This is a genomic window from Chishuiella changwenlii, assembly GCF_900142565.1.
In the GTDB taxonomy this organism is placed as follows: Bacteria; Bacteroidota; Bacteroidia; order Flavobacteriales; family Weeksellaceae; genus Empedobacter; species Empedobacter changwenlii.
This window is the reverse complement of record NZ_FRBH01000007.1, coordinates 57,672-115,342: the sequence shown is the minus strand read 5'-3', so window position 1 is coordinate 115,342 and position 57,671 is coordinate 57,672. Positions and strand designations below refer to the sequence as shown.

At 29.9% G+C, this 57,671-nt stretch carries 52 protein-coding genes (2 of these 52 cut by a window edge); 25 read left to right on the top strand and 27 right to left on the bottom strand.

What is annotated here, in order from left to right; all coding sequences use genetic code 11:
- The 5 genes from bamA to BUA86_RS09660 all read right to left on the bottom strand — a co-directional run.
- Window positions 1-1,659, bottom strand: the 5' portion of a protein-coding gene (gene bamA / locus BUA86_RS09680) for an outer membrane protein assembly factor BamA (RefSeq protein WP_229731730.1). It extends 864 nt beyond the left edge of the window; only the first 1,659 of its 2,523 coding nucleotides appear in the window; it begins with the start codon at window positions 1,657-1,659; its stop codon lies off the left edge, out of view.
- Between the two features lie 20 nt (window positions 1,660-1,679).
- On the bottom strand, window positions 1,680-2,423 hold the full coding sequence (locus tag BUA86_RS09675; RefSeq protein ID WP_072932523.1) for an undecaprenyl pyrophosphate synthase: 744 nt from the start codon (window positions 2,421-2,423) through the stop codon (window positions 1,680-1,682).
- A 12-nt stretch (window positions 2,424-2,435) separates the two neighbouring features.
- Complete coding sequence (porG, locus tag BUA86_RS09670) at window positions 2,436-3,209, bottom strand: type IX secretion system protein PorG (RefSeq protein ID WP_143147293.1); 774 nt, start codon at window positions 3,207-3,209, stop codon at window positions 2,436-2,438.
- 117 nt (window positions 3,210-3,326) lie between these two features.
- Window positions 3,327-4,211 (bottom strand): NAD kinase, encoded by an 885-nt coding sequence (locus tag BUA86_RS09665; protein ID WP_143147292.1) that lies wholly within the window; start codon window positions 4,209-4,211, stop codon window positions 3,327-3,329.
- On the bottom strand, window positions 4,211-4,867 hold the full coding sequence (locus BUA86_RS09660; protein ID WP_072932230.1) for a CBS domain-containing protein: 657 nt from the start codon (window positions 4,865-4,867) through the stop codon (window positions 4,211-4,213). The genes BUA86_RS09665 and BUA86_RS09660 overlap by 1 nt, the downstream gene beginning before the upstream one ends.
- A 230-nt stretch (window positions 4,868-5,097) precedes the next feature.
- On the opposite strand from BUA86_RS09660, the gene BUA86_RS09655 reads away from it, so the two are divergent.
- The 3 genes from BUA86_RS09655 to BUA86_RS09645 are packed head-to-tail and all read left to right on the top strand — an operon-like array spanning window position 5,098 to window position 7,922.
- Window positions 5,098-6,015: a mevalonate kinase family protein gene (locus BUA86_RS09655; protein WP_072932228.1), complete on the top strand. Its 918-nt coding sequence runs from the start codon at window positions 5,098-5,100 to the stop codon at window positions 6,013-6,015.
- 28 nt (window positions 6,016-6,043) lie between these two features.
- Window positions 6,044-6,967, top strand: coding sequence for a geranylgeranylglycerol-phosphate geranylgeranyltransferase (locus tag BUA86_RS09650; RefSeq protein WP_072932226.1), 924 nt, complete (start codon window positions 6,044-6,046; stop codon window positions 6,965-6,967).
- Window positions 6,968-6,977: 10 nt separating this feature from the next.
- Window positions 6,978-7,922 (top strand): pseudouridine synthase, encoded by a 945-nt coding sequence (locus BUA86_RS09645; RefSeq protein WP_083580340.1) that lies wholly within the window; start codon window positions 6,978-6,980, stop codon window positions 7,920-7,922.
- A 71-nt stretch (window positions 7,923-7,993) separates the two neighbouring features.
- Here the strand turns inward: BUA86_RS09645 and serS are convergent, their stop codons facing one another.
- Window positions 7,994-9,262, bottom strand: a complete 1,269-nt coding sequence (gene serS, locus BUA86_RS09640; protein ID WP_072932222.1) for a serine--tRNA ligase — start codon at window positions 9,260-9,262, stop codon at window positions 7,994-7,996.
- A 332-nt stretch (window positions 9,263-9,594) separates the two neighbouring features.
- Between serS and BUA86_RS09635 the strand changes: the two genes are divergently transcribed.
- Window positions 9,595-9,819: a hypothetical protein gene (locus BUA86_RS09635; RefSeq protein WP_072932220.1), complete on the top strand. Its 225-nt coding sequence runs from the start codon at window positions 9,595-9,597 to the stop codon at window positions 9,817-9,819.
- A 72-nt stretch (window positions 9,820-9,891) separates the two neighbouring features.
- Here the strand turns inward: BUA86_RS09635 and BUA86_RS09630 are convergent, their stop codons facing one another.
- The gene (locus BUA86_RS09630; protein WP_072932218.1) at window positions 9,892-11,148 is read right to left on the bottom strand and encodes a D-alanyl-D-alanine carboxypeptidase/D-alanyl-D-alanine-endopeptidase; all 1,257 of its coding nucleotides are present in this window, start codon (window positions 11,146-11,148) and stop codon (window positions 9,892-9,894) included.
- Window positions 11,148-12,050, bottom strand: coding sequence for a mechanosensitive ion channel family protein (locus BUA86_RS09625; protein ID WP_072932217.1), 903 nt, complete (start codon window positions 12,048-12,050; stop codon window positions 11,148-11,150). The genes BUA86_RS09630 and BUA86_RS09625 overlap by 1 nt, the downstream gene beginning before the upstream one ends.
- Window positions 12,051-12,488: 438 nt before the next feature.
- Here BUA86_RS09625 and BUA86_RS09620 point away from each other — a divergent pair, with 438 nt between their 5' ends.
- From BUA86_RS09620 to BUA86_RS09600, 5 genes are all read left to right on the top strand, one after another.
- Window positions 12,489-13,694 carry an OmpA family protein gene (locus tag BUA86_RS09620; RefSeq protein ID WP_072932215.1) on the top strand — a complete coding sequence of 402 codons (1,206 nt, stop codon included), beginning with the start codon at window positions 12,489-12,491 and terminating at the stop codon, window positions 13,692-13,694.
- Window positions 13,695-13,840: 146 nt separating this feature from the next.
- A complete protein-coding gene (gene tgt, locus BUA86_RS09615; protein ID WP_072932213.1) occupies window positions 13,841-14,971 on the top strand; it encodes a tRNA guanosine(34) transglycosylase Tgt in 1,131 nt (376 codons plus the stop codon).
- Window position 14,972: 1 nt separating this feature from the next.
- Window positions 14,973-16,067: an LptF/LptG family permease gene (locus BUA86_RS09610; RefSeq protein WP_072932212.1), complete on the top strand. Its 1,095-nt coding sequence runs from the start codon at window positions 14,973-14,975 to the stop codon at window positions 16,065-16,067.
- A 161-nt stretch (window positions 16,068-16,228) separates the two neighbouring features.
- Window positions 16,229-17,473 (top strand): hypothetical protein, encoded by a 1,245-nt coding sequence (locus BUA86_RS09605; protein ID WP_072932210.1) that lies wholly within the window; start codon window positions 16,229-16,231, stop codon window positions 17,471-17,473.
- Window positions 17,474-17,633: 160 nt separating this feature from the next.
- Entirely contained in the window at window positions 17,634-17,966 is a 333-nt protein-coding gene (locus BUA86_RS09600) for a hypothetical protein (RefSeq protein ID WP_072932208.1), read from the top strand.
- A gap of 82 nt (window positions 17,967-18,048) precedes the next feature.
- On the opposite strand, the gene BUA86_RS09595 is transcribed toward BUA86_RS09600, so the two are convergent.
- The 3 genes from BUA86_RS09595 to scpA form a co-directional block, all read right to left on the bottom strand.
- A complete protein-coding gene (locus BUA86_RS09595; protein WP_083580339.1) occupies window positions 18,049-20,796 on the bottom strand; it encodes a TonB-dependent receptor in 2,748 nt (915 codons plus the stop codon).
- A 54-nt stretch (window positions 20,797-20,850) separates the two neighbouring features.
- Window positions 20,851-21,360, bottom strand: a complete 510-nt coding sequence (locus tag BUA86_RS09590) for a hypothetical protein (protein ID WP_072932205.1) — start codon at window positions 21,358-21,360, stop codon at window positions 20,851-20,853.
- A gap of 239 nt (window positions 21,361-21,599) precedes the next feature.
- Window positions 21,600-23,732, bottom strand: a complete 2,133-nt coding sequence (gene scpA / locus BUA86_RS09585; RefSeq protein WP_072932203.1) for a methylmalonyl-CoA mutase — start codon at window positions 23,730-23,732, stop codon at window positions 21,600-21,602.
- A 186-nt stretch (window positions 23,733-23,918) separates the two neighbouring features.
- Here scpA and BUA86_RS09580 point away from each other — a divergent pair, with 186 nt between their 5' ends.
- Window positions 23,919-24,944: a hypothetical protein gene (locus BUA86_RS09580; RefSeq protein WP_072932201.1), complete on the top strand. Its 1,026-nt coding sequence runs from the start codon at window positions 23,919-23,921 to the stop codon at window positions 24,942-24,944.
- Window positions 24,945-25,000: 56 nt separating this feature from the next.
- Here BUA86_RS09580 and BUA86_RS09575 read toward each other — a convergent pair whose 3' ends face one another.
- The 5 genes from BUA86_RS09575 to BUA86_RS09555 form a co-directional block, all read right to left on the bottom strand.
- Complete coding sequence (locus tag BUA86_RS09575; RefSeq protein ID WP_072932200.1) at window positions 25,001-25,771, bottom strand: DUF3108 domain-containing protein; 771 nt, start codon at window positions 25,769-25,771, stop codon at window positions 25,001-25,003.
- Window positions 25,772-25,870: 99 nt separating this feature from the next.
- Window positions 25,871-26,776, bottom strand: a complete 906-nt coding sequence (locus tag BUA86_RS09570) for a hypothetical protein (RefSeq protein ID WP_072932198.1) — start codon at window positions 26,774-26,776, stop codon at window positions 25,871-25,873.
- 30 nt (window positions 26,777-26,806) lie between these two features.
- Window positions 26,807-27,280 carry a ribonuclease HI gene (gene rnhA, locus BUA86_RS09565; RefSeq protein WP_072932196.1) on the bottom strand — a complete coding sequence of 158 codons (474 nt, stop codon included), beginning with the start codon at window positions 27,278-27,280 and terminating at the stop codon, window positions 26,807-26,809.
- A gap of 4 nt (window positions 27,281-27,284) precedes the next feature.
- Window positions 27,285-29,135 (bottom strand): M1 family metallopeptidase, encoded by a 1,851-nt coding sequence (locus BUA86_RS09560; protein WP_072932194.1) that lies wholly within the window; start codon window positions 29,133-29,135, stop codon window positions 27,285-27,287.
- Window positions 29,123-29,878 (bottom strand): lysophospholipid acyltransferase family protein, encoded by a 756-nt coding sequence (locus BUA86_RS09555; protein ID WP_072932192.1) that lies wholly within the window; start codon window positions 29,876-29,878, stop codon window positions 29,123-29,125. Before BUA86_RS09555 ends, BUA86_RS09560 begins: the two co-directional genes overlap by 13 nt.
- A gap of 229 nt (window positions 29,879-30,107) precedes the next feature.
- Here BUA86_RS09555 and pgi point away from each other — a divergent pair, with 229 nt between their 5' ends.
- Window positions 30,108-31,760: a glucose-6-phosphate isomerase gene (gene pgi, locus BUA86_RS09550; RefSeq protein WP_072932190.1), complete on the top strand. Its 1,653-nt coding sequence runs from the start codon at window positions 30,108-30,110 to the stop codon at window positions 31,758-31,760.
- A gap of 211 nt (window positions 31,761-31,971) precedes the next feature.
- On the top strand, window positions 31,972-33,381 hold the full coding sequence (locus BUA86_RS09545) for an aspartate ammonia-lyase (RefSeq protein ID WP_072932188.1): 1,410 nt from the start codon (window positions 31,972-31,974) through the stop codon (window positions 33,379-33,381).
- A gap of 397 nt (window positions 33,382-33,778) precedes the next feature.
- On the opposite strand, the gene BUA86_RS09540 is transcribed toward BUA86_RS09545, so the two are convergent.
- The 5 genes from BUA86_RS09540 to BUA86_RS09520 all read right to left on the bottom strand — a co-directional run bounded on the left by BUA86_RS09540 (window position 33,779) and on the right by BUA86_RS09520 (window position 37,465).
- Entirely contained in the window at window positions 33,779-34,297 is a 519-nt protein-coding gene (locus BUA86_RS09540; protein WP_072932186.1) for a plastocyanin/azurin family copper-binding protein, read from the bottom strand.
- 95 nt (window positions 34,298-34,392) lie between these two features.
- On the bottom strand, window positions 34,393-35,040 hold the full coding sequence (locus tag BUA86_RS09535; protein ID WP_072932184.1) for a 7-carboxy-7-deazaguanine synthase QueE: 648 nt from the start codon (window positions 35,038-35,040) through the stop codon (window positions 34,393-34,395).
- Window positions 35,041-35,044: 4 nt separating this feature from the next.
- Entirely contained in the window at window positions 35,045-35,920 is an 876-nt protein-coding gene (locus tag BUA86_RS09530) for a bifunctional 5,10-methylenetetrahydrofolate dehydrogenase/5,10-methenyltetrahydrofolate cyclohydrolase (RefSeq protein ID WP_072932182.1), read from the bottom strand.
- 128 nt (window positions 35,921-36,048) lie between these two features.
- Window positions 36,049-36,462, bottom strand: a complete 414-nt coding sequence (locus BUA86_RS09525) for a hypothetical protein (protein WP_072932181.1) — start codon at window positions 36,460-36,462, stop codon at window positions 36,049-36,051.
- 1 nt (window position 36,463) lies between these two features.
- Window positions 36,464-37,465 (bottom strand): NAD(P)H-dependent glycerol-3-phosphate dehydrogenase, encoded by a 1,002-nt coding sequence (locus tag BUA86_RS09520; RefSeq protein WP_072932179.1) that lies wholly within the window; start codon window positions 37,463-37,465, stop codon window positions 36,464-36,466.
- Between the two features lie 95 nt (window positions 37,466-37,560).
- Between BUA86_RS09520 and BUA86_RS09515 the strand changes: the two genes are divergently transcribed.
- The 9 genes from BUA86_RS09515 (at window position 37,561) to BUA86_RS16355 (ending at window position 46,219) form a co-directional block, all read left to right on the top strand.
- Window positions 37,561-38,979: a lipopolysaccharide biosynthesis protein gene (locus tag BUA86_RS09515; protein ID WP_072932177.1), complete on the top strand. Its 1,419-nt coding sequence runs from the start codon at window positions 37,561-37,563 to the stop codon at window positions 38,977-38,979.
- Between the two features lie 3 nt (window positions 38,980-38,982).
- Window positions 38,983-39,417, top strand: a complete 435-nt coding sequence (gene dut / locus BUA86_RS09510; protein ID WP_072932175.1) for a dUTP diphosphatase — start codon at window positions 38,983-38,985, stop codon at window positions 39,415-39,417.
- Between the two features lie 29 nt (window positions 39,418-39,446).
- Window positions 39,447-40,469, top strand: a complete 1,023-nt coding sequence (locus BUA86_RS09505; RefSeq protein ID WP_072932173.1) for a sugar phosphate nucleotidyltransferase — start codon at window positions 39,447-39,449, stop codon at window positions 40,467-40,469.
- Window positions 40,470-40,474: 5 nt separating this feature from the next.
- The gene (gene lolB1 / locus BUA86_RS09500) at window positions 40,475-41,275 is read left to right on the top strand and encodes a lipoprotein insertase outer membrane protein LolB1 (RefSeq protein ID WP_072932171.1); all 801 of its coding nucleotides are present in this window, start codon (window positions 40,475-40,477) and stop codon (window positions 41,273-41,275) included.
- Window positions 41,275-42,942: a murein hydrolase activator EnvC family protein gene (locus tag BUA86_RS09495; protein WP_229731732.1), complete on the top strand. Its 1,668-nt coding sequence runs from the start codon at window positions 41,275-41,277 to the stop codon at window positions 42,940-42,942. The genes lolB1 and BUA86_RS09495 overlap by 1 nt, the downstream gene beginning before the upstream one ends.
- 37 nt (window positions 42,943-42,979) lie before the next feature.
- Entirely contained in the window at window positions 42,980-43,156 is a 177-nt protein-coding gene (tatA, locus tag BUA86_RS09490) for a twin-arginine translocase TatA/TatE family subunit (protein ID WP_072932169.1), read from the top strand.
- An 85-nt stretch (window positions 43,157-43,241) separates the two neighbouring features.
- On the top strand, window positions 43,242-43,853 hold the full coding sequence (locus BUA86_RS09485) for a DUF4254 domain-containing protein (RefSeq protein WP_072932168.1): 612 nt from the start codon (window positions 43,242-43,244) through the stop codon (window positions 43,851-43,853).
- Window positions 43,854-44,012: 159 nt separating this feature from the next.
- Complete coding sequence (locus BUA86_RS09480; RefSeq protein WP_072932167.1) at window positions 44,013-45,968, top strand: M1 family metallopeptidase; 1,956 nt, start codon at window positions 44,013-44,015, stop codon at window positions 45,966-45,968.
- 119 nt (window positions 45,969-46,087) lie between these two features.
- Window positions 46,088-46,219, top strand: a complete 132-nt coding sequence (locus BUA86_RS16355; protein ID WP_262891202.1) for a hypothetical protein — start codon at window positions 46,088-46,090, stop codon at window positions 46,217-46,219.
- Between the two features lie 86 nt (window positions 46,220-46,305).
- Here the strand turns inward: BUA86_RS16355 and BUA86_RS09475 are convergent, their stop codons facing one another.
- Both BUA86_RS09475 and BUA86_RS09470 read right to left on the bottom strand, forming a co-directional pair.
- Entirely contained in the window at window positions 46,306-48,435 is a 2,130-nt protein-coding gene (locus BUA86_RS09475; protein WP_072932166.1) for a S9 family peptidase, read from the bottom strand.
- A gap of 10 nt (window positions 48,436-48,445) precedes the next feature.
- On the bottom strand, window positions 48,446-48,793 hold the full coding sequence (locus BUA86_RS09470) for an arsenate reductase family protein (RefSeq protein ID WP_072932165.1): 348 nt from the start codon (window positions 48,791-48,793) through the stop codon (window positions 48,446-48,448).
- A gap of 218 nt (window positions 48,794-49,011) precedes the next feature.
- On the opposite strand from BUA86_RS09470, the gene BUA86_RS09465 reads away from it, so the two are divergent.
- On the top strand, window positions 49,012-49,674 hold the full coding sequence (locus BUA86_RS09465) for a hypothetical protein (protein WP_072932164.1): 663 nt from the start codon (window positions 49,012-49,014) through the stop codon (window positions 49,672-49,674).
- Window positions 49,675-49,751: 77 nt separating this feature from the next.
- The gene (rluF, locus tag BUA86_RS09460; RefSeq protein WP_072932163.1) at window positions 49,752-50,651 is read left to right on the top strand and encodes a 23S rRNA pseudouridine(2604) synthase RluF; all 900 of its coding nucleotides are present in this window, start codon (window positions 49,752-49,754) and stop codon (window positions 50,649-50,651) included.
- Window positions 50,652-50,834: 183 nt separating this feature from the next.
- Here the strand turns inward: rluF and BUA86_RS09455 are convergent, their stop codons facing one another.
- The 4 genes from BUA86_RS09455 to BUA86_RS09440 all read right to left on the bottom strand — a co-directional run bounded on the left by BUA86_RS09455 (window position 50,835) and on the right by BUA86_RS09440 (window position 56,412).
- The gene (locus BUA86_RS09455) at window positions 50,835-51,818 is read right to left on the bottom strand and encodes an SPFH domain-containing protein (protein WP_072932162.1); all 984 of its coding nucleotides are present in this window, start codon (window positions 51,816-51,818) and stop codon (window positions 50,835-50,837) included.
- A 78-nt stretch (window positions 51,819-51,896) separates the two neighbouring features.
- Window positions 51,897-52,223, bottom strand: coding sequence for an iron-sulfur cluster assembly protein (locus BUA86_RS09450; protein ID WP_072932160.1), 327 nt, complete (start codon window positions 52,221-52,223; stop codon window positions 51,897-51,899).
- Between the two features lie 195 nt (window positions 52,224-52,418).
- Window positions 52,419-53,627, bottom strand: a complete 1,209-nt coding sequence (locus tag BUA86_RS09445) for a hypothetical protein (RefSeq protein WP_072932158.1) — start codon at window positions 53,625-53,627, stop codon at window positions 52,419-52,421.
- Between the two features lie 31 nt (window positions 53,628-53,658).
- Window positions 53,659-56,412, bottom strand: coding sequence for a TonB-dependent receptor domain-containing protein (locus BUA86_RS09440; protein ID WP_072932156.1), 2,754 nt, complete (start codon window positions 56,410-56,412; stop codon window positions 53,659-53,661).
- A 209-nt stretch (window positions 56,413-56,621) separates the two neighbouring features.
- On the opposite strand from BUA86_RS09440, the gene BUA86_RS09435 reads away from it, so the two are divergent.
- On the top strand, window positions 56,622-57,302 hold the full coding sequence (locus BUA86_RS09435; RefSeq protein WP_072932155.1) for a response regulator transcription factor: 681 nt from the start codon (window positions 56,622-56,624) through the stop codon (window positions 57,300-57,302).
- A gap of 7 nt (window positions 57,303-57,309) precedes the next feature.
- On the top strand, window positions 57,310-57,671 hold the 5' portion of the coding sequence (locus BUA86_RS09430; protein WP_083580338.1) for a sensor histidine kinase. 667 nt of this gene lie beyond the right edge of the window; 362 of the gene's 1,029 nt are visible here — the first part of the coding sequence; its start codon is at window positions 57,310-57,312; its stop codon lies off the right edge, out of view.

Here is a 57,671-nt window from a genome sequence, read left to right as displayed (position 1 = left end):
AAGATTCGCTCTTTCTCCATATTGATCTCTATAATTATATTGAGAATAATAAACAGATGTTGATAAAGCTGTAGGGCGTTTACCTCCAATCCATGGTTCAACGAAAGAGAAACTATAGTTTTTATAACCATTTCCGGCTTGTGCTCTTAAAGACAATTGTTGTCCATCTCCCATTGGAACTGGGCGCCAAGCTTTTCTATTAAATATATTCTTGATAGAGAAGTTTCCAAATGTTAATCCTAATGTTCCAATGAACGTTCCTGCTCCATAACCTCCTTGTAGTTCTACTTGAGAAGAAGATTTTGGCGCAACTTTCCATTCAACATCAACTGTATTGTTTTCTTGATTTGGCTGAATATCTGGTACAATTTGCGTTGGCTCTAAATATCCTAGACCTGCCAACTCCATCATTGTACGTTTAATATCAGATTTAGAGAATAAATCTCCTGGTTTTGTTCTCAACTCACGGTATAAAATATGGTCATGCGCTTCCGTATTACCATTAATTGTTACCTTATTTAAAGTTGCTTGTGTACCTTCGAAAACTTTAATTTCTAAATCGATCGTATCATTTTTTACACTTTTTTCTACAGGTATTGCTCTAGCAAATAAGTACCCTCTATCCATGTAAAGTGTAGAAATATCATCATCTTTTTCAGAACCTGATATCTTTTTATTAATACCTATGGCATCGTAACGATCTCCGGTTTTATAAGAAAATATACGTTGTAATTGTTCTGATGTGTAAATAGAATTTCCTGAAAAAGTTACATCTCCAAGGAAATAAGGATTTCCTTCGTTAACTTTAATTTTTACAATTAAGTTTTTATCATCTACTTTTTCGATATCATACGATTCTACTTTTGCATTTCTAAAACCTACAGATTTGTATTCATCTACTAATGTTTTTAAATCTTCCTGAAATTTTTCTGGAATCATTTTAGATGATTTGAAAATATTGATTGATTTACGTTTTGTATTTTTCAATCCTTTTTTACGTAAACGAGCAGATGTTAAATTCTTGTTTCCTTCAAAAATAATATTTTTGATTTTCACGCGCTCTCCTCTATCTACATCTAATGTGATATTTTCTTCTTCGTCTTTTCCTGCTACTGGCTGACGATTTATTTTAATAGTTGAATTAGGATAACCTTTTCCTGTGTAATAATCTTTAATCTTATTATTTGTAGTATTAATTAAAGATTGTGTAATCTTAACTCCTGGATTTAATTTATTTTCTTTAATTAAATCTTCTCGTTGAGATTTCTTTACACCATTAATTTTTATTTCTCCTAAACTTGGAACTGAAACTAATGCAAGCTCTAATGTTACTTGATCTCCTTCTATTTTATTAACATATAAATCTATATCCGAAAATATGTTAGATCTCCAAAGTTTTTTAACTGCATTATTTACTTTCGTACCTGGTAATTCTATCTCTTCTCCGATAGCAAAACCTGCATAACGAATAATTTGGTTTTTAGAATATTTTGTATCACCTGTTACAATAATATCTTTCAGTCTGAAAGTTTTTGCTTTATTGTAATCTAAAACAAAATTATCTTGTTGAGTTGAATCAATGGTTTTAGTAGAATCTACTTCTTGTGCTTGAGCCATATAAGCACCTAGCATACACATTGTCCAAAAAATTTTCTTCATAATCCTCTATTTCAGTTCGATTAGTTCGTTATTTGTTCACTTATTTTACCAAATCTTCTTTCTCTGTTTTGGTAATTTAAGATTGCTTTATAAAATTCCTCTTCATTAAAATCTGGCCATAAAACATCTGTAAAATATAATTCCGAATAAGCTATTTGCCATAATAGGAAGTTACTAATACGTGTTTCACCACTTGTTCTAATCATAAGATCTACCATTGGTAAATCGTGCGTATATAAATTTTGATGAACTAATTCTTCATTAAAATCCTCGTCGGAGATTTCTCCGTCTTTGTATTTTTTTGCAATGGATTTTATAGCACTTAAAAGTTCGTCTTTAGAACCATAACTTAATGCTAATGTAAGAACACAACCTGTGTTATCTTTTGTTAAGTCCATTGCTTGAGATAAATCTTTATTGGCTTTTTTAGGTAGCTTTTCCATATCACCAATAACATTTAATCGAATTCCATTTTTATGCAATTCCTTTATCTCATCCTTTATTGCAGAACTTAATAATGTCATTAAAAGATTAACTTCTAATTTTGGACGATTCCAATTTTCTGTTGAAAAAGCGTAAAGTGTAAGGTATCCAATTCCTAATCTACGACATGTTTCTATAGAAGATCGTACAGCACCCAAAGCACTTCTGTGTCCAAAGGTTCTTTCTTTTCCGTTCTTCTTCGCCCATCTTCCGTTACCATCCATAATGATTGCAACATGATTAGGTAATTTTTCTTTATTTATCTGATCTAGTAAACTAATCTCCATTTTATTTTAATCACAATAACATGCAGGACGTCCAAACGCATACGTTAAACTAATTCCTGTTATTACGTACCAATCTTTATTAGATAAATTACCATAGATGCGTTTATTATATTCATCTCTTGGTAAAGTACCGTTATCTATTGATTCTTTAAATCTATCCGTAAATTCTCCTCTATTGTAATCAATATAGTCGATTCCCGTATAACGAACTCCAGATTCTATAGATAAAATCCAATTATAATTATATCTAAATTTATAACCAATACCAAAAGGTATTGATAAACCTGTTTTATATTTTCCTTTCTCTATAATTACGTTTTCGTCTGGATCGTAATCATAGTTTTTTTGCTTTGCCGAAAAAGCTCCTACTCCAAAAAATATATAAGGAGATTGGGCAGTTTCTTGATCAGAATTTACATCAAAGAAATTATATTCAAATAATAGAGATCCTTCTACTATATTATTTCTAAAATTTTTATTGCGATCTAACTTATATTGTTCTTTCGCTCTATGATCGCTAGCTCCTACTCTAGAATAAGAAATATTAGCTCTAAATCCCATTTGTGGATTAATATTAAAACGATATAAACCACCAATAGAAATAGGTAAAAATATTTTCCCTCCTGGTTCTGTCTTTGTTGGAAAAGGATTTATATATGTTGATTTACCAACATCTCCAATTACATTAGCTCCACCAGCAAAAACTCCGATTTCATGTCTTTGAGCAAGCATAACTTGTGATAGACACAATGTAAAAACAACTAAAAATATTTTATTCATTTGTTCTGTTATTTTTTCGGCTTTTGCTTTTTTATTGTTAAAATTTCGAACAAATATAAACAAAAGTCAATTCAACCTAACTGATTTAACAAAAATTAAGAAGTTTTATTGTAATTTTTAATTCCTTTTGTCGGAACCCCAAAGCATTTTTTCCCTTAAAGTCATAAAGTAAGTAGCATCAATAGGCTCTATTATGAGAATTTTGAAGTCAGCTTTTTGTATTGTTAATTCAACATCAGTTGTTAAAGGAAAGTTACGAGAATCTAGCGATAAGAAATATTCGTTTGCACGGCTTCTTATTTTTAAATTAATTTTCTCGTTTTCTGAAACTATTAATGGACGAACATTTAAATTATGTGGTGCTACTGGTGTAATAATAAAATTCTGATTTGATGGATGTACAATTGGCCCTCCACAGCTTAATGAATACCCTGTTGACCCAGTAGGTGTAGATATAATTAATCCATCTGACCAAAATGAATTAAGAAATTCTTTATTTAAATAAGCATCAACCGTAATCATACTTGTTGTTTCTCTACGAACAACCGTTACTTCATTAATAGCGAAATTATTTTCAATCTCTACGCCATCACTTCTTTTTACAGTTAATAATGTTCTTGGAATAATATTGTATTCGTTATTAAAAAAACTATCCATTTGTTCTAATAACACGCTTTTATTAATGGTTGCTAAAAAACCTAAACGTCCTGTATTAACTCCAATAATTGGAATATTAGAATCTTGTATAAATGTTGTTGCAGACAAAATAGTTCCATCTCCTCCAAAAGAGAACAAAAATTTTACAGATTTATCTAAATCTTCATAAGAAGTATAGATTTCGACCTTACTAAGATCAATACTTGTTGATTCTTTAAGTATCTCCAAGAATTTTTTTTCTACACAATAAATAATATTATTTTTATTTAAGTAGTTTAAAAATTCTGGAATAATATCCGTTAAAGACGTACTTGTTTTTTGTCCAAAAAGAGCAACTTTTATCATTAGGTGTTCATGTATTTTAGTAATTGTGCATAGCGGTTCTGCAACAATTCTTGTTTTTCGTCATTATAAAATTTCTGTATCACTTGATAACCATATCGCTCAAATGTTTCTCCAATTGCTAATAAATTAGACGTACTAAATTTTAATAAAACATAGACACGGTCTTCTTTATTTCCTACAACCATTAATCCCAAAATTTTACCATTATTACCTTCAATAATATTTGAAATTGCTGTGATAGATAAGTCTTTTTCTGAAATTGAAACTAACATAGAAACACCTTCAGATGAAACAAAAGGAAAACTTGCAAATGCTCCGATTATATCATTCTCTGTAATAGATGCTACATAACGAGATTGTTCGTTAATAATTGGAAGTATATTAGATTGATTGGCATACATCATCTGAACAGCTTCTAAAAGCGTACTAGATTCCGAAAGAAAAAAATTCTCTAAGTAAGATGAATAATCAACTTTATTATCTTCATGAGATAATTCTATTAAATCTTCTTCAGAAATATTTCCAACAAAATTTAGACCATCAAACATAGGTAAATGTGTCAATTTGTTCTCCTGTACAACCTGTAATAATTGTTTTGCAGAATAATTAATCTTACCTGGTTTAACTTCATTCGTTAAATAGTTCGTGATATACATAACGCAAATTTAGATATTTTATACTTTTATAACAGCTTTTTCTAATTTTTTAAAGTTTATTTTAAGAATAAAGTTTAAAAAAAGGTAATTCATTTCTACATAATTAGGCAAAATACATTCCATAATTGCAACATATTTTTGATTTACAATTTCTTAAATTAGACTATGAATAATTATTTAACAAATAATGGTTCGAATTTTGTACATTTGCAGTACCAATTTAGTGTTAAATGAAGAACCCTTTATTTTATGCCAAAATCATTTTGTTTGGTGAATATGGAATTATCGAAGATTCGAAAGGATTAATTGTACCTTATAACTTTTATCAAGGCGCATTAAAATTTGAACATTCTGAAAAAGCTGAACAATCTAATTTTCATCTTAAAAATTATGCAAAGTACTTAAAAGAGAATTTTGCAGAATTATTTGATACCGAATCTTTTTGTAAGGATGTTGAGCAAGGAATGTATTTTGACTCTAATATTCCACAAGGTTATGGCGTAGGAAGTTCTGGCGCTTTGGTTGCTGCAATTTATGATAAGTATGCAATAACTAAAATTGACATTACTCAAAATTTAACAAAAGAAAAGATAAGTGAACTTAAGTGCTTATTTGGTCGACTAGAATCTCATTTTCATGGAACAAGTTCTGGTATAGATCCTCTTATTTGTTATATGAATATTCCTATTTTAATACAATCTAAAGATGATATTTCTACAATAGGTTTACCTACTGCAAATAATGAAGGAAAAGGCGCTGTCTTTTTAATTAATTCTGGTGCGCCAGGAGAAACAGCTCCAATGATTCATATTTTCTTCGAAAAAATGAAGAAAGAAGGTTTCCGCAAAACACTTAAAGAAGAGTTTATAAAATATAACAACGCTTGTATAGAAAACTTTGTAAAAGGAGAATATAGTCCTTTGTTTTCTAACTTACAAAAACTATCTGTTTGGGCATTTGAACATTTCCGTCCAATGATTCCTCAAAAATTAATTGATGCTTGGAAAACTGGAATTGACACAAATACTTATTATCTTAAACTTTGCGGTTCTGGTGGAGGTGGTTATGTCCTTGGTTTTACTCAAGATTATGAGACAGCTAAAAATCACTTAAAAGATTTTCAGACAGAAGTTATTTATAAATTCTAAGAATTAAATTTAAAAAAGTCTACTAAAAATGAATTTTCAGAAAGTAATATTAAAATTATTTGCTTTATTTTCTGTTGTTCGTGGATACAATTTAATTGTTCTTATACTTGCGCAATATCTTGCTGCATTATTCATTTTTGCCCCGGACTTAGGACATCGACAAATTATTACAGATGTAAAATTAGATGGTATCATCTTATGTTCGATTCTTTGTGTTGCGGCAGGCTATATTATCAATAATTTTTACGACTTAGAGAAAGATGAGATAAAACGCCCTTTGCAGGTTTATTTGCAAAAGCAAGTTTCTCAAAATTTCAAACTAACAATCTACATCATTTTAAATCTAAGTGCATTAATTATTGCTTGGTTTATTTCGTGGAGAGTTTTTATTTTCTTTGTTATTTATCAATTTCTAGTTTGGTTTTATAGTCATAAAATAAATCGATTTGCGCTTATTAAAAATGTTTATTTAATTATAATTCGAGTAATGCCATTCTTTGCTTTACTTATTTATTTTGATAATTTCACATTTAACTTAGCTCTTCATGCTACATTTTTAACCATATTATTTTTAATAACAGATATTGTAAAAGATCTAAGCTCACAGAAAGCAGATTTAATTTATAATTACAATTCGATTCCAATAAAATATGGTATAGATTTTACAAAAGTTTTAATTTCTTGCTTAATTATTACCGAATTAGTTATCGGTATTTTAATTATTATTAAAAATGATGTTGGTGCTATGAAATATTTCTTTATCTGCGCAAACATCGCATTCTTCTTCGTTTTATTGATGATTTGGAGAATAAAAACTATACAAGAATATAAGATTTTACATTACTTTTTTAAAGGAATGATAGTACTAGGTGTATTTAGTATCGTATTAATCGAAATAAATCCCTTAACTTTGCAAACTATTGCGCAAAATTTTAGTAAGCGCGTAAATTAATCAAATTCAGATGAATAACAGACGAAATCAATCCAACGACAGAAATTCCCAAGGCGGGAACAATCGTGGAAAAGGAGGAAATAGAGGAAATTCTTCTTCTAAACCTTCTACAGGGAAAGGAAAACCAACTTTTGGAGGAAAACCAACAGAAGAAGGAAAGAAAAGTTTTGGACCAAAAAAACCGTTTAACAAACCAGGTGAAAAACCATTTGTTAAGAGACTGAAGAAAGCTCCAGTCGACGACGGCACTATTCGTTTAAATAAATATGTAGCGAATGCAGGGATTGCATCCAGAAGAGAGGCTGACGAGTTAATCAAAACTGGAATAGTTACAGTGAATGGTGACGTTATTACAGAAATGGGTTATAAAGTACAACCCGATGATGAAGTACGTTTTGATGGTCGTAAAATCTCTTCAGAGAAGAATGTTTACTTTGTTTTAAACAAACCAAAAGGCTTTATTTCTACAGCAAAAGACGAAAAAGATCGTAAAACTGTAATGGATTTAATGTCAACTGCGACAACTGCTCGTATTTTTCCTATTGGTCGTTTAGACAGACAAACAACAGGTGTTTTATTATTTACGAATGATGGATACTTAACTAAAAAGTTAACGCACCCTAGTCATGATGTAAAGAAGATTTACCATGTAACATTAGACAAAAAATTAACAGCTAATGATTTGGCTGACATTAAAAAAGGAGTTCGTTTAATTCCAGAAGGAATTGCTGTAGTTGACGATATTTCTTTTATTGAAGGCCGTCCAAAAACAGAAATTGGTATTGAATTACATATCGGTTGGAACCGTGTTGTAAGACGTATTTTTGAAACAAAAGGTTATACAGTAGAAGCATTAGATCGTGTTTCTTTTGCTGGTTTAACTAAGAAAACTTTACAAAGAGGTGAATATAGAAAATTAACTGAACAAGAAGTTAATTTCTTAAAAATGCTATAAGGATTTAATCCTAAAAAAAGAAAGCCACTCAATATGAGTGGCTTTTTTATATTTCGTAAAATTAATTACTCTTAATCAATTGTTTCAAAACGCGTATAAGCATGTAATGCTTTTGGTAATTTAACTGTTCCGTTTTCTTCTTGATGATTCTCTAAAATAGAAGCTAAAATACGTGGTAAAGCTAAGGCAGAACCATTTAAGCTGTGCGCTAATTGAGTTCCATTTTCATCTTTGTAACGTAATTTTAATCTATTCGTTTGGAAGTTTTCAAAATTAGAAACAGAAGAAACTTCTAACCATTTCTCTTGCGCTTGAGAATAAACTTCAAAATCATATGTAATTGCAGAAGTAAATCCTGTATCTCCTCCACAAAGTCTCAAGACACGGTATGGTAATTCTAAATCTTCTAAAAGACCTTTTACATGTTCTACCATTGCATCCAAAGCTGCGTAAGAATTTTCTGGCTTCTCAATTCTAACAATTTCTACTTTCTCAAATTGGTGTAAACGATTTAAACCTCTTACATCTTTCCCATAAGAACCTGCTTCTCTACGAAAACATGGTGAATAAGCTGTATGAGTAATTGGTAAATCCTCTGCTTTTACGATTACATCTCTATAGATATTAGTTACAGGAACCTCTGATGTAGGTATTAAATATAAATCATCTTCACCTATATAATACATTTGTCCTTCTTTATCTGGTAATTGACCTGTACCATATCCAGAAGCTTCGTTAACTACAAATGGAGGTACAATTTCTGTATAACCAGCATCTGCATTTTTATCTAAGAAAAATTGAATTAAAGCACGTTGTAAACGAGCTCCTTTTCCTTTATAAACAGGAAAACCTGCTCCAGTAATCTTAACACCTAATTCGAAATCAATGATATCAAATTTCTTTGCAACTTCCCAATGCGGTAAGTTTTGAGGTTTAGAAATAGCTTCACCTTTTTCAAAAACAATTTCATTATCATCTGCATCCTTTCCTGCTTTTACAAGCTCGTTAGGAATATTAGGTATTTGATATAAAATTTCTTTAACGGAACTTTCGTAATTAGATAATAAATCTTGTAATTCTTTCGATTGTGATTTCAAATCGATAGTTTTATTTTTTAATTCATTAGCCTCTTCCGATCTACCATCTTTAAACAAATTACCAATTTCTTTTGCTAATTTGTTGGATTCAGCTAATACATTATCTAATTCAAATTGAGTTTTACGACGAAGTTCATCAACATTTAAAACTTCATCAACAAGATCTAATTTTTTGAAGTTACGTTTTTTAAGTCCTTCAATTACACGATCTTTGTTTTCTTGAATGTAAGAAACTACTAGCATATTTTTAATTAAATTTATACAAATGTATAAAATAAATAATTTTTTGCTGAACATTAATTGATAAAGTATCAAAAATCTATTCAAAATGGTGAAAAATGAGCAGAAAATGACTTATTTAAGTTCAAGATAACCATAAATTTATTTTACAAAATTTATTTTTCCATGTAAAATAAATTTTTAATTAATTAATTTACAATGTTTTAAATTTCAATAAATCAGAATTATTTAATTACAATTATATTACATTGGTTTTACATCATGTTGCATTCATTTCACAATATCTTTGGTAAAGAAAATTAATCGAAAATTATTAATAATTAAAAACAATAAAGATGAAAAAATTTTTCGCAGTAGTTGCAGTAGCAGCTTTATCATTAGGAGCAGTATCTTGTGGAGAGAAAAAAGCTGAAGAAGCAGCAACAGAAGTTGATTCTGCAGCAGCAGTAGTTGATTCTGCAGCAGCAACAGTTGACTCAGCAGCAGCAACAGTTGATTCAGCAGCAGCTAAAGTTGATTCTGCAACTTCTAAAGTTGAAGAAGTAGCTCCAGCTAAATAATTGAAATCAATTCAATAAAATATAAATCCTCAGCTAGGCTGAGGATTTTTTTTGTTTTATACTTTTCTATGATTAGTAATTATCTCTTATTATCCTTAAAAGCTTCTCATTTTTATCTCTAATTTCAGATAAATCTTTGATTGAATTATTATTAAGTAAACTAAAAATCAACATCTTCCCAGATTTAGTTTTGATATAACCACTTAACGTAACATTATTATTTAAAGTTCCTGTCTTAGCAAAAACATAAGAATCTTTAGAATCCTTGTATCTATTTTTTATCGTTCCTGTTTTTCCACCAATTGGAAATATTGAAAATATTCTGTCTTGAGGAAATTCTTTATATAGCTTATCTAATACCTGAACAAAATTTTGAGGTGTAAACAAATTATATCGTGATAAGCCTGATCCATCAAACCATTGTGGAGGTTGTTTTAAATCTTTCAACAAATATTTTTTTGAATAATCTATTGTTTCTAAAGCGCTTAGTTTACCAGGCAACGTACTCGATATTAATAATAAAAGATGTTCTGCCAAGAAGTTATCGCTATTCTCCATCATCTCTTTATAAACATTATCGGATTTTTCTCCATAAAAAATCATAAACTGTTTTGGAAATTCTGCATCTGACACTTCTATCGTTTTACCTAAAACTTCTGATAATGTATTTTCTATTGTTTGTTTATTCACAATAAAAGGTACCCTTTCTCTTCGTTTATTCTTACTTATATAAAATTTATTTTCGTAAAAATCTCGTTGCTCAATCGTATCTTTTATTACTGTAAACTCTTTAAAATAGTTTGGAAAAGTCTCTACCGAATTTCCTTTTTTTGAAATTGAAACTAAATTCTCGTGAATAGGAAATTGACTTCTTTCGGGAGCATAATCTTTCCTAAAATCATCCCACGTCCAACCTGGCAAAAAGGATTCTTCATCAAAATTATTCCAATGAAGCACAATCTTAGCTCCATTGTTTTTAAGAAAGTTTAAAGATTTATTATTGTTATATTTTGGATGTAAAAATGTTGGATCTCCAGTTCCTTCTACATGTAATTCGTCTCCAATAAGTTGATACTTAAATGCAGGAATAGAATCACCTAATGTTTTCATTGCTGTATAGAGTGTGAAAATTTTAGTGTTGGATGCTGGAATAAAAAATTTGTTTCCGTTATAATTATAAAGTTCTTCACTCGTAAATGGATCATAAAGATAAAATCCTGTAAACTGAGAAGAGTAAAATTCTGTATTTAATTCGTTATCTATTAATTCCTTCTGCCCAAAAAGTTGAACAGAAGAAATAATAGACACAAATAATATGATGTTTTTCATTAATCTCTTGGTTCAAATGGAAGGTTTGGAGATTCGTTATTCGTTTTAATAATCATTTCTGTATGCGGATAAGGTATTGATATATTATTCTCATCAAGCGCATACTTAACTTGTCTGTAAATTTGCCAATATGCAGTCCAGTAATCCGAATTTTTTACATAACAACGTACTGCTAAATTAACACTACTTGCTGCAAATTCTAAAATTTCTACTGTTTTTGATTGATCTTGATCTACATACTCATTATCAATTAATACTTCTTCTAAAACTTTTTTAGCTTTATCAAAATCATCTCCATAAGAAATTCCGATATTAACATCTAATCTACGGTATTCTTTTATAGAATAATTGACAATAGGGTTATTAAATAAGTTTGCATTAGGCAAAGTAATCACTTGTCCTTTTGCAGTATGAATTACTGTGTTTAATAAACTTATAGATTCAACAGTTCCTTCATTTCCTTGAGATACGATATAATCTCCCACCTTAAAAGGTTTAAAAATGATAATTAAAATACCTGCTGCAAAATTAGAAAGTGAACCTTGTAAAGCTAAACCAATTGCTAGTCCTGCTCCTCCTAATGCTGCAATAAAACCAGAAGCATTTAATCCTAATCGTGTAACAACAAAAACGACTACAATTAGTTTCAGAATAATATTGATAATTGGTATTAAGAATGTTCTAATTGATAAATCAACATTACGAGCAATCATTCTACGTTCTATGATTCTTTTCAATCTTCCAGCTATCCAAAAACCTATAAACAGAGTTAAAAGTGCAGAAACTAAACTCCAACCAATTTCGGCTCCTTTTGTAAGTATTATATTATTAATGTATTCCAAATCTTTAAATGGAGCTTGGATAACATCTTTTAAACTATCTACTTTGTCGTTTTCTTGCATAATTAATTGTTTTTTAGTTTTATCTAATCTATTAAAAGTTTTATAATATAAATTTATACAGACTCTAAAAATAATACCAAATTTATGTCTTTGAAAAAAAAAACAAAATTTAAGTTTTTTTTATTAACTTTAACACGCAGTTGTTTTTTAATATAAAATAACACCAACCAACATATATTAAAATAATTACATAAAACCTAAACTATGAAAAGTATAACTCTTAAACGAAAATTAAATCTATTTAATTTTATAAACTCTTTCGAAAAGGAAAAATAGATAAGTTCTATTTTATTTCAACCTAATTCACTAATTAATATTTCAGATAACACTTAGCACATGAAAATACTTCTATGTAAGATTTCCTTATGTAGTAATTTTTTAGATGAGTATAGTAACTAAACTATAAACATCAATAACCATCTTAAAAAAATTAAAACTATGAAAATTATTAATCAAGTAAAGGAGAGTATTACTCCTGATTTTATTTCTAAAATTTCTTCAGAATTAGGAGAAAATGAAACAAGTGTATCCAATGCTATACAAGCATACGTTCCTATTTTACTAGGAAGTGTATTGGAAAAAAAAGAAACTGTCTCTAATCTTTTTGAATCTATTAAAACATTTGGAACTAAAGAAAACGTAACAAATCTATCTGCTTTGCAAAAAACTCCAGATATCATTACAGGACTAAAAAACAAATTATTTGGTAGTGATGTTTACTCAATTAGTGATACAGTAGCAGAGTACAGTGGATTATCAGAAACATCTTCTTCTAAAATTTTAGATTTAACTGCCATGAAAGCTTTCGGTACGCTTGGAAAAGAAATTGATTCTAATCAAATAGGTGAAAATGATTTTTTTAAACTTATAAAGAATTCTAAAGATGAAATACTTAAACTTTTACCAGTAGGACTAAGTCTTAGTGCATTAGGTTTTGGAGCATTTTGGAAACCTGCATTAAAAAAAGAAACTGTTGATATACCTTCTCACAATTATTCAAACAAAAAGAAAAAAAGCAGTGGAGGTTTTTTAAAAACACTTATTCCAATACTTTTACTTTTACTTGCAGCATTTTTCCTTTTTAAATATTGCAAAGGAAAAAGTGAAGAACCAGTTGTAGAAGATGCAAATGTTAAACGTATTACTACAGATACTATAAAGGTTCCGAAAGAAGTTTCAAGTATACATTTAGATGGAGATATTAACTTAAAAGCATATCAAAACGGATTAGAAGATCAAATAATTACATTTATTCATTCACCAGAATTTAATACATTAACAGAAGAACAATTAAAAACAAAATGGTTTGATTTTGACAACGTTAACTTCGTTTTTGGTAAAACTGATCAGTTAGAACCTGGTTCGGAAGTACAAGTAGAAAATTTAACTGCAATTTTAAAAGAATATCCTGGTGTAAAAATAAAAATTGGAGCATACACAGATAGAAAAGGAGATGATAAACTAAATAAAGAAATTTCTCAGAAACGTGCAGACTTCTTAAAAAGTGAGTTAACAAAACAAGGTGTAGGTACACAAGTAGTTAGTGCAGAAGGATATGGAGAAGAGTTTGCAAAAGTAGACGAAAGTGCTTCTGATGAAGAAAGAGCCTCTGATCGTAAAATGTCGTTAAGATTCACAAAATAATTTTTTATTCATATAAACCATAATTCATAATTATATCGAAGTAATTTCCCTAAATGAGAGTAAAGTTCGCTTTACTCTCATTTTTTAATTATTTTTTTTCAGAAACTAACTCGCCACATACTAAACAATTAATATCTTTGCGCATTATGAAATTTTCAATCGATAAAAAAGACGAATTTTCTAAGGCAAGAGCTGGTGTTGTAGAAACTGATCATGGTACTATACAAACACCTATTTTTATGCCTGTTGGTACGGTTGGTACAGTAAAATCTGTTCATCAACGTGAATTAGAAGAAGATATAAAAGCCCAAATTATTCTTGGAAATACATATCATTTGTATTTAAGACCAGGAACAGATATTTTACATAAAGCTGGAGGTTTGCATCAATTTATAAATTGGCAAAAACCTATTTTAACAGATTCTGGTGGTTTTCAAGTTTATTCATTAGCTACAAGTCGTAAAAAAAGTGAAGAAGGTGTAAAGTTTAAGTCTCATATAGATGGATCTTACCACATGTTTACGCCAGAAAAATCAATGGAAATACAACGTTACATTGGTGCCGATATTTTTATGGCATTTGATGAATTAACTGGTATTCCAGCAAAATATCACGATGCTAAACGCGCTATGCATGTTACACACCGTTGGTTAGAGCGTTGTAGAACTTGGTTAAATAATAATCCTGAATATTATGGTCATAAGCAAACGCTTTTTCCTATTGTTCAAGGAAATGATTTTAAAGATTTACGTCAAGAATCTGCCAAATATATTGCTGATTTTGGAGCCGAAGGAAATGCTATTGGAGGATTATCTGTTGGTGAACCAGAACCAATAATGTATGAGATGACTGATATTGTAACAGAAATATTACCACAAGATAAACCTCGATATTTAATGGGTGTTGGTACTCCTTGGAATATTATTGAGTGTATTGCTCTTGGTGTTGATATGTTTGATTGTGTAATGCCAACAAGAAATGCACGTAATGGAATGTTATTTACTTGGAATGGTGTTATGAACATGAAAAACGCTAAATGGAAAGATTGCTTTGAGCCTTTAGATGAAACTGGAACAAGCTACGTAGATAGTTATTATACAAAAGCTTATGTTCGACATTTATTTAATGCAAACGAGTCTCTTGGCAAGCAAATTGCTTCTATTCATAATCTTGCTTTTTATTTAGATTTGGTTAAGGTTGCAAGAGAGCATATTTTAGCAGGAGATTTTGCACAATGGAAAGAACAAATTGTTCCACAACTAAAACAACGTATGTAGTTTGAAAATAATTGATAAATATATCATTCGAAATTTTATTGGGACCTTTATTTTTATGGTTCTGATTTTATCTACAATTGCAGTAATTGTTGACTTAAGTCAAAAATTAGGACGTATTAATGATACGGGATCTACAGCAATGTCGGCATTAACTGAATTTTATCCCTTTTGGACAATTTGGGTTGTTAATACTTTTTTACCTATTGCCGTTTTTATTACCGTTATCTACTTTACATCTCGTTTAACAATGCAAACAGAGATTGTAGGAGTTCTTTCGGGTGGTATTAGTTTTTATCGATTTACTTTACCTTACATATGGGTTGCTATATTTTTAGCAGCGACAGCTTTAGTTGTAGGAAATGTTGTTTTACCTTGGGCTAATATCAAAAAAAATAAATATCAGTATGGTCATTTATTAAGCGGCTCGGATCGTGAAGAATATTATAAACGACAGCCTATAGCTTCTCAAATATCGCCAAATGAATTTGTTTTTGTTGAAGGATATGATAGAACAGATAAATTAGGAAATGCATTTGTATACCAGAAATTTGATTCAACAGAATTAAAAAAACAAATACTTGCTTCAACTTTTAATTGGGATGACAAAGATTCTACCTATTCTTTAACGACAGTTTACACACGTGAAATAAACAAAGATCATACAGAGAAATTAACATACGAGCCTACTGCAAAAATAAAGCTAGTAGCTTCACCAGATGAAATTTTACCTGAGGGTTATGTGGCAGAAACAATGAATACTTTTGAACTTAATGATTTTATACAAGCTCAGAAAACAAAAGGTTCTGCAAATGTAAATGCCTATCAAAACGAATTAAATGCTCGTTTAAGTACACCTTTTTCAACAATTATTCTAACATTGCTTGCTTTATCCCTTTCCTCTAAAAAAAGACGTGGAGGTATAGGAATGAATTTAGCTGTAGGTATTTCATTAGCTTTTGTGTATATTTTCTTTTCACAGACCACGTCTGCATTTTCTGAGAAAGGATTTGTATCTCCGTTCATTGCATCGTGGATACCGAATATTGTTTTCGGAATATTAACAGCCTTCTTATATTTTAGAAGAGCTAGATCTTAATAAATTTTAATCTACATAATAAAAGACCAACTTCTAAAGAAGTTGGTCTTTTGTGTTTTATAACTAATTCTCTATTTTTAAAAACACTATTTATCTAACACCTAATAATTATTTTTTTATTTGTATTTTAACTTGTATCAAGTTAAAATAATCGTCATATAATGTTTAGAACCTTAAATTTATTATTCATTTTTTTATTTTTAAATGTATATTCTCAAAATACAAAAGATGACTATTTAAAGAAAAATAGTTTTAATCTTCGAAATCAAAATTTTTCTTTTCCAGAAAAAGATTTCTCCATAATTGGATTCGGAGCATACCATGGTAGTTCTAAAACATATGATGCTGAACTAAAGTTAATTGAATCATTACAAAAGAATAATTCCATAGAATACTATATTCCAGAAACTAATTTTAGTCAAGCATTTTTCTTTCAAAAATATTTGGATAATGGAGATGAAGAATTACTCAAAGAGCTTGTTCTTTCTTTTCAAACAATAGTAGCTCAAGAAGGCACAATTGAAACATTTAATTTTTGGAAAAAATTAAGGCATTTAAATACAAAATATTCTAATAAACCAATAAAAATAATTGGTTTTGATGTTATTAATGAATACAAATTTCCTATAAAACATATTCTATTATTGAGTCAAGATATTAATCATTGGAAAACACGTGATGAATTAGATAAAATTATTTCTGATAATATAGACCTTTCTTTATCTAATGAGAACTTAAAAAAGCCTTTATTAGATTTTATAAATGATTATGAAAATCATAAAAAAAATTATAACAATAACATTAGAGATACTATTATATTCAATCACATTATTCAAAACATTTCATATAATTTTCAAGAATCTAGACATCGTGAAGAAATTATTACTTCAAATTATGTTTTCTTAAATAATCTATATTCTTTAAGTTCAAAAAAACAATTTTTCAAATACGGTTTTTTTCATATTCAAAAGGAAAAAGAGTCTGGTTACGCACCTTTCTTTAACAAGTTAATTGAGAATAATATTTATTCCAGAAAACAAGTAATTACAATAGCTGGTTATTTGACAAAAAGTAAAGTTTTATGGAATAAAATTTATGATAAGAAAGGCAATTATACATCATATACAATAAGAAGAGGCTATGGAATTGGAGATTATTGGAACGAATATTTTCAAGGGATAAAATATTTAAAGAAAAATAAACTATCCGATATTACATTATTTAAATTAAATAGCAATAATACTCCATATAATATAGGATTTGATCTAATTGAGGTAAAATCATTTTTAAAAAAAAACAAGCAAAATAATCAAACAAAATCTACGATAGATTTTATTGACTATGCTCTTCTTATTAGTGATTCAGAAAATCAGATTCCCATCGAAGAATTTAAAGGTTTTAATTAAAATTCAAAAAAGTTATTTAGAAGCAAAAAATAAAAAGCTTACTATTTTATTTATCAATTTAATAATTGACTTACTAAATTTTAACAAACAATAAACGTTTAACTAACAAATAATTGCATTTTAAATTGTATATTTATTTACCAACTTAAAATAATTATTTATGAAAAAAGCAGTTATGTTTATTTTATTATTCTTTGGATTAGCAAGTATTACTTTTTCGCAGGATAATAGATATAATGAAAAAATTAGTGAGGTTAAAGAATCCTCATTTAGTAAAGATGAATTTCAAAAAACATGTACAGATATTAAAAAAGTATTTGAAACGTATGATTGTAGAAAAGACTTGAATAGAAGAGCAATCATTTCGCATGATGATGAAGACTTAATTATTCATCTAAAAAGAAAAAGACTTAAACTAGTTTATGCTTCACATCAAAAAGGATGGCTTTACGATAAGTATCAAGAATTAGTAAAAATGATGGATAATAAATAACATTATTAAAATAAAAAAAGGTGATTATGAGCTTGCTTCATAATCACCTTTTTTTTTAGATTTTTCATTACATAATACTTTTCTAAAATCTCATTCTGCCACCTCTATTTCCATCATTAGGACGACTTCCATTATCTGGTCGGTTAGATTTTCCACCGAACTGATTTAGATTAAACGTTAATGTAAACATTACAAATCGAGTTAAAATATTATTTTGTTGGTCTTGTATATACTGATCAGAAATAGTTCTTGTAAAGCTATTATTTTGGCTTAAAATATCATAAACTTTTACACCAGCTTCTAACTTGTCATTAAAAAATCTGTAGGTTAAACTTGTATTCCATAAAAAGAAATCTCTTGTGAAACCTGCCGCCATTCTCGAGTTATAATTATAACTAAAATCATTTGTCCAAGATAAATTCTTAGGCCAAGTTGTTATTGTTCTTATTCCTAGATTATGTGTCACATTATCTTGTCCGTTTATTTGATAATTCTCGTATTTAGATTTTGTGAAATTTAAACGATAAGATGGTGAAATCGTTAAATAATCTCCATAATCCCAATTTAATCTCAAATTAGGCGAAATTCTAGTATTATATGCTTCATATTTTAAACCTTCGTTTAATCCTTGTATTAATCCATAACCAGCAGAAAGACCAAAGTTTACACGAAACTTATTCACTCCTTTTTGATATTGTTTATTAAAAGAGAAATTTCCATTTAAACTGTAATTTCCTGATACATTTTCGTATGTAATTCTTCTTGTTAAATTCTCATCTGTTACAATAGAATTTACAATACTCGATTCATTATACGTGTACCCTAAATTTGCATTAAAACCTTGGCGTGTTTTACGATCAAAATTTCCGAACATTAAGTTGATGTTGTGAGATTTGTTCGGATTAAGATTTGGATTACCGATTATTGTACTTGTTAATGATGATTGATCTTCTATTGCTAATAATTGAGATGACGATGCTAAACTTGTTGTATAGTTATACATCAACATCCACATATTATTTTCTGTCTGATAACGAATGTTTCCTTCCAATTGAGGTAAAATTTCATTAATCGTTAATTGTTCAGAACTACCTTTGTAAACACCAAAATTATCTTGCTTGTATATATTAGTTCCAAGCTGTAATGTAGCAGATAGTTTTGCTTTATTCAATAAAAACTGAGCATAAGGATTAATAATATTCGCTTTTGTAGAAAACAAGCGTGTTAAATCTGTATTGACATCTTCAAATTGTCCAGTTGCCTCATTAAAATTCAACGAATAATTATTTGTTTCCGAATCAGAGAAATTATAAGCTGAACCAACAGACACATTAATAGAATCTGTAATTGGTAAAGTATATTTTAAATCGAAATTGTACGAATTATTTTTTGAAATATTACTTGTGTTTACATTTCGATTTGTATTCTCTCTGGAGTCATCATAAAAAATTGCACTCGAAATTTCTCGTGTCGTTGCATCTGTTTTTCCTACAGAAATTGTTGAACTAAAATCTAAATAAGATTTATTTTTAAATCTTTGATAAACAGACAATAAATTACTAAATGAATTGGCGTTCGTTTTAGTTTTATTATTAGAAGTCGTTGTGTTTTTTAAAACCTCATCTTCATTTACACTTTCACTATCTCCAATTGTAGTACTTGTAGATGATGAATTATTAAACGATGGGTAAATAAAAATCTTCGTATTATTTTTCGTGTACTCTAAATTGGTACCGAAATTATGCCCATATGTTTCGTTATTAGTTTTATTATTAGAAGTTGTAGTAAAAATATTGTCAGGATTAAGGTTTTGCTGACGAGTTAAATTTTCGTTTTTATTATAAGAATGATTTAATCTATAATCTGTTCCTATTTTTAAATTATCATTTAACTGATCGTTGTAATTTAATCCTACAGATGTATTTGTTGTAATTCCGTTAGAACTTCTTCTTCCCATTCCTCCTCTTCCTCTAGAACCTTCTCCATTTACCATTCCAGAAGCAGTAATATCACTAGAAGAACCTATTAAACTTAATCTTCTATTTCCTTTAAAATAATTAGCCATTATACTTCCTTCGTAATGGTTGTTTGTTCCAAAACCTCCGGTAGCTTTTAGCATATAGCCTTTTTTCTTATCTTCTTTTAGTGTAATATTTAATGATGATTTATTGGATTTGGAACGTTCTCCCGAAAACTTCTCATTTCTTGTTTTAAAATCAGATACTTGTACTTTCTTTATAATATCAGCTGGTAAATTTTCTAATGCAACTTTTCCATCTGTCCCAAAAAAAGATTCTCCATCAATTAAAATTTCATTTACATCTTTTCCATTAACAGTAATTGCACCATTATCGTCCATTTCAAAACCAGGTAATTCGCGCAATAAAGCTTCTAAATTTGCATCTGGTTTTACTTTATAAGAACCTGCATTATATTCTATTGTATCGTTTTTTACAACAATAGCTTCTACATTATTTATAACAACTTCTTTTAAATCATAAACCATCGGGTTTATAACAATTGTACCAAGGTCTATGTTATTTTTTATCGTTTCGAATTCCTTTTTAAATGTTCCTTCTAATGGATCACTAATAAGAATATAACTTTTATTATCTTGAGCAGAGATTTCTAATTTAAACGCGCCCTCTTCATCTGTGAATACAGACAATATTTTTGTAGAATCTGATTTACTTCTTAAAGAAACATCAGCATCAATTAGTGGTAAGTTTAAAGCATCTGTAACCTTTCCAGTAATAATAATTTTTTTTTCTTGTCCGAAAGAAAAAATAGCACAAAAGCTAAAAAATAAAGCAATAATAAACTTCATCATAAGGCAAATTTCATCTTGTTAGACATTATTATTCTACAAGCGTTTAATCCTATTTTAAAGTTTTTTCCAGTTTTTATCTGAAATTTTCAATGTATCAATTTCAGATGATGTTATAAACAAAGGCGTTATTTGCATTACTCGTTTCGTTTTTAATGTTTTTTTGTTAGCGTTAGGGCAATCTATTTCAATTAATCTTATCGTTTCTGAAGCTGACGATACAGATTGATATATAATTTTTTTATCTTTTTTATTCATTTTCCAAGTCGGGCAATTGTCTATACTTAAATATTCAAAAACCAACAAAGGAATTAACGCAACTACAATTCCTAAAACAAATTTCATTACATTAAAGAAACTCCAACCGCTACTTTTCTTAATTGATAACAAGAATAATACATACACACTTACAGATGCTAAGAATGTTAAGATTTTAGGGAATATTCTAGAGAAATTAGTATTGCTAAATTCTAAACTAATCAAATCTCCAATTAAAAAATAAAGTAAAAACCATGCAATAAAAAGAATGGAAATTATAATGGCAATATATCGAAGTCTTTTATTCATTATATAAAGGCTTTGTAGTAAAGTTGTTTAATTTTATATTATTCTATTCAATAATTTCTAATAATAACTTGTTTTTACTATAATTTGTCATGTTGAGCTTATCGAAACATTTTATAGAAATCTTTATTCTTCTTTGATAGGCTCAGAATGAATCAAAATTGTAGTCAATTAAACAAATTCTGTATATAAATATAAAAATATTCCTATCAATGACAGGAATACTTTTTACTAAAATAGATTTATTTAGACGATTTTAATAAATTCTCTAAAATCTCGCAGGCACATTCTGCCAAATTGGTTCCTGGACCAAAGATAGCATCAGCACCATTTTGGTAAAGATAATCATAATCCTGACGTGGAATAACTCCTCCCACAACAATATAAACATCTTCTCTACCAAATTCTTTTAATTGTTTCACAACTTCCGGAACTAGCGTTTTATGCCCAGCAGCTAAAGATGAAATTCCAAGAATATGCACATCATTTTCTACTGCTTGTTTTGCAACCTCAGCAGGCGTTTGGAATAAGGGTGAAATATCCACATCAAATCCCATGTCTGCAAAAGATGTTGCAACAACTTTTGCTCCACGATCATGACCGTCTTGTCCCATTTTTGCAACCATTATGCGGGGACGACGTCCATCTTCTTCTGCAAATTCGTCGGCCAAATTTCTGGCTTCTTCAAACTTATTCATTTTACCAGCTTCCATAGCATAAACTCCTTGTATTCCTCTTGTTATTGCCTTGTGTCGACCAAAAATAATTTCTAAAGCATCAGATATTTCTCCTAAAGTTACTCTTCTTCTTGCCGCTTCAATAGAAAGTTCCAGTAAATTACCTTCACCAGTTTCTGCAGCTTTTGTTAATTGAGCTAAAATATCTTGTACAGCATCATTATCTCGCTCAGCTTTTATTTTATTAAGTCGATCTATTTGTTTTTGACGAACTGTTGTGTTGTCAACTTCTAATATTTCAAACTCTTGTTGTTCTAATTTAGATCGGTAAGCATTAACACCTACAATCGCAATATCGCTTGCATCAATCTTAGCTTGCTTTTTTGCAGCAGCTTCCTCTATTCTCATTTTTGGAATTCCAGCTTCAATTGCTTTTGTCATTCCTCCAAGCTCTCTAACTTCCTGAATATATTCCCAAGCTTGATTTGCCATTTCGTTTGTCAACGATTCTATCATAAAACTTCCTCCAAAAGGATCTGCTGTTCTACAAATCTCAGTTTCTTCTTGTAATATGATTTGTGTATTTCTAGCAATTCTGGCAGAGAAATCTGTTGGTAAAGCAATTGCTTCGTCTAATGCATTTGTATGTAAAGATTGTGTTCCACCTAAAGCGGCGGCAAGTGCTTCTATAGCTGTTCTTCCAATATTATTGTAAGGTTCTTGTTCTGTTAAGCTCCATCCTGATGTTTGACAATGCGTTCTCAACATCAACGATTTATTATTTTTAGGTTCAAATTCTTGCATCAATTTCGCCCAAAGCATTCTTGCAGCTCTCATTTTCGCTATTTCTTGGGTAAAATTCATTCCAATTGCCCAGAAAAAAGAAAGTCGAGGTGCAAAATCATCTACTTTTAAACCTGCCTCTAAACCTGTTTTTACATACTCATATCCATCTGCTAATGTATAAGCCATTTCTAAAACTGGAGTTGCACCAGCTTCTTGCATGTGATAGCCAGAGATAGAAATAGAATTAAAACGAGGTATATTTTTAGAAGTATAATCAAAAATATCCGCAATAATCTTCATTGATGGTGTTGGCGGATATATGTAAGTATTACGTACCATAAATTCTTTCAGAATATCATTTTGTATTGTTCCTGAAAGTAAATCTTCTGAGACTCCTTGTTCCTCTGCTGCTACAATGTAAAAAGCTAGGATAGGTAAAACTGCTCCATTCATTGTCATTGATACCGAAATTTTATCTAATGGAATTTCATTAAACAAAATTTTCATATCCTCTACAGAGTCTATTGCTACACCTGCTTTTCCTACATCACCTACCACTCGTTCATGGTCTGAATCGTATCCTCTATGTGTAGCCAAATCGAATGCGACAGAAAGTCCTTTTTGACCTGCAGCTAAATTCCTTTTATAGAAAGCATTCGATTCTTCTGCCGTAGAAAAACCTGCATATTGACGAATTGTCCATGGTTGACGAACATACATTGTGGTATAAGGACCACGAAGATATGGTGCTACACCTGGTAAAAAATCTATCTGTTTTAAATCTTTTACATCATTGTAACTATAATCACTTTTTACTTGTAAACTATCTAATTCGAAGTTTTCTATATGAGATGGATTAGAATTTAGATTTCGTTTAAATCGTAAATTCGAAAAATCTGTTTTGCGATTCATCTAGCTAATATAACTAATTATCAGTTAGCTTTTATAATATTTCATAAATTCTAAAAGGTGTTTCTTGTAATAAATATTTCATAAAAATTAATTCATAAGAATAACATTCGAAAAAAATTTGGTCAAGTTATTGCATAATTAATAAGTAATTATAATCGTATCTATTAACTATAAAATATATCAACTATGAAATTAGAGTTTAGTAAAAAAACGATCCCTGAAATTTTAGCAGAGTTTGAAGGGAAAAGCACATTAGAATGGCAGAATGATATTTTTGACTTTTTAAAAAATTACGAAAATAATACCTCAACAATTAATTTTCTGTATCAACGAAATGATAGCTTGTATAAATCAGTTTTTAAAAGAGAGTTTTCCAATGCTACATTTCAATCATTAAATAATTTCTTAGGTTTAAAAAGAGGAGATACTGCTTTATTGAGCTCTTCGGTTTTAGACAATGATGGAAAAATTAGTTTAGTACAAGCCATAGAAGGTAAACTAGATTTATATTGTAGTGATAATCTTGAGGAGATAAAAATTCCATACATAGGAGAAGAACAAGACCAAATTGGGTTTGCAATAGATTATGCATATATAAACGGAAAACATGTAGAAAATTCTAGTTCGGAACTGGTGCGTATTAAAAAAATAGCATTATCTGGTGAACACATTCCAAATTATTTAAAGGAATTAGAGAAACCTACTTTTTATTCTATTTATGTTGTAAACGGTTTTCCTGTTGGTGTTAAAAAAGAAGATGATCTTAATTTTACTGTTTTAGATAAAGTAGAATTGTCTGAAGATGAAAAAAATAACCTTGTTTTGAATTCTATTTATGAAGATGAGCCTTTAAATACTGAAAGACAAGTTTACATTACGGATGATAATAAATTTAGATTTCTTTCTACTGGCGAATATAGAATTGGAAAAAGTAGAAGTCTAATTAATTTTGAATTAATTGAACAAAAATTAGATCAATATATAAATTTAAACTTTTGTGTATTAGGGTTTCCTAGTAAAAAAACAGGAGAAGAAGTTGTTACTTTAGTTATAGAAAGTAGATTTATAGAAGAAATACATATTCCGCAAGATGAGTTGGAAAGCCATGAAGTTCCTCAACAAACTTTTTACATTGGTGAGTTTCCAAAAAATAGCGATAAATCGGCTATTAGAGCAGAATTAAAACAATTGTTATTAGAAGCAAATGATTAAAAATAAAAACCCCACCAATTGTGGGGTTTATTTTTTAAAAGAATTAGAGCAAACTCTTATTTTGAAAACTTGATTGGTGATTTTAGATTTTTAAAATCGTCTAAATCTGCATTTAAAGATCCTACCATCAATCCCGCTTTAATTTTTAGCGGCACTAAATTTTCATCATCAGAAATCCACATTGTAACTGACTCAGATTCTTTGAAAATTCGACCAGATTGTACATAAGGACGAATCTTTATTGCACTAATCTTTCCAAACTTTGTTTTTAAAGTTTCTCTTCCTAAAACTTTTAATCTAAACTTTAACGTTTCATCTCCTAAGAAAATATTCTGGTTTAAAAAGTCTCCTGTTTTAATTTTTTTATAGTCTTGATTTCTCAAATTATAAAAAGCCGATAACAAATCTTGTGCATCAAAAGGAATTGTTTCTGTATTAATACTTCCATCTTTTTTATTTTCAACTTTTGCTTTTTTATTCGCATGATCAAAATAATAAATCTGATGTCTTTTATAACTTCCTTCTACAATATTTCTGACAAATTTTGTCGGTTTCATTGTCGATTTATCAATATAAGATTCATAATTATCATCTACCTTAAAAAACACACGAACAGCACCGCTCGAATTACCTTTACCGATAATATGATAATGACTTTTCCCATTTAATGTTACATCTTCTACATTTATTGTTGCATATCCTGCATTTAATCCAGTATAATGAATTCTAAATTTTAAAAACTCACCAGCTTTAAAATTGGATTGAGCATTTAATGATGATGTAAATGAGATTATAATTAATGTGAAAAATATGATGTATTTTTTCATTCAATTGGTTTTCTAGGTTAGTTCAAATTGTTTGCCAAAAATACAAAAACGCCTTTATGTCAACACATAAAGACGTTATTTTTATTTTGATAAAATATTTTAATTCTTTTTCATTCGCTCATCAGCTTCATCTAACCAAGGCTGATAAGTACAGTGTTTTTTTATCGCTTTGTAAACAACTTCACTATTAGGATCTTTTGGATCTAACTCATAAATAAGAGCACTTAGAAAACCATTTTTAATGGAAGTACTTTTTATTTTCTGCAATAAAGCGTCTGCTGAATAACCTTGGTATAACTTCTCTTGTAAATCTGTTAAGACTATTCCTCTATAACTTTGATAAGTTCTGTAATCTTCATCATTATCTAAATCCATTTGTTCCAATTCCGTTAAAAAATTAATTGGTAATTGTTCTAAAGTAGGATTGTAATAATTAAAGGAATCTTTATAAGTATATAAAAAATTAATGTAGTCGTAATTTAGATTTTTTTCTTCTTTATTTATAAAAGCTGAACTAACATCTATTTTATCTAAACTTTTAAGAAGAGCGTCATTAAAGGTTTTTATTTCATTGCGAAACGCTGTCGGAGACAAACGAAATAACTCGCTATTATGTGACAAAAAAGCATCTGTTTTAAAACTTTTACTAATCAAATAATTATTTCTATTGCTTCCTTTTCCAGTAAATGTAAATCGTGTTTCTATTTGGTTTAAATCTGTATCTAGAATTAAACTATCACCTGGAACAATATAAAGTGTAAACTCTTCACGATCTATAGAAAGTTTTTTATACCCTTCGTCTTGTATTTGAATGGTATCAGAAAAATTTCCATCAAAATCTAAAGCGAATGCTTTTTCTCGATTGTTTAATAATAAATATATGCTGTCAGATTCGGCATGCGCAACTCTTCCTCCAAAATAAATAACTTGTTCTTTCTTATTATTTGGCGAGCAACTGTATATTGAAATGAATAGTAATAGGAGAAATCCCAAATAGATTTTCATACTTTTTTTGTCTGTAGCAAAAGTAGAAAATTATTCTTCTTTTTGATGTATTTCAAAGTAAGAATCTATTTTAAAATTTTCGGGATTATTAGCCGCTGCTACAGCTAATTTATCTGCCTCTTCATTCCAATGATGACCAGCATGACCTTTTATCCATTGAAACTTTACTTTATGTATTTTATAAACCTGTAGAAAACGACGCCACAAGTCTTCGTTTTTCTTTCCTTTAAAGCCTTTCTGTAACCAACCAAATACCCAACGTTTTTCAACTGCATCTACAACATACTTAGAATCTGTAACAATTGTTATTTCAGTATTCGTAAACTTTAATGTTTCTAAAGCAACAATAACTGCCATTAATTCCATTCTATTATTTGTTGTTTTACGGAAACCTTGAGAAAGTTCTTTCTTTACTTTTTTCTCCGTTTCTAATAGAATACAACCATAACCTCCTGGACCAGGATTTCCTAAAGAAGAGCCATCTGTATATGCTACAATTGCCATAAAATTAAGGTTGATAATTTAACATCGCATCAAAGGTTTGACGAGCTACAAAATGATAATTTGGTCGAGCTTCTTTGTAAATTTCTTTCGCAAAATCTAATTGATGAGATTCTTTTAATGCTAAATAAAGAGGTTCTAAAAATTTACGTCTTCCTACGTTTACTAAAAACTCTTTTGTATTTGGGTTTGCTTTTTCATAGTTTAAAAGAATTGTTTTCTCAAACCAAGCACACTCAATTTCTGGATTTTTAGAATTTGTAAAATCATAAATAGCATCTAAATAAGCTAAATCTTCTTTTGTATTTTTCTTTACATCAATTTGACGAATGAAATGAACCCATTCATTTGTTGACTTTGTAGAAATAGCCACTTTTATAGCTTTTACATTATTTCGTCCGTTTTCTATATCTTGTTCTAATTGGGCTTCAGCAGCATCAAACAATTTAGAAGTTGGTTTATTTAAATCTTTTGGCCAACCAGTATTATAAATCCACTCTTGCACAAAGCTATCATCACCATCAGTTAAATTCTTCTTTAAATATTCTACAAATTTCTCTGTTGTCATTGTTTGAAAAGCATGAGAAGAAAAATAGTTGTTCAAGAATTTATCAAATTTTTCTCTTCCATATTTACTTTCTAACATCTTAAGAAATAAATAACCTTTGTCATAAGGCACATCAGAAAAAGCATCATCAGGATTAGATCCTTTCATATCAACTTTAAGTGAAGTATATTTTTCTGGAAGATTTCGCATAGAAGTTTCTAAGTCTTGAAATCCAATAACAGAAATCATATCAGCGTAATCTTTTCCTTCTAATTCTTCCATTATTCTACGCTCAAAATAAACTGTAAACCCTTCGTTCACCCAAAAGTCATCCCAAGTAGAATTGGTTACTAAATTTCCTGACCAGGAATGTGCTAATTCGTGTGCTATAAGGTTTGTCATAGAACGATCTCCCACAATTGCTGTTGGTGTAGCAAATGTTAAGCGAGGATTTTCCATTCCTCCAAAAGGAAAAGACGGAGGTAAAACAAGTACGTCGAATTGTCCCCAAGGATATTTCCCGTATAATTTTTCTGCTGTCGTTACCATATTTCCCATTTCTGCAAATTCCCATGCAGCTGCTTTTAGTAAACCTGGTTCCGCATAAACTCCAGTTCTATTATCTATAGGTTGATAATTTACATCACCAACAGCTAAAGCAATAAGATAAGGAGCAATTGCTTGTGGCATTTTAAATGTATAAATACCATCTGCATTTTTTTCTTTTGGATTAATAGCACTCATTAATGCTAATAAATCTTTTGGCACTTTTACTTTTGCATCATACGTAATACGAACACTTGGTGTATCTTGAATTGGAATCCAAGAACGTGTTAAAATTGCTTGCCCTTGAGACAGTAAAAATGGATGTTTTTTATCGTGTGTTTGCGCCGGCGTTAACCATTGTAAAGCATTTGCATTTGGAGAGGTTTTATAAAAAACCTTTACTATTGTATCTTTTGGAGAAACATTTATAATTAATGCTTGACCTTTTATAGAGTCTTTCTCTCCTAATTTAAAAGGTGTTTTTTTACCGTTCGCTAATAAAACAGAGTCTATTGTTAGTTTTTCTGTATCTAGAATAAGTTCTTTTGCCGAATTATTTTCAAATGTATATTGAGCAGATCCTGTGATGATATTTTTCTCAAAATCTGTTTCAATGTCTAAACTTAAATGTTTAATTAGTGCTTTATCTAAATCAGCAAATGTTTGATTGTCTTTTGCCTCTAACACAGTAGAAGAACTTGCTTGTTTGTTACAACCTATCATTACGAATAAAGTTCCTAACGTTATATAAACTAGTTTTTGCATTGTTGTAAATCTTTTAAAATTGTATTGAAAGCTTCTTCTTTTAGCGCTTGTTTATCTTCTTTTGATTCGAGATTTTTAGTTTCAAAAGTTGCTAATAATCTCACTTTTATTTTCCCTGGATATCCTCTAAACCAATTAAAAGGAAGCATTTTGTTTAATCCGTGAATAGCGATCACTGCCAAAGGAGTTTTAGTTTCCACGGCGATATTAAACGCTCCATCTTTAAATTTATCCAAATAAATCTGAAACTCTTTTTCATTCGTAACTCCTCCTTCTGGAAAAATAAAGATGCTTAAATCTCTATCTAATTTTTTCTTTGCTTCAGGATAAACATTTGCTTTACTTCTTGCACTATTTCTATCCACAGGAATACAAATACGCTCAAAAATCTTCCCAAATATAGGAATTTTAAGCAATTCTGCTTTGCCTACAAATGCAATTGGATGATCTTTTAGAATAGTCAACATTAGCATAATATCCATAATGGATGAATGATTAGCTATAAAAATGTAATTTTCTTTCGGATCTAAAGGAACCAATTTTTTATAATCTATTCTAAATCCTGTTCCATATAAAATAAATTTTCCCCAGTATCTTATTAACGGATAGATGTATGGAAAAGTTTTATCGAAATTAGCTAAAGGCAAAACGATAAAAACACCTATTATTAAAACGTAAATTGAACCTAAAAGTATCATCCAAATTCGCCAAATAAGAACCAAGAATCCTTTAATGTATTTCATGAAAGTTTTTATTATTCTAAAATCCAAAGATAAATGAAAAGTGATAAATGATGAGTGAAAATAAACAACACTTACCATCAACTGCTTATTTTAGAAAACATACAAAACTTCTAATCCTATATCTTATAATCTTATCTCTTTAAATCTAATTCGTAACAAAAGGATAAAAATAAATGCTTTGAAAAGAATTTGAAATGATTAAATTTGTTAAGGGAAAAAACACAAAGAAATGGCTTTAAACACAATCAATCCAACAACTACAACAGCTTGGAATAAATTAAAAACACACTTTTCTGTAATAGAAAAAACATCAATAAAAGAATTATTTGAACAAAATACTCACCGTTTCGAAGGATTCTCAATTAGATACCCATCTTTATTAGTAGATTATTCTAAGAATAAGATTACTGCTGAAACAATTCAACTTTTAATTGATTTGGCTAAAGAAATGAACGTAGATGAAGCAATTCAGAAAATGTTCCGTGGAGATATCATCAATCAAACAGAGCAAAGAGCTGTTCTACATACTGCTCTTCGTAATCGTTCTAACGAAGAAGTTTTAGTTGATGGTGTTGATGTAATGCCACAAATTAATGAGGTATTAGAACAAATGAAATCTTTCTCAGAAAAAGTTATTTCTGGTGAATGGAAAGGTTTTTCTGGTAAAGAAATTACAGATGTTGTAAACATCGGTATTGGAGGTTCTGATCTTGGACCTGTAATGGTTACAGAAGCTTTAAAATATTATAAAACACGTTTAAATCTTCATTTTGTTTCTAATATAGATGGAACACATTTAGCAGAAACTTTTAAATCTATTAATCCAGAAACAACATTATTTATTGTTGCTTCTAAAACATTTACTACACAAGAAACAATGACCAATGCTTTTTCTGCAAAAGAATGGTTATTAAAATCTGAAGCAACTGAAGCTGATGTAGCAAAACATTTTGTTGCATTGTCTACAAATGCGAATGGAGTAGCTGAATTTGGAATTGACACTGCCAATATGTTTCAGTTTTGGGACTGGGTTGGTGGAAGATATTCTTTATGGAGCGCAATAGGTTTAAGTATTTGTCTTGGTGTTGGATTTGATAAATTCGAAGAATTATTAGAAGGAGCTCATGAAATGGATATCCATTTTAGAACAGAAACTTTAGATCAAAACATTCCTGTTGTATTAGCTTTACTTGGAATTTGGTATAATAACTTCTTTAAAGCTGAATCTGTTGCTTTATTACCATACGAACAATATTTATCTCGTTTCGCTGCTTATTTCCAACAAGGAGATATGGAGAGTAATGGAAAATATGTTGGTCGCGATGGAGAAAAAGTGAAGTATCAAACTGGTCCTGTTATTTGGGGAGAACCTGGTACAAATGGTCAGCATGCATTCTATCAATTAATTCATCAAGGAACAAAGTTAATTCCAGCCGATTTTATTGCTGGAGCTAATTCTTTAAATGATTTAGGAGATCATCATGCAAAATTATTATCTAACTTTTTTGCTCAAACAGAAGCTTTAGCTTTTGGTAAAGATGAAAAAACTGTTATCGATGAGTTGAAAAAAGCAGGAAAAACAAAAGAAGAAATCGACTTTTTAACTGCATTTAAAGTGTTCGAAGGAAATCGTCCTACTAACTCTATCATGTATGAAGTGCTTACGCCAAAAGTTTTAGGAAACTTAATTGCGATGTACGAACATAAAATCTTTGTACAAGGTGTTATTTGGAACATTTTCTCTTTTGATCAATGGGGAGTGGAATTAGGTAAACAATTAGCTAATGTCATCTTACCAGAGTTAGAAAATGATGAGAGAGTAGAATCTCATGATTCTTCTACAAATGGATTAATAAACGCCTATAAATATTGGAGAAAATAATTTTCTAATATCAAACCATATGTAAAAAGAGATGTTTTTAGTTAAAAACATCTCTTTTTTTTATTTAACCCCCTTATTTATCAATTAAAATGTTTATATTTTTAATTATTTTAATAAACACCCCCTTATTTTTAAGTTAAATATCTAAAAACACTTGTTTTTTATTTTAATGTATTGTTTTTTTGTAGGGTAAACTGAAAAACAAACCAACATGAACGAATTTAGAATTGAAAGTGATTTGATTGGAGACTTAAAAGTTCCTACAAATGCATATTATGGAATTCAAACTGTTCGAGCAATAGAAAACTTCAAAATTTCTTCGCACAAACTCAGTAATTGCGCTACATTCATTAAGGCATTAGCACAAGTAAAATTAGCAGCAGCTAAAACAAACTATGAATTACACTCATTAGATGAGCCATTATACTTATCAATTCGACAGGCTTGTTTAGATATTATTGATGGACAATTTGACAATCAATTTCCTTTAGATCTAATTCAAGGTGGTGCAGGAACTTCTATTAATATGAATATTAACGAAGTTGTCGCTAATCGTACATTAGAAATAATGGGATATAAAAAAGGTGAATACAATTATTGCTCACCTAACGACCATATTAATCTAGCACAATCTACAAATGACGCTTATCCAACTTCTGTAAAAATTGCATTATATCAAATGCATGATGAGGTTTACCAAGCACTTGATAATTTAATTACAGTTATAAGAATAAAAGCAATCGAATTTCAGTCTATTTTAAAAATGGGACGAACGCAGTTACAAGATGCAGTTCCTATGACTATGGGACAAGAATTTGAAGCTTTTGCCTATTCATTAGAAAAGGAGAAAAGAAAATTAGTTACTGCCAGAGAAGAATTTTTATCTATTAATATGGGAGGAACAGCAATAGGAACAGGACTTAATGCTCCTAAAGAGTTCGCTGAACTTTGTGCAGAAAATTTAAGAGAAGTAACAAATATTCCTGTTTATGTTGCTCCAAACCTTATTGAATCAACATCTGATACGAGTAGTTTTGTAGAATATTCATCTGCGTTAAAAAGATTAGCCATTAAAGTTTCTAAAACATGTAATGATTTGCGTTTATTATCATCTGGACCTCGAGCTGGAATAAATGAAATTTCATTACCTGCTTTACAAGCCGGTTCATCTATAATGCCAGGAAAAGTAAATCCAGTTATTCCAGAAGTTGTAAACCAAGTATGTTACAAAGTTATTGGTAATGACACAACAGTTATGTTAGCGTCAGAAGCAGGGCAACTTCAGTTAAATGTCATGGAACCAATTATCGTTCATTGTTTAATAGAATCAATGGAGTTAATGAAAAACGCTTTAACTTCTTTAAAAGAGAAATGCATAGAAGGCATTATTGCAAATAAAGATGTTTCAGAAAATTTAGTAAAAAATAGTATTGGAATTGTGACAGCTCTAAATCCTTTTATAGGCTATAAAATGAGTACTAAAATTGCGAAAGAAGCCTTAATAACAGGTAAAAGTGTCTATCAACTTGTTTTAGAATATGATTTACTGTCAAAAAGTCGTTTAGATCAAATTTTAAATCCTGAAAATATGATAAATACTCAGACCTCATTTAGTGCTTAGTATTATTAATTACGATTTATTGGATATAAAATTCTATAGAATAAAAAAAGCCTATTTTCTTTAGAAAACAGGCTTCAAATTAACACATGAGGACAAAATTTACTCTACTAAATCTTATACTTATACTACTAATATCAAACTTTGTGCCAAAGCATATAATTTAATGGTTTTTATTTTTATTAATAAATCGTTTTATGATTATTGTTTTTTTGTCACTTTTTAGTAGTTAGAAGTAGATTAAAACAAATTGTGACAGAAGAATTGTGTTGTATGAGGTAAAACACAATTTTTAAAAAAAGTTTTCGCAATAGTATTAAGTTTTAGTATTGCAAATGGAGTTATAGTTATATATCGGATGAGTAACCTCATCCGATATATTTTTATCTAAGGATAAAGCTTATTTTACAGCAGTTATCTTTCCATTCATTGTAGCAAAGTGCCCAGGAAAAGAACATAAAAAGTCATAAGAACCTTCAGTTAGAGTAAATTTTATTTGCTCATTTTCTCCTCCTCCTAATAACTTTGTATTAGCAATTATTTCACTTTTTAATTCTGTTGGAATATAATCCGTTGCTTTTGCAGAAACTGCAGTATTTGCAAAAGAAGAAGCATCTGAACCTGGTTTTAATAAAATAAAATTATGTCCCATTGCTTCTTTTGACATTTGACCAGAGTTCATTAAAATTAATGTAACCTCTTCTCCAGCTTTCACAGTAAACTGTGTTTTGTCGTAACGCATATCGTCACCTGCTTTTAATACAATATGATTATTTGTTGCAGGAGTTGATGCTTCATTAGTTTCAACTGAAGTTTCAGCAGTGCTATAATCAATATCAGAAGCTGTTGAATCTTCTTTCTTTCCTCCACAACTCATTATAAATAAAGCTGTGCAACTTAGAATAAACAATTTTTTCATAATTAATATTTTATTTCCTTAAAAATAAAGAAATACAACAACTTAAAAAAGTTTACTCATTATAAATAAAAATGATTTTGGGCAGATGAAACCGACTAAGGAATATCTAAATATTTATGTGTTTGTAAAGAATAACGCCATTTCGGATTTTCTTTTACATAGTCTATTATTAAAGGAAGATTTTTTTCTCTTTTTCCCCATTCTGTTTGTAAGAAAAGCGTACAGTTCTCTCCTACTCTTGCGGCTTGTTCTTCTGCAAACTGAAAATCGTGCTGATTAAAAATAATACATTTCAATTCATGCGCAGCCTCACAAACATCATCTAAAGGTAACATTGTTTTTTTAGGAGATAAACACACCCAGTCAATCTCTCCACTTAAAGGATATGCGCCTGATGTTTCGATGTGAATACGAGCGCCTTTTTCGTGTAGTTTTTTTGTAAGATAAGTTAAATCCCACATAAGAGGTTCACCTCCTGTGATGATGATCGTTTTAGCTTGTGAAGTTGCTAATTCTACCAATTCATCAACATCAGTTAAGGGATGCTTTTCAGCATCCCAACTATCTTTTACATCGCACCAATGGCAACCAACATCACAACCTCCTAAACGAATAAAATAAGATGCCACACCAGTGTACATACCTTCTCCTTGTATGGTATAAAAATGTTCCATAACAGGAAGTAATTTTCCTTCTTTTATTAAGTCTTGTTCTTCTGCAGTTGTTGATGCAATATGTATCATAAAATTATTTTTTTCTATTGTATGCCAACAATGTATTTTTTAATAACATAGCTCTCGTCATTGGACCTACTCCACCAGGAACAGGTGTAATCCATGAAGCTTTTTCTTTTACGTTATCAAAATCTACATCTCCAGCTAAAATAAATCCTCTCGGATTTGTTGAATCATCTACGCGCGTAATCCCAACGTCGACAATTACAGCACCATCTTTTACCATTTCTGCTTTTAAGAATCCTGGAACTCCTAAAGCTGTGATAACGATATCTGCTTCTTTTGTATATTGTTCTAAATTTTCTGTCTTAGAATGAGTTAATGTTACAGTACTATTTCCTGGATTTCCATTTTTACTCATTAAAATACTCATTGGTCTACCAACGATACGAGAGCGTCCAATAACAACAGTGTGTTTACCAGCTGTATCAATATTGTAACGTTCTAACATTTCCATAATTCCGTAAGGTGTAGCAGGTAAAAATGTTTCCATTTCTAAAGCCATTTTTCCAAAATTCATTGGGTGAAAACCATCAACATCTTTATCAGGATCAATCGTATTAATTACAACTTCCTGATCGATATGTTTTGGTAATGGTAATTGCACTATAAAACCATCTAAAGAATCATCATTATTCCATTTTACAATTTCTGCAATTAGTTCTTCTTGAGAAATTGTATCTGGCAATATTAATTCTGACGATTCGAAACCTACGAAATTACAGTCTTTAATTTTGTTGTCTACATAAGTACGTGAAGCACCGTTGTTTCCAACTAAAATAGCTCCTAAATGTGGAACTCTTTTTCCTTGTTCTTTGAACGATTCAACTTTCTGTTTGATCTCTTGTTTGATCTCTTTAGAAAGTTTTATACCATCTAAAATTTGCATTGTTTGTTGTGTTTGTGCAAAGATAAGGACAAATTGTAAGATGTTATTATTTTATTGGCAACAAAAAAATCTTACTTAAGAAGTAAGACTTTTTTTAATATTTTATAAATGAATTGTTTAATCAATAATTATAAACCATTCATTTTTTCTTCTACAACTTTTCTTTCTTTCGCTATCAAATTGTCTTCCTCTGTTGGAAATTGAAAAATCCCAGTATTCATACTTTCAATTCTTTTCAAAACTTCATAAGATGCTTTTGCTTTTTCCGTATTTCCTTGATTAAGATAAACACGAATAGCTTTCATAAACGTTAGTATATTCTTTTTCTTTAATTCATCTGCTAATAAAAACTGATCACGCTCTTCGTTAGCTTCTAATAAAACAACCAAATTGTTATCATCTAACTTATAATAAGATTGTAACATTTGATTAAAAATAATCAGAAAACCATCATCCGAATTTCCTACTTCTAAAGCAATAATCTTCGCTAAGGTTTTAGATAACTCTTGTATATATTTTGAAATAAAATCTTGTTTAATCATCTTAATCTAATTTTTTTGATAATTTTTCTAATGCCTTTGCTGGGTTTTTCCCTTCGTATAAAATTTTATGTACGGCATTAATTATTGGTGCTTTTAATTGGTATTCTTCATTCATTATTGCAACACCTTTTGTTGCATAATAACCTTCGGCAACCATATTCATTTCTAAAATAGCAGATTTTACAGTATACCCTTTACCAATCATATTACCAAACATTCTATTTCTAGAGAAGAAAGAATAACCTGTAACCAATAAGTCCCCTAAATAAGCAGAATCATTAATTTTTCTTTTAACTGGACTTACAGTTTTTAAAATATGATTCATTTCTCTAATAGCATTACTCATTAAAACAGCCTGAAAATTATCTCCATAACCCAACCCATGCGCAATACCAGCTGCAATAGCATAAATATTTTTTAAAACAGCGCCAAATTCGGTTCCATGAATATCATTCGAAAGTTTTGTTTTAATAAAATTACATTCCAAACAATTCGCAATAACTTGTGCTTTCTCTTCTTCGTTTGCAGCAATTGTTAAATACGAAAGACGTTCCAAAGCAACTTCCTCTGCATGGCAAGGTCCACTAACTACTCCTAGTTGATTTTCATCAAGCTCAAATTTGTCTAATAAATATTGACCAACTAATTTATAATGATCAGGAATAATTCCCTTAATAGATGTTACAATAAATTTTCCTTTTAGTGAAACTGTTAGTTTACTTAAACAATCAGCAACATAAATAGACGGAACAACCAAAAATATGATGTCAGAATTACTTACAACTTCATTAATATCTGTTGAAATATTTAATTTTTCTGATTTAAACTCTACTCCTGTTAAATAATTAGGATTATGTTTATTACGCTCTAAATAACCTTTTACATATTCGTCTTTCACCCACCAATTAAAGGTTTCTAGGTTTTTACTCAACATTTTTGCAATTGCCGTAGCCCAACTTCCATTCCCTATTAATCCAACTTTTTGATTAGATAAATCCATCATAATTCATTTATTGTTCACACAAAGTTAATTAATTTATAACTTAGGTATTTTGAATTTAAAGAAAAGAACATCAATTTTGTAAAAATTTTAACGACTTGTACAAGAAATTATTTAGTGAGACCATTATTTATGGTATTGGCTCTATTTTACCGAGATTAATAATGTTTGCGCTAAATCCATTCATTATTGATAAAACATCAAATACCGATTTCTCTATTTTTGGGCAACTGTATGCAGCCGTTTCTTTCTTGAATGTTATTTTGACATTTGGTTTTGAAACTGCATTCTTTCGTTATGCTACAGAAGAAGGTTTATATCAAAAAGTACTTAATACTTCGTTTTGGTTTATGGTAATAACCTCTTCTACAATGATGGTTTTACTGTATCTATTTTTAGAACCATTAGCGGAATATGCAAATTATAAAGATAATCCCGAGTATTTATTATGGTTTGGTTGGATTGCTTTTTTTGACGCATTGTGTGTTATTCCTTTTGCTGTTCTACGTTTTAAAGGAAGACCTATTTTATATGCTGGAATTAAAGTTTTTCAAAATGTTTTTCAAGCAATTTTCACTATTGTTTTGTTATACTATGTTTCGAAAGAATTCATGGTAAATCTTGGTTTTAACAACACTATTTCTTACCCTTTCATAACCAATTTAATAGCAAGTATTCTTGGAATAATTTTATTAATTGGTGTAATAAGACATATACAATTTAAATTTGACAAGCCGTTATTTAAAACAATGTTTATGTACGGTTATCCAATTATGATAGCTGGTTTGGGATATATTCTGAATGAAAATTTTGATAAATTAGTTCAACGAAACCTTATTGATGAAGCTTCGGCTGGATCTTATGCAGCTTGTTATAAAATAGCAACATTAATGACATTGTTTGTTACAGCCTACAGAATGGGGATAGAACCATTCTTTTTTAAAGTAGCTAAAAAAGGAGATGCAAAGCAAACTTATGCAAATATCTTATTCTTTTTCAGTATTATTTGTAACATCGTAATCCTTGGAATTTTAGCAAACATACATTGGATTAAGAAAATATTTATTCCAGATTCTTCGTTTTGGTCAGCATTAGATATCGTACCAATTATTTTAATTGCGAATTTATTTTTCGGTATTTATTACAATTTATCTACTTGGTATAAAGTAACTGACAAAACGAATATAGGAACTGTAATATCATTAATTGGTGGAGCATTAACTGTTATTTTAAATCTTGTTCTGCTTCCTATTTATGGTTTTATAGCTTCGGCATGGATAACATTAATTGCTTACGGAATTATGATGGTGATTTCGTACATTTGGGGACAGAAAGTATATCCAATTCCTTATAAAGTGAATAAAATTGTACTTTATATGGGAGTTGCAATTGCACTTGCTTGGACAAATTATTTTATACTCAATTCTAATTTGATTATTGGTAATCTTATTCTAATCGCGTACATTGCATTTATTGCTTTCGCCGAACGTAATACATTAAAAAAATTAAGAAAATAAAACATGAAAGTAAAAGTAATCAACACTTCTAAACACGCTTTACCAGAATATAAAACAGCTTTATCTGCTGGAATGGATTTAACAGCGAATATTGAGGAGCCGATTGAATTAAAACCTTTAGAAAGAAGATTAATTCCTACTGGATTAAGTATTGAATTACCTGCTGGATACGAAGCACAAGTTCGTCCTAGAAGTGGAATGGCTTTAAAACATGGTTTAACTTGCCTTAATTCTCCTGGAACAATTGATGCTGATTACCGTGGAGAAATTGGTGTGATTTTAGCTAATGTCTCTAATGAAGCTTTTACTATTAATGACGGTGATCGCATTGCACAATTAGTTATTGCAAAACACGAAACGATAGAATGGCTTGAAACTGAAAACTTAAACGTAACAGAACGTGGAGCTGGAGGTTTCGGAAGCACAGGAAAACAATAAAAAACACAATCTTAACAATATACTCAAAAATGAAAATTATTATTCCAATGGCTGGACGTGGATCACGTTTACGCCCTCATACATTAACTACTCCAAAGCCTTTAATTCCAATTGCAGGTAAGCCAATTGTACACCGTTTAGTAGAAGACATTGCAAAAGTTAGTTCAGAACCAATCGACGAGATTGCCTTTGTAATTGGTGATTTCGGAGCAGAAGTTGAAGCTGATTTAATTGCTATTGCAGAAAAATTAGGTGCAAAAGGAACTATTTGTCATCAATTAGAACCTCTAGGAACTGCTCATTCTATTTGGATGGCAAAAGAAGCTTTAGAAGGTCCAGTTGTTGTTGCTTATGCTGACACATTATTCCGTGCAGATTTTAAACTTGACATGGAATCTGATGGGGTTGTTTGGGTAAAACAAGTCGAAAATCCGTCTGCTTTTGGAGTTGTAAAATTAGACGAAAACAATGTTATTTCAGATTTCGTTGAAAAACCAAAAGAATTTGTTTCAGATTTAGCTATTATTGGAATTTACTTTTTCCGTGATGGACAAAAGCTATATAAAGAAATTGAATATTTATTAGAAAATGATATTCAAAAAGGTGGAGAATATCAATTAACTGACGCATTAGAAAATATGCGTGCTGCTGGAGATAAATTTACACTTGGTAAAGTTGATGAATGGATGGATTGCGGAAATAAAGCAGTTACAGTTGATACAAATACAAGAGTTTTAAATTTAGATAAAGAAGATTTTAAAGCAATTCCTGCTTCAGCAAAAATTGAAAACTCATTAATTATTGAGCCATGTTTTATTGGTGAAAATGTAGAAATTAAAAACTCTAAAGTTGGACCATTTGTTTCTATTGGAAATGGAACAATTGTTGAAAACTCTAACATAGACAATAGTTTAATTCAAGAAAATTCTAAAATTTTTCACGCTAATTTATCAGATACAATGATTGGAAATCATGCCAAATATTATGGTGTATCTCGTAGCGTAAGTTTAGGTGATTACTCTGAATTAGATTTCAAATCTCACGAAGCATAAAAATTATGATAAAGAAATTAACGTATATCTTTTGTTTAGGACTTATTACAACTGCTTGTACAACACAAAAAGTTGCAAAAGTTGATGATAAAAATGCCGAAGTTGTATCAGCTTCAGCTAAAATCATTCAGCAAACTCTTGCTAAAAAATCAGCATTTAAAGATTTAACTATAAAAGCAAAAGTTGTTGCAGATTTAGAAGGAATGTCTGGAGATGTAAATGCGACTATTGCAATAAAAAATGAACAAAAGATATGGGTTAATGCAACAAAGTTTGGTATAACAGGAGCACGCGCTCAATTTACACCAACTGGTTTTGCAGCTTTTGAAAAATTAGGTGGAACTTATTATGAAGGGGATTTTTCTCTTGCTAATAAATTATTAAAAGTTGATTTTATAGATTATCAAAAACTACAAAATCTATTAGTAGGAAAAGTTTTTGTAGATTTAAATCCTGTAGATTATACTGCAAATTTTTCGGATAATAAATATACTATTACTTACAACGAAAACGAAGCAATTAAAGCTGCTCCAAAAGAAGGAAAGTACATTCAAACTTATGTTTTTGACAATGGATTTCGTCTTACAGAAGCACATTTAAAAGATCCGAAACGAAATATTGAAATAGATTTAGCCTATGATAATTGGGTAAAGGCGGGAGAAGAAGAATTTCCAAAAAATGTTAAAATTTTTATAAAAGATAAAAAAACGCGTCAAATAGACTTGGAATATAATAGTTTTACGTTTCAGGAAACGAACACACCGTTCTCAATTCCAGCTGGATATAAGAAAAAAGAAATAAAATAATGAAGTTTGTTTTATCAACTATATTTTTAACGCTTTCATTATCAATGTTTGCACAAGTTCCTTACAACAAAGCGAACTTACAAAAACAAAATGCTCAGCTTAAAAAAGAAATTATAAACTTAAATAAACAACTTGAAGTTAATAAACGTAACTCGAAGTTAAATGTTGGCTATGTACAGAACTTGACAAAGAAAATTCAAGTTCAGACAAAGCTTGTTGGCAATTTAACAAAAGAGAAACGATTTATTGAAGACGAAATTTATTTAACTCAATTGGAGATTAATAAACTTTCACGCGAGTTAGTTGAATTAAAAAAAGATTATAAGCAAGTGTTAGTACGTGCTTATAAAAATAAATCTGTAGAAAATAAACTACTTTTCGTACTGTCTTCTAAAAGTTTAGGAGAAGCTTATCGTCGTATAAAATATTTAGAAAAATACTCACAATTTCAGTTAGGTCAAGCGAATGAAATTATTGGTAAGCAAACTGATATTCAAAGTAAAAAAGCGAAGAAAGAAAAAGCAAAAGACGAAAAAGAAAAAGTTCTTTCTCAACAAGTTCTATTCAGTCAGAATTTAGAAAAAGAGCGTTTAGCGAAAGAAAAAGCTGTTGAAGAGTTTCATAAAAATGAAGGTGTAATTGCTGCAGAAATAAACGAAAAAGCCTCTCAACAAAGACAAATCGACGCGAAGATTAAAGAAATTATTGAAGAAGAAATTCGACAAGCAAAAATACGTGCAGAAAAAGATTTAAAAGATTGGAACGAAGCCAAGCGTGGTAACTCAATTGCATCTTACAACGAATATTTACGTACAAACCCTAAAGGAGATTACGCTAAATCTGCTAGAACAGCTATTCTAAGAATAGAAAATGATGCTAAAGCATGGAATATTGCCCGTTCAGCGCATACTAAGCAAGCTTACCAATCTTATTTAACTCATCATCCACAAGGTAGTTTTGTTTCTACAGCTAAAACTGAGATTTCAAAATTTGAGCAACTAGAACGTGAAGCAGAAGCAGAACGTCAACGTATAATTGCTCAACGTAAAGCGGAAGAAGAAGCAAGATTAAATGCACAGAAAGAAGCAAATGCTCAAAAAATTGCAGAAGCAAAAGCGGAAGCAGAGCGTAAAGCAAAAATAGAAGCAGAACAAAAAGTTGTAACGAAAGTTCCAGAAAAAGAACGTGTTGTTAAAGTTGACGCAGTAAAACCTGCTGAAACATTCTCTGAACGTCCAGATTCTGAAGGAATTTCTGGTGAGTTTTCATCGAATAAAGGTCGTTTACCATGGCCTGTAGATCGTGGAACTGTTGTTAGTAGATTTGGATCTAATTCGCATCCTATCTTATCTAACATTACAACTGTAAACAGTGGTGTAGATATTTCTACTTATCGTGGAGCACATGCACGTGCAGTTTATGAAGGTGTTGTACAAGCAGTAATGAGTGTTTCTGGAACTGGAAAAGCAGTTTTAGTAAAACATGGATCTTATTACTCTGTATATACTAACTTATCTAGCGTAAGCGTGTCTAAAGGTGATGATGTAAAACGTGGTCAATCTTTAGGTATTATTTATACTACAGCAGAAGGAGAAACAGTTATGAATTTCCAAGTTTGGAGTGGAACAACAAAACAAAATCCTGCTTCTTGGGTAGCAGGAATGTAATAAATAAATTATATATTTGCATTAAAATCAATTCAGTATGGGATTAGGAGGAAAAGAGTGGATAGTAATCATTTTAGTTGTATTACTATTGTTCGGGGGTAAAAAAATTCCTGAATTAATGCGCGGATTAGGTTCTGGTTTGAACGAATTTAAGAAGGCTACTCGCGAAGACAACAAAACAGAAGAAACTACTTCTGATAAAAAAGAAAATTAAAATCTAATTTTAATTAAAATACAAAAGCATTGTAATTGAAGAAATTTTGAATACAATGCTTTTACTATATAAATAAAACTTTAAAATGAAATTTACAGATAAAGCTTGGTCGATTTTTAATCAAAGTATTAACGACTATCATAAACATGATGATGTGAATCGTCAAATTGAAAATCCATATAGTGAGGAAGATTTAATTTCTCATTTATTATACAAAAAAAATTGGATTGATACTGTACAATGGCACTTAGAGGATATTATTCGTGATCCACAAATTGATCCTGTTGAAGCTTTAAGCCTTAAACGTTGGATTGATAAATCTAACCAAGAGCGTACAGACATGGTAGAGTATGTTGACAGCTGGTTTTTACAACAATATGCGAATGTAGAAGTAAAATCTGATGCAACTTATAATACAGAATCTCCTGCTTGGGCGATAGATCGTTTTTCTATTTTATCGTTAAAAGTTTATCACATGAAACAAGAAGCTGAACGTACAGATGCAACACCTGAACACAAAGCAGCTTGTCAAACTAAATTAGATGTTTTAAATCAACAACACCAAGATTTATCTATTGCGATAGAAGAATTATTGGCTGATTTTGAGGCTGGAAAAAAATACATGAAAGTGTATAAACAAATGAAAATGTATAATGACGAGGATTTAAATCCTGTTCTTTACGCAAACAAGAAATAATACATATAATAACAATATATAGAAAGCCATTTCACATTTTGAAATGGCTTTTTTTTGTGTTTTATAACAAAATAAATATTTTATCACTATTTGGTTGAAATGATGTAAAAATTATTAAAAATAAAGGTAAATTTAGCATTACAGAAAAACAATTAGCACATGATAAAAAATAACTTAAAATTTATTCTTTTCGGATTAAGTCTTTGCAGTGTAATTGCAAACGGTCAAGAAAAGAATAAATACGATTATCAAGAAGCATTTAAACCATTTTTTTACCAGAACAACGCGACTGAAACACGCTCTGCAAATGGGAATCCAGGGCATAATTATTGGCAAAATAGAGCCGATTATCATTTAAATGTAAGTTTAAATGAAGCAAAAAATGAATTAACTGGAACATCTGAAATTACTTATACAAACAATAGTTTTGATAATTTAGACTTTTTATGGTTACAATTGGATCAGAATTTATTTAATAAAGATTCTAGAGGTAATGCTTTAATTCCATCATCAGGAAGTAGATATGGTGAAGCTGGAAATGAATTTGATGGAGGATACAAAATAAAATCTGTTCAGATTGATGGAAAACAAGCAAAGTATACAATCTCTGATACAAGAATGCAAATTGATTTAGCAAATGAGTTAAAAGCACGTGGAGGAAAAGTAAAAATTAAAATAGAATATTCATTTGTTGCTCCTAATTATGGAGCTGATAGAATGGGTATTGAGCCAACAAAAAATGGTAAGATTTTTACAATGGCACAATGGTTTCCAAGAATGGCTGTATATGATGATATTATGGGATGGAATACATTACCATATTTAGGTGCTGGTGAATTCTATTTAGAATATGGTGACATTACTGCAAATATTACAGTTCCTGCTAATCATTATGTCGTTGCTTCTGGAGAATTATTAAACGAAAGAGATGTTTATTCTAAAGAAGAAGTTAATCGTTGGAATCAAGCTAGAAATAGTGAAAAAACTGTTATCATCCATTCTTCGGAAGAAGTGAATAAAGCAGACAAAACTGCGACTGATAAAACTAAAACATGGAAATTTAAAATTGAAAATACTCGCGATTTTGCATGGGCTTCTTCTACAGCATTTATTTTAGATGCTGCTCGAATAGATTTACCAAGTGGTAAAAAGTCTTTGGCAATTTCTGCCTATCCTGTAGAAAGTGATGGTAAAGAAGCATGGGGAAGATCTACAGAATATACAAAAACAACTATAGAACATTATTCTAAACAATGGTTTGAATATCCTTATCCAGCAGCTGTAAATGTTGCAGGAAATGAAGGTGGAATGGAATATCCTGGAATTGTATTTTGCCACATGCGATCAAGAGGTGAAGGTTTATGGGGCGTTACAGACCATGAATTTGGACACATTTGGTTTCCTATGATTGTTGGTTCTAACGAACGTGTACATGGATGGATGGACGAAGGCTTTAATACTTTTATTAATGCTATTTCTAAAAAGAATTTTAATAATGGTGAATATTACAAAAAACAATCTTTACAAAGAATGTCAAATTCTTTTTTTAGCGATGCTTTAGAACCTATTACAACTCAACCAGACAATATGAGAGAACGTAACATTGGTGCGTTATTGTATTATAAACCAGGAGCAGGAATGACAATCTTAAGAGAAACAATCTTAGGAGAAGAAAAATTTGACAAAGCCTTAAGAAGTTATATTAAGAATTGGGCGTTTAAACACCCTACACCAGAAGATTTCTTTAGAACAATGGAAAATGTTTCTGGAGAAGAATTATCTTGGTTTTGGAGAGGTTGGTTCTTAAATAAATGGACAATTGACCAAGGGATTACAAGTGCAAAATATGTGAATGGTAGTTATAAAAATGGTGTAATTGTGAAAGTAGAAAACTTTGGACAATTACCTATTCCTACAACTGTACAAGTAAACTTTAATGATGGAACTTCTAAGGAGGTTAAGCTTCCTATAGAAGTATGGAAACGAAATACAGAATGGTCTTTTAAAATAAATTCTACAAAAGAAATTACAACGATAAAATTAGATCCTAACGGTGCTATTCCTGATACGAATACTGAAAACAATGTTTTTAATATGTCAAAAAAAAACGATTAGAGAAAGTAAATCTTAAGGAGTATGAAGGAACTTACACAAGCGAGAAGTTTAATTCTGATTTAGTTTTAAAAGAAGTAAATAACAGCTTAAGTTTATCTTTTAATGGAGATAATTTGACGTTGGACTATAATGGAGATAATACATTCATTTTTGACGAAAATGAAAGTGAGATTAAAATCATTTTTGCAAAAGATAAAAAGTCTTTTGTGGTTGAAGAAAACGGACAAAAAACAGAATTTAAAAGAAAGTAATTTTTAATAATCAAGTTCTTTCGAAGAGTTAGATAAAAACAAAAACCACTTCAATAGAAGTGGTTTTTATTTATAATTTAATATGATTATTTAGTTTCCGGTTTTAAATATAAATCGAAATAATCTGTAATTTTTTGCATTAAATGAACACGGTCTTTTCCACGAACATTATGTTCATGTCCTGGATAAATGAAGTAGTCCATTTGTACACCATTTTTAACAGCTTCTCTGATAAAATTCACAGAATGTTGCCAAACTACAACATTGTCTTGTGCACCATGAATCATTAATAATTTTCCTTTTAGGTCTTTTACTCTATTTATTAAGTTAGTTTGTTTATAACCTTCTGGATTGTCTTGTGGCGATTCCATGTAGCGTTCTGTGTACATAATTTCGTACTGTGTCCAATCTAAAACTGGTCCTCCAGCAACACCAACTTTAAAAACGTCTGGTTTACGTAACATAAAAGATGTTGTCATAAATCCTCCATAACTCCATCCGTGGATACCCATTCTTTCTGCATCTACAAAAGGTAAAGATTTTAAATACTCCACTCCTTTCATTTGATCGTTCATTTCGGTTGTTGCAGCATTTGCATGAATAGCTTGTTCAAATTTTAAACCTCTATTAGCAGATCCTCGCCCATCCATTGTAAATACAACGTAACCTTTTTCAGCCAAATGATCGTACCAAAGATTTCCTGTTGCAGGGAAACGATTAGTAATTAATTGCGCATGTGGACCGTTATATAAATAAACAATTACTGGATATTTCTTTGATTGATCAAAATTCGTTGGATAGATTAATTTACCATATAAATCTGTTCCATCATCAGCTTTTAATGTTACATTTTCAACTTTCGCTGTATTGTAATTGATTAAAGGATTTTTTGCTGTTAATAAGTTTTGTTTAAACTTTCCTTTCGTATCTAAAACTTCTATTTTTCTAGGAATATCATCACTACTCCAGTTATCTAGTGCGAACTCTCCGTTAGATGATACAGCAACATTATGTGTACCAGATTCTGTCGTTATTTTACGTAATTTACCATTCTCCCAATTTACAGCATATAAATGACGATCTTTTGCAGAATCTTTTGTTGTCATAATTAACAACTCTTTTTTCTTTGCATTTTCACCCACAATATCTGTAACGATCCAATCTCCTTTTGTTATTTGATTGATTAATTTACCATTTGCATCAAAACGATAAAGGTGCATAAAACCATCTCGTTGAGACCACCAAATAAATTCATTTGACTTTCCTGAAACGAAATATAATTCGTGTTGAGGCTCTACATATTTATCATTATCCTCTTTGAACAATGTTTTGATTAATTTACCAGACGTTGCATCGTATTGGTTTAATTCTAAATGCTTTTGGTTACGAGATAATATCCCGATATAAATAAATTTCTCATCTGGTGACCATGTAACAGAAGTTAAATAATGGTCAACCTCTGGTTGTGTTTCTAAGAAAATTGTTTTCTGAGATGTTGGGTTGTAAACTCCTAACGTTACAGTATGATTTTTTGTTCCAGCAAATGGATATTTAATATTTTTATTAATTGCTGGTTGTACAGACCAATCAATAATTGGATAATCTGTAACTACTGTCTGATCCATTCTATAAAAAGCAACTAAATTTCCTTTTGGTGAAATATAAATTCCTTTGTGAATCCCAAATTCATTTTGGTGAACAGATTTTCCATTTACAATTTCATATTTTCCATCTTTGGTAATTTGATGTGTTTTACCTGCTTTATCAACAAAAAATAAATTGTTATCAACCACATAACCAACTTGATTATTTGTTGCATCAAGCTCTACGTTTTCTGCATTTTCTGGCAATGATAACCAATCTTTTTGTTCACCAGTAATCGTAATAGTTTTATATCCTGTTTTACTTGTAAAATAAGCTTGTTTCTCATTTATCCAATTAAGAGAAGGTATACGTTTGTTCTCAAATTGAGAGCTTCTAAAAATTGTATCTGTTTTTAACGAAGGAACTTCTTTTTTAATTAAAGCTTCTCCATAAGCAGTTTTTACATTTTGTGTATACGCATTTTGATTCGGAATCCATTGAATTTGATTTAAGTTCTCAATTCTTAAATTAGTACCTAAACCAAGGACAGCCTCTTCCATCGTAATATCTTTCTTCTGCGCAAATAAACTTGCACTCAAAAGAAGAGAACTGAATAAAATTGTGTTTTTCATGTGTGAGTTTTTATTTCAAATGAAGCTCAAGAGCTTCTAAATTTTTCTTTTCGTTTCCAATAAAAATTTTATCTCCGTCAACGACAACTGGACGTTTTAGAAAAGTATAATCTGATAAAATATAATTTTTTATTTCTTCTTCAGATAATTCTACATCTTTTAAACCTAGTTTTTTGTAATTCTGAGCTCTGCGAGAAAAAAGTGCTTCATAACTTCCTGCTAAATTTTTCATCTCTTCTAAATCTTCTTCAGTTATTGCAGTAGATTTTATTTCGTGTAAGTCAAAACCTGTAAAATCTAATTCTTTCATTATTCGCTTACACGTATCACAAGTTTTTAAAAAAAATACTTTTTTCATCTTAAAAATTCTTTGGTCTGTAAATATAGTAAGAGCCAAATTAAAAACCTTAATAATTAAACTCAGCTATTTTTTATAATTGAAATTATTTTTTAGCTATTACAGTTTAGTGTTTTTTGAATAATAAGCGTGATTTTGTTAAAAATCCGCCTTTTGTATAATCTTGTACTATTTTTTTTATAGTTTTGAATTACAACAAACTCAAAAAACAATTTATTATGAAAGCAAATCTAACACTACTTGCTTTAGCCCTCTTAACAAACACCTATGCACAAGTAGGTATTAATACTTCTAATCCTACATCTTCTTTAGACGTAAATGGTAATGCAAGGGTAAGACAAATAGACGATTTAACTGAAACGCCAGAATACCTTTTGACAGCCGATGAACAAGGAAATATTAAAAAAGTTGAAACAAGCATAGTCAATAATGGTACTCCTGCAAGTTACTCTCCTAAAATGGCTGGTATATTCAGGTTAACTACTGATGTTACTTGCTCTACTTGTGACAGAAGGATTATTCCATTTAACCAAAATGTTGTATCGAATGATGAGTACTTACAAATAAATAGTAATGGAGTTTACACTATATTATCATCTGGATTATATCAATTTACAGTACAAGTTGGTGTAAATAGTGTTACAGCCAATTCAGATATTATTATTGGAATTCTAAATACATCTGGTAATTGGATTGGTAGAGCTACTTTTTCTACATCAAACACAAATAGACAATTTAGAGTTTATACTACAACTCTACAATTTAACGAAGGAGATAGATTTTCTGTTGGTATAAATATGACAACTGGTTCTGTACAGGGAACACAAACAGGAACTACAGGTAATGGAAATGTCACCAATTTCTCTGTTGTAAAGTATTAATTTACTACATCATATTTTTAACGAGATAGTTTTTTATCAAATTCTTATATAATTTGATAAAAAACTATCTTTGCTTTATGGAAGAAACAAATTTGTTACGATTGAATAAATACATTAGTGATAGTGGAATTTGTTCTAGAAGAGAAGCAGATCAATACATAGAAAAGCGCGCTGTTTTAATTAATGGTAGAGTTGCAAAGGTTGGTCAGCATGTAAAAGCAACAGATATTGTAATGGTAAACGGTATTGTTATTGAGCCAAAGGCAAAAGAGAATGCGGCATACATCATGTTAAACAAACCTGTTGGAGTTACTTGTACTACAGATTCTTCTGATCCTGATAATATTGTTGACTATCTTTCTTTCGGAGAAAGAATTTTTCCTATTGGTCGATTAGATAAAGATTCGCAAGGATTAATATTATTAACAAGTGATGGTGATATTGTAAATAAAATTCTTCGAGCAGGAAATAATCACGAAAAAGAATATATCGTAACAGTTGATAAAACAGTTACCGATGATTTTTGTAGCAAAATGGCTAACGGAGTTCCTATTTTAGGACAAGTTACCAAAAAGTGTAAAATAGAGAAAATCAATTCTAATTCGTTCCGGATTACTTTAATTCAAGGTCTTAATAGACAAATTAGACGTATGTGCGAATATTTTGGATATGGTGTAAAGAAATTAGAACGTGTTCGTGTAATGAATCTTACATTAAATATTCCGGTTGGACAACACAGAGATCTAACCCAAGAAGAGTTGTCTGAATTAAATCGTTTGACAAAAGATTCTGAAAAACATATTGAAAAGAAATCATCTAGTCAACCAAAAAAGAAAAAGCCTACCGAAATTTCTCCAAATTTTAAAGACTCAAAAGGTAAAATGATTCAGAAAAAAGGAGCAAAAAAATCTTCTAGCTCATCAGCTAGGGTCGGAAAAAGTAATCCAAATAAACCAAAAGGAGGAAAAAGAAGATAAATTTTGATTAATTCTTCGTTTCATTTTAAATCTATCGAAAAACATATAAAATGTTTCGACAGGCTCAACATGACAGATGATTAAAAACTATTGAATAAAATAATTAGTTTTAACAACTTCATATATAAAAACAAACAACCTCGAAGAATCTTCGAGGTTGTTTTATAAATTTTAATTTCTTAATTAATCTAATGTTGGAAACTTGAATGATGAATCATCTTTGTCATCATCACGAGACTTTCTTCTTTTTTGTGTTTCTTCTTCTTTTTGTATCTGATGTTCATTTAATTGATGAGCAGCAGTAAAAGATGTAACCATTGTATTCAACATTTCCGAAGCTGCTGTAGGAGAATTAGGTAAAAGCACTAATTTACTACCAGACTTCTCTCCTATAGATTGTAATGTATCATAATGTTGTGTAACAACAATTAATGCAGATGCTTCTTGCGAAGTAATTCCAGCTCCATTTAAAACATCTACAGATTCTAAAAGTCCCTTAGCAATTTCTCTTCTTTGGTCTGCAATACCTTGTCCTTGTAAACGCTTAGACTCTGCTTCTGCTCTTGCCTTTTCTACAATTAAAATTCTCGCAGCATCTCCTTCATATTGTGCTGCTAATTTTTCACGCTCAGCGGCATTAATGCGGTTCATAGCATGTTTTACTTGTTCATCTGGGTCAATATCTGTCACTAAAGTTTTAATAATCTCGTAACCATAAGAATTCATGGCTTCTTGTAACTCTCCTTTTACTGCTATAGCAATATCATCTTTTTTCTCAAAAACATCATCTAAGCGAAGTTTAGGAACCTCAGCACGGACAACATCAAATACAAAAGAGGTGATTTGTGTAAATGGATTATCTAGCTTATAAAAAGCATCATATACTTGTGTTTTGATGACTTGGTATTGTACAGAAACTTTTAATCGTACAAACACATCATCTTTTGTTTTAGTTTCTACAACAACATCTAATTGTTGAATTTTTAAAGACATTTTTCCTGCAATTTTATCCACAACTGGAATTTTAAATTGTAAACCAGGATTACGTACGCTATTAAATTTACCAAAACGCTCTATGATAACTGCTGTTTGTTGCTTAACTGTAAAAATGAAAAGGAATAAAATAATGATTCCAATAAAAAGTAGAATTCCTAAGAAAGGTCCCATAGTAAATAGTTTAATAATTGTTGGCTTAAGATACGGAAAAAATATTAGACTTGTATTTGAAACAAAAAAGGAATGTTGTTATAACATTCCTAATTCAAATTTTGCTTCTTCACTCATCATATCTCTCTCCCATGGTGGTTCGAAAGTTATTTCTACGTAACATTTAGATACGTACTCTATTTCTTCTACTCGTTGTTCTACTTCTCTTGGTAAAGTTTCTGCTACAGGACAATTAGGTGATGTTAAAGACATCGTAACCTTTACTTCTCCATCTGAATTCACCTGAGCATCGTAAATCAAACCTAGTTCATATATATCAACTGGAATTTCTGGATCGTAGACAGATTTAAACTTCTCTACTAACTTTTCTCCAATCGAATCTAATTGTTCTTCTGTTAATGCCATTGTTATCAACTCTAATTCTATACAAATGTACAAATACTTTATGGGGCATAAAATTTTTATAAATAACTATTTTTAATGAGTTAAAATAATAAATCTATTATATAAGAAAATCGCTCCTCTAGAGAATCTAGAAAAGCGATTTTACAAACACGAAGAACTTTTTATAAAAAAGTTTTTATTGTGATTAGGCTTTTATTAGAAACCTACTGTCCATCCTTTAGACCACTCTGGTTGAGCAGTTCCATTTCCAGCTCCTGTTGCTGTAGCACTTTCTGTGAAAACTTTAGATACGTCTACAGTTGTACCTGCTGTATTTTTACCAACAGATTTTGTTGTAACATTTTCAAATTTAACGTTAGTAGCTTTTAACTTACCAGAAGTTATAGCAGCAATAGACTCGTCATGTTGAATATCAAATCCAACTTGCCAGTTACTTAATACAACATTATCTAATTTTCCTTCAGAACCTACTCTTAATTTAACTGCTTGGAATTCTCCACCTGCACTTACACTTCCAGCTCCAATTAAAGTAATACCATTAATTGTTGGGTTAGAAATTGGTTGTGCTAAATGGTTATTAGAGTTATTATCTGCTTCTATACCACGGTTACCTCCGTTTGTTCTTTTTCCGTATAAGCTAGTTGCAGTACCAACCCAACCTTCAGTCCAGTCAAATAAATCATCTCCAACAAAATTAGTATCAGCATTTAAAACAACTAAGTTTTTAACGTCGTTTGTTCCTCCAAACCACTCAAAACCGTCATCTGAACTTTCATATACTTGTACATTCTCTACTTTAGTACCTTTACCAACACCAAAGAAAGATAAACCATTAAATTCTTTATCTGCATTGTAAGCAAAACCTGGATACTCAATTCTTAAATAAGTAATAGATCCTGAACTATCATTTACATCTGTACCACCGTAAGCTAAATCACCACCAACTTCAGAAGTTGCAGTAGTTCCTTTATTAATTGGTGCTCTACCAGCTAATACTAAACCTCCCCATTTTCCTGGTTGTTTAACATCAGCAGTCATTACAACTGGACTAGTAGCTGTACCTTCTACAAATATTTTTCCTCCTTGTGCAACAGAGATAAATCTTACTTCTCCATATGCAGTATCAGAACTTGGTGCAGTAGCTTCTATTCTAACTCCTGGTTTAATTCTTAAAGTAGCTCCATTTCTTACGATTAAGCTTCCTGTTAATTTATAAGTTCCAGACTCTAAAATTACTTCTCCAGATTTAATTTCACCTTTTAAATCGTTTCTGTTTACTACGAAATCAGAAGGATTTGGATTTTCTACTGAAGAATTATCATCACTAGAACAAGAAATAGCAGTTGTAGCTACAGTTCCTGTTAATAATGCTAAAGTTAATAATCTAAAAATTGATTTTTTCATGTTTTTTGTTTTTATGTTTGTATGTATTTTTTTAAAAATTATAGTTTACTGATAATCCAAAGTTTGCTCCTCTTTTGTAAGAAACAGCTGTTACATTACCTGTTGCATTTTCTTGAACTCTTCTAAATTCTGGATTAAGAATATTTCTTGCAGCGAAATTGATTCCTATATTTTTATTCAATTTTGAACGTAGAATAAAATCTAGAGAACCTATTCCTTTATCAACTAAGTTTCCTCTTTGTTCATTATTTAAAGCATAGATACGGTCAGAATAATATGTGTATGCAACAGTTGCCATTAATTCTCCTCCTCTATCCCATTGTCTTACATAAGAAACATCTGCATTTACAAGTAAGTCAGAAGCTCCTGTTAATGCTGCTTTTGGTGTTGTTAAATTCAGGTTATACATTCCATTCGTTTCTCTACGAACTTTATCAGCGTCAATCTCCTGATCTGTTTTCATGTAACTTGCATTTAAACCTGCAGATAATGTATTTTTACCAACAGCTCCAAAATTGATAAGGTTTTTTCTTACCTCAACCTCAGCTCCAACAACATAACCGTAGTCACCATTTACCCAAGAAATATCATTTGTAGATGAAGCAATAATTACCTCATTCACGGGATCTTGAATATATTTACCAAAACCTGCTACAGAGAAAAGCTCCCCTCTAGCTGGGAAAATTTCCCATTTTAAGTCTACGTTATAGTTTTGAGAAGCATATAAATATGGGTTACCATATTTTGTTTGTGTTACATCTTCGTATAAAAATTGTGCTCTTTCCTTAAACTGTGGTAATGTGTAAGTTTTAGAAGCTGCAAAACGTAAGTTTTGTTTGTTATTGATTGCGTACTTAACAATTAAACTAGGTAAAAAGAAATTCTCGTCTAATTCATTCTTATTTAAATTTCCTGATAACTGTGTTCTCCATTCAATAGATTGTAATATATTTTCGTAACGCACACCTAAAATAGCACTCAATTTATCTGTGAAATTATATTCGATACTAGCAAAACCAGCATGATTATTTTGTTCACCACTATAAATTTGTGGCATTAATGTTCCGTTATATGTTTCGGTTGTGAAATAACCGTTATTAAAGTTTGTTTGATTAAAAAATGCATCTAAGTTATTTGGATCTACAACAGTATTCAATAATTGTGACGCATTAATTCTAAAGTTAAATTGGCGTGCTTCGAAATCACGATTTATAATTCGTCCACTATATCCTACACGAATAAAACCTTTTTCTAATCCGTCAGCATTTGGTTTTAATTTATAATTTAAACCAATATTAGCTGCATAACTGTCTTCTTGTAAGTTATGGTAATAACGATGATTATCCGTTGTCGTTACTTGCCCTAAACGATATCCATTTAAGTTATTATCATAAATTAATGAATTTTGTGTACGATCAGGAATATCACTTTTTACTTTGTTATAAGCCAATGCCCAATCTAAATCTATACGATCTGTCAATTTATGATCTCCCAAAAGTTGGTTAACCATTAATTGATTCTGTACATAGGTATTTCTTAAAATTAAACCATTGTCATTTTCCGCTAAATCACGAACATATCCTTTGTATATATCTTTTGATTGTTCCGAAGAATTAATGAATAATAAATTATAGCGGATGTTATGGTTTTTATTGATTTTATAATTCGCATTAAACATTCCTGTAGAGTTTGTTTTGTACGAATATCTTTGATGCGGGTCAAAAGATTTTAAACGACCTCCACGACCTCCTTGCGCATTAATTGTTTGATTTAATCCTTCAATGTAATCGTAATTACTATTAAAGTTAGCTGTTGCAAATAAACCTAATTTTCCTTCTGATCCAATTCTAAATGTCTTACCAGCTTTCAATCCAAAATTTGGAGCAATTGTAGTAGATGTTGTTGGATTTAACTTAGTAGGAAAATTAAATGTATTTAATGGGTTATTAGGAATATTAATTTTTGAAAATCCTATTTTATTAGGTCCATCTTGTAACATGAAATTATCTTGTCCTATTGCATTTGTGTTAACAGAAGTTCCTAAAGAAAATTCAAACATTCCTTTATTATCAGTAAAATTCTTTGAAACAATATCTACTCCTGCTCCAGAAAAATCTCCAGATAACTTCGAAGAGTATACTTTATCAACTGATAAATATTGAATAATATCTGTATTAAAAATACTTAAATCAATATTTTTATATTCAGGATCATTAGATGGTAAAGGTAACCCATTAAGTGATGTAGAAATATAACGATCTCCTAAACCTCTTACATAAACTAAGTTTGTACCTTCTAATTTAGAAATTCCTGAAATTTTTGTTATTGCAGTTGCTGCATCGCTAACTCCTTTTCTTTCTAGCTCTTCTGCTCCTATATTTGTTATTACATTTACAGATCTCTTCTGCATGTTTAATAAGTTCGCTTCAGAAGATTTGCTTTTTGTTGCAGTAACAACAGCAGTAGATAAATCTATATTACTATTACTTATATCTACAGGATTTAGGTATAAGTTGTATGTAGTAGATTCTGTTAAATTTTGTGTGATTGTTTGATAACCTTCAACTTTTAAATCAATCTGAAAAACATCTTCTGGAACAGAAATTTCATAATGTCCGTTCTGATCTGTTTTTGCTTCAATGTTTAAACCTTCAACAATAAAAGTTTTTTCAGCTAAGGGTTTATTTGTTTTCTGATCAAATAAAGTCCCTTCTAATTTATTATTAGTTTGTGCAAATAATGCCGCAGAACCTAATAATAAAAGTAAAGTTAAATTGCGTTTCATTTATAAAAATGTGTTTTCGTGTTTGTTGGGTACAAAGTTGCTTTAAGTATTTGATAAGCATTTATTGTTATCGTAAACAATTTGTTATGGAAATGTTATTATATTTTCTTAACTTTAAATGAATGTTAAGAAACATAATTTATAAATTTCTCGTATAATTTAAGTTTAATTTTACATCGACTAGATTTAATAGTCATTACAAACAATATATGAAGAACATAAAAATTCTATTAGTTGACGATGAACCAGACATTTTAGAGTTCATTGGATACAATTTAAAAAAAGAAGGTTTTGATGTAGAAACTGCTCAAAACGGAATCGAAGGTTTAAAACAAGCAAAAGTTTTTCGTCCAGATCTTATCTTATTAGATGTAATGATGCCACAAATGGATGGGATGGAAATGTGTGCTGAACTTAGAAAATTAGATTCATTTCAAGATACATTAATCGTTTTTCTATCTGCTCGATCTGAGGACTTCTCTCAACTTGCTGGTTATGACGCTGGTGCAAATGATTACATTTTAAAACCAATCAAACCAAAAGTTTTAATTAGTAAATTAAACGCATTACTAAAATTAAAGCAACCTAGTGATTCTCCAAAAGATGAATTTATTAAGTTAAATAACTTCGAAATTAATCGTGAAACTTATAAAGTTAACTTTCAGGGTAATGACTTCTTATTACCTAGAAAAGAATTTGAATTAATTGCTTTATTAGCTTCTAACCCAGAACGTGTATTTAAAAGAGAGGAAATTCTTGAAAAAGTTTGGGGTAACGAAGTTGTTGTTGGTGGACGTACAATTGATGTTCACATGAGAAAATTAAGAGAAAAATTTGGTAACGATCGCTTTTCTACAATTAAAGGAATTGGTTACAAAATAAACGACTAAAAGCTTCATGGCTTCAAAATTTAAGGTTCAGAATATTTTTTTATACGCATTTTTCAGTACACTTTTTTTAGCAAGTGGTTATGTGTTATTTGCCTATTTATGGTTTGGAAATATTGATTTTATCATCGCAGAAAAATTTTTCTACATCAGTTTAGTACTTTTTTTATTAATTGTACTGAGTATATTTTATTGGTTTTTCTTAAAAAATCAACGTAAAAAAGATTTTACTGAAATTTCTAAAAATATTCCAGAATTTAAATCTACCAATGTAGATTTTGAAGAGCTTTCTCAAAAAATATCTAGTATGACGGAAGGACAATCGCAGGAAATTGTCTTTCTTAATGAGCGAGAAAATTACCGAAGAGATTT

Bases quoted from the DNA above. Each gene is read 5' to 3' on its own strand.
- BUA86_RS09535 (WP_072932184.1), bottom strand. From the start codon at position 35,040: ATGATACATATTGCATCAACAACTGCAGAAGAACAAGACTTAATAAAA.
- dut (WP_072932175.1), top strand. From the start codon at position 38,983: ATGAAAGTAAAAGTAATCAACACTTCTAAACACGCTTTACCAGAATAT.
- BUA86_RS09595 (WP_083580339.1), bottom strand. From the start codon at position 20,796: ATGATGAAGTTTATTATTGCTTTATTTTTTAGCTTTTGTGCTATTTTT.
- BUA86_RS09570 (WP_072932198.1), bottom strand. From the start codon at position 26,776: ATGAAAATCTATTTGGGATTTCTCCTATTACTATTCATTTCAATATAC.
- BUA86_RS09560 (WP_072932194.1), bottom strand. From the start codon at position 29,135: ATGCAAAAACTAGTTTATATAACGTTAGGAACTTTATTCGTAATGATA.
- BUA86_RS09630 (WP_072932218.1), bottom strand. From the start codon at position 11,148: ATGAAAAACATCATATTATTTGTGTCTATTATTTCTTCTGTTCAACTT.
- BUA86_RS09450 (WP_072932160.1), bottom strand. From the start codon at position 52,223: ATGGCATTAACAGAAGAACAATTAGATTCGATTGGAGAAAAGTTAGTA.
- BUA86_RS09440 (WP_072932156.1), bottom strand. From the start codon at position 56,412: ATGAAACGCAATTTAACTTTACTTTTATTATTAGGTTCTGCGGCATTA.
- BUA86_RS09650 (WP_072932226.1), top strand. From the start codon at position 6,044: ATGAATTTTCAGAAAGTAATATTAAAATTATTTGCTTTATTTTCTGTT.
- porG (WP_143147293.1), bottom strand. From the start codon at position 3,209: ATGAATAAAATATTTTTAGTTGTTTTTACATTGTGTCTATCACAAGTT.
- BUA86_RS09635 (WP_072932220.1), top strand. From the start codon at position 9,595: ATGAAAAAATTTTTCGCAGTAGTTGCAGTAGCAGCTTTATCATTAGGA.
- tgt (WP_072932213.1), top strand. From the start codon at position 13,841: ATGAAATTTTCAATCGATAAAAAAGACGAATTTTCTAAGGCAAGAGCT.
- scpA (WP_072932203.1), bottom strand. From the start codon at position 23,732: ATGAATCGCAAAACAGATTTTTCGAATTTACGATTTAAACGAAATCTA.
- BUA86_RS09645 (WP_083580340.1), top strand. From the start codon at position 6,978: ATGAATAACAGACGAAATCAATCCAACGACAGAAATTCCCAAGGCGGG.
- BUA86_RS09505 (WP_072932173.1), top strand. From the start codon at position 39,447: ATGAAAATTATTATTCCAATGGCTGGACGTGGATCACGTTTACGCCCT.
- BUA86_RS09435 (WP_072932155.1), top strand. From the start codon at position 56,622: ATGAAGAACATAAAAATTCTATTAGTTGACGATGAACCAGACATTTTA.
- BUA86_RS09485 (WP_072932168.1), top strand. From the start codon at position 43,242: ATGAAATTTACAGATAAAGCTTGGTCGATTTTTAATCAAAGTATTAAC.
- BUA86_RS09445 (WP_072932158.1), bottom strand. From the start codon at position 53,627: ATGAAAAAATCAATTTTTAGATTATTAACTTTAGCATTATTAACAGGA.
- BUA86_RS09530 (WP_072932182.1), bottom strand. From the start codon at position 35,920: ATGCAAATTTTAGATGGTATAAAACTTTCTAAAGAGATCAAACAAGAG.
- serS (WP_072932222.1), bottom strand. From the start codon at position 9,262: ATGCTAGTAGTTTCTTACATTCAAGAAAACAAAGATCGTGTAATTGAA.
- tatA (WP_072932169.1), top strand. From the start codon at position 42,980: ATGGGATTAGGAGGAAAAGAGTGGATAGTAATCATTTTAGTTGTATTA.
- BUA86_RS09495 (WP_229731732.1), top strand. From the start codon at position 41,275: ATGAAGTTTGTTTTATCAACTATATTTTTAACGCTTTCATTATCAATG.
- BUA86_RS09655 (WP_072932228.1), top strand. From the start codon at position 5,098: ATGAAGAACCCTTTATTTTATGCCAAAATCATTTTGTTTGGTGAATAT.
- BUA86_RS09545 (WP_072932188.1), top strand. From the start codon at position 31,972: ATGAACGAATTTAGAATTGAAAGTGATTTGATTGGAGACTTAAAAGTT.
- BUA86_RS09590 (WP_072932205.1), bottom strand. From the start codon at position 21,360: ATGAATAAAAGACTTCGATATATTGCCATTATAATTTCCATTCTTTTT.
- rnhA (WP_072932196.1), bottom strand. From the start codon at position 27,280: ATGGCAATTGTAGCATATACAGATGGCTCTTCTTTAGGAAATCCTGGT.
- BUA86_RS09575 (WP_072932200.1), bottom strand. From the start codon at position 25,771: ATGAAAAAATACATCATATTTTTCACATTAATTATAATCTCATTTACA.
- BUA86_RS09555 (WP_072932192.1), bottom strand. From the start codon at position 29,878: ATGAAATACATTAAAGGATTCTTGGTTCTTATTTGGCGAATTTGGATG.
- BUA86_RS09600 (WP_072932208.1), top strand. From the start codon at position 17,634: ATGAAAAAAGCAGTTATGTTTATTTTATTATTCTTTGGATTAGCAAGT.
- rluF (WP_072932163.1), top strand. From the start codon at position 49,752: ATGGAAGAAACAAATTTGTTACGATTGAATAAATACATTAGTGATAGT.
- BUA86_RS09480 (WP_072932167.1), top strand. From the start codon at position 44,013: ATGATAAAAAATAACTTAAAATTTATTCTTTTCGGATTAAGTCTTTGC.
- BUA86_RS09605 (WP_072932210.1), top strand. From the start codon at position 16,229: ATGTTTAGAACCTTAAATTTATTATTCATTTTTTTATTTTTAAATGTA.
- BUA86_RS09520 (WP_072932179.1), bottom strand. From the start codon at position 37,465: ATGATGGATTTATCTAATCAAAAAGTTGGATTAATAGGGAATGGAAGT.
- BUA86_RS09475 (WP_072932166.1), bottom strand. From the start codon at position 48,435: ATGAAAAACACAATTTTATTCAGTTCTCTTCTTTTGAGTGCAAGTTTA.
- BUA86_RS09465 (WP_072932164.1), top strand. From the start codon at position 49,012: ATGAAAGCAAATCTAACACTACTTGCTTTAGCCCTCTTAACAAACACC.
- BUA86_RS09665 (WP_143147292.1), bottom strand. From the start codon at position 4,211: ATGATAAAAGTTGCTCTTTTTGGACAAAAAACAAGTACGTCTTTAACG.
- BUA86_RS09660 (WP_072932230.1), bottom strand. From the start codon at position 4,867: ATGTATATCACGAACTATTTAACGAATGAAGTTAAACCAGGTAAGATT.
- BUA86_RS09620 (WP_072932215.1), top strand. From the start codon at position 12,489: ATGAAAATTATTAATCAAGTAAAGGAGAGTATTACTCCTGATTTTATT.
- BUA86_RS09580 (WP_072932201.1), top strand. From the start codon at position 23,919: ATGAAATTAGAGTTTAGTAAAAAAACGATCCCTGAAATTTTAGCAGAG.
- BUA86_RS09470 (WP_072932165.1), bottom strand. From the start codon at position 48,793: ATGAAAAAAGTATTTTTTTTAAAAACTTGTGATACGTGTAAGCGAATA.
- BUA86_RS09525 (WP_072932181.1), bottom strand. From the start codon at position 36,462: ATGATTAAACAAGATTTTATTTCAAAATATATACAAGAGTTATCTAAA.
- pgi (WP_072932190.1), top strand. From the start codon at position 30,108: ATGGCTTTAAACACAATCAATCCAACAACTACAACAGCTTGGAATAAA.
- BUA86_RS09455 (WP_072932162.1), bottom strand. From the start codon at position 51,818: ATGGGACCTTTCTTAGGAATTCTACTTTTTATTGGAATCATTATTTTA.
- BUA86_RS09625 (WP_072932217.1), bottom strand. From the start codon at position 12,050: ATGCAAGAAAACGACAAAGTAGATAGTTTAAAAGATGTTATCCAAGCT.
- lolB1 (WP_072932171.1), top strand. From the start codon at position 40,475: ATGATAAAGAAATTAACGTATATCTTTTGTTTAGGACTTATTACAACT.
- BUA86_RS09540 (WP_072932186.1), bottom strand. From the start codon at position 34,297: ATGAAAAAATTGTTTATTCTAAGTTGCACAGCTTTATTTATAATGAGT.